The sequence below is a fragment of the Hydrogenophaga sp. A37 genome (genome assembly GCF_002001205.1).
Taxonomy (GTDB): Bacteria; Pseudomonadota; Gammaproteobacteria; order Burkholderiales; family Burkholderiaceae_C; genus Hydrogenophaga.
The window spans coordinates 1-56,799 of record NZ_MUNZ01000079.1 but is presented as its reverse complement, the minus strand read 5'-3'; the positions used below and the strand labels follow the sequence as shown (position 1 = coordinate 56,799).

Genomic DNA, 56,799 nt, shown 5'->3' with positions numbered 1-56,799 from the left:
CAACCGGGGCGCGCACGACGAAGGCGCGCTCAACGTCGGGTTGAACATCTCATTGCCCTTCGAGCAGTCGGGCAACCGCTTCATCACCCCGCAGCTGAGCTTCAAGTTCCACTACTTCGCGCTGCGCAAGATGCACTTCATGATGCGCGCGAAAGCCCTTGTGGCCTTCCCGGGCGGCTTCGGCACGCTGGACGAGCTGTTCGAGGTGATCACCCTCGTGCAGTGCAAGAAGGCCAAGCCGGTGCCGATCGTGTTGTTCGGCTCGGCCTACTGGAAGCGCCTGATCGATCTCGATCTGCTGGTGGAAGAAGGCACGATTTCGCCCGACGACCTGAAGCTGTTCATCTTTGTGGACGAACCCCAGGCCGCCTGGGACCAGATCCTGCGCTTCTACGATTTGAAGAACTGACTACCCCCCGCCGCGCTTCGCGCGTCCCCCCTTGAAGGGGGGCGCACCCTGGGACCGGCGGAGCCGGATCCTTGGGTGCCCTGGGCAAGACATTGCACTCCGGAAAACGCCCCGGCACCAGCGAGCGCGTGAGAACCCGCTACTCCGTCCAGCCGCCCCCCAGCGCCTTGTACAGGGCCACCTGGCTCTGCTGCTGCGCGAGCTTCGTCTGCGCCAACGCCTGCTGGGTCGTGAACAGCGAGCGTTGCGCGTCAAGCACATCAAGGTAGCTCGCCACCCCGTTGCGGTAGCGCAGATCGGCCAGGCGGAAGCGCTCGGCCTCGGCGGTGGCCTGAGCCTGCTGGGCCGCGAGCTGTTCGCCCAACGTCGTGCGCCCGGCCAGCGCGTCGGCAACCTCACGGAACGCGACCTGGATCGCCTTCTCGTACTGCGCCACCGCCACGTCGCGCGACACCTTGGCCACCGTCAGGTTCGCCTGGTTGCGGCCCGCGTCAAAGATCGGCAGCAGCGCCTGGGGCGCCATCGAGAAGCCCCATGAGCCACTTTCAAACAGGCCCGAGAGCTGGTTGCTCGCGGTGCCGACGCTCGCGGTGAGCGAGATGCGAGGGAAGAAGGCGGCGCGCGCCGCACCGATGTTGGCGTTGGCCGCAATCAGCGCCTGCTCGGCCTGGCGGATGTCCGCGCGGCGCGTGAGCAGTTCGGACGGCAGGCCTTCGGGCACCTCGCTCAGCTGGGCCTGGGTGGTCGCTCCGGCCACCGTGGGCAGCAGGTTGGGCGGCGGGGTCTGGCCCACCAGCAGCGTCAGGGCGTTCAGATCGAGTGACTTCGCCCGCTGTTGTTGAGCCAGCGCGCTGCGCGCTGCGGCGGACAACGATTCGGCCTGGCGCAGATCCAGGGCCGAGGTGGCGCCGTTGTCGAAGCGCAGCTTGGTCAGGCGCAGCGAGTCTTCGCGAGTGATCAGGGTGCTCTGCGTGAGATGCAGCAACTCTTCGTCGGCCTGCAGGCTGAGCCAGGTGCTGGCCACCGCCGCGACCAGGCTGGTTTGCGCTGTCCGGCGCGCTTCTTCGCTGGCCAGGAACTCGGCGAGCGCAGCCTCTTTCAGGCTGGCCACCCGACCAAAGAAGTCCAGCTCCCAGCTGGCCATCGCCAGGCCTGCGGTGTAGGTGCTGCTCATGCCGTCGTCGGCCGTGGGCTGGCGGTTGCCGGTCGCGGCCAGGTTCAGCGTGGGGAGCTGATCGGCGCGACGGATCTGGTACTGCGCCCGCACCTGTTCAATGTTGAGCGTGGCCACGCGCAGATCGCGGTTGTTCTGCAGCGACAGCGTGATCAGCTCGCGCAGCCGGGCGTCGTTCACGAAGCTCTCCCAGGCCAGCGCCGGGCCGGCCGCTGCGGCCGAGGCCAACTGGCCGGGGAACTGCGCGGCCACGGGCGCGGCGGGGCGCTCCAGCGTCGGGATCATTGAGCAGCCAGCGAGCGTCAGGACAGCCAGAGCCAGTGCGCTGCGGTGAAAGATCAAGGAAGAGGTCATGTCAAGGTCTCCAGCGTGCTTTGTGAAACACGCCATGCAACGAAAGAAGAGGGGCCGTCCAGCGGGCCGCGGATGTGCTCACCCCGAGGGAAAGACGCGAAGCGGCGCAGGGAGGGTGTGCTCATGTCAACGCACCCCATGGTGTTCAGCCTGTTCGGCATCGTGATGACGCTGGCGCTCGCTGCCCTTGAAGAAGGTGCGCACGACGACAAAGAAAATCGGCACAAACACCACCGCCAGCACCGTGCCGGTCAGCATGCCGCCGACCACGCCGGTACCAATGGCGCGCTGGCTGGCCGAACCCGCGCCCGAGGCCAGGAACAAGGGCATGACCCCCAGCGTGAAGGCCAGCGAGGTCATGACGATGGGACGGAACCGCAGGTGCGCCGCCGCCAGCGCCGCTTCGATCACGCTTTTGCCCTGGGCCTGCAGGTCTTTGGCGAACTCGATGATCAGGATCGCGTTCTTCGCCGAGAGGCCGATGATGGTGATCAGCCCCACCTGGAAGTAGACGTCGTTCGAGTAGCCGCGCAAGAGCGTGGCCAGCAGCACGCCGAGCACGCCCAGCGGCACCACCAGCACCACCGCCAGCGGGATGGACCAGCTCTCGTACAGCGCCGCCAGCGCGAGAAACACCGCCAGGATCGCGAAGCCATAGAGGATCATGGCCTGCGCGCCGGCGAGCTTTTCTTCACGCGACTGGCCGGTCCATTCAAAACCGAAGCCCGTTGGCAGCTTGGCGGCCAGCGCTTCCATCTCGGCCATGGCCTGGCCGGTGCTCACGCCCGGCGCGGCGCTGCCGCTGATGCGCATGGACGGGTAGCCGTTGTAGCGCACGGTCTGCATCGGGCCCGTGACCCAATGGGTGCTGGCGAAGGCCGACAGCGGCACCGCCTGCCCCTTGCTGTTGAGCACGTTGATGCGCAGCAGGTCTTCGGGCTGCATGCGCGCTGCGGCATCGGCCTGCACCACCACCCGCTGCAAGCGACCGGCGTTGGGGAAGTCGTTCACGTAGCTCGACCCCAGCGCGGTGCCGATGGCGGCGCTGATGCTGTCGAAGCCCACACCTTGCGCGTTGGCGCGGTCGCGGTCGATGTCGATCTGCAGCTGCGGCGCATCTTCCAGACCGTCGGGCCGCACCTGGGTGAGCAGCTTGCTCTGCGAGGCCATGCCCAGCATCTGGTTGCGGGCGTTCAGCAGCGCTTCACCACCCAGACCCGCCCGGTCCTGCAGGCGGAAGCTGAAGCCCGAGGACGCGCCCAGCTCGGGGATGGGCGGTGGGCTCAACGGAAAGATGAAGGCGTCGCGGATGCCGGAGAGCGCACCAAAGGCGCGGCCGGCCAAGGCCTGGGCCGAGTTCTCTGCGCCAGTGCGTTCGGTCCAGTCCTTGAGCGTGACGAAGGCGAGCGCAGCGTTCTGGCCCTGGCCCGAGAAGCTGAAGCCCAGCACGCCGACCATGCCCTCGACCTCAGGCTGTTTCAGCATGAAGCCTTCGACCTGCTTCATCACCTCCAGGGTGCGCTCTTGCGTGGCGCCCGGCGGCAATTGCACGTTCACCAACAGGTTGCCCTGGTCCTCGTTGGGCAAGAAGGACGTGGGCAGGCGCTGGTAGATCACCGCGACCGCCCCAACGATGGCGGCGTAGATCACCAGCGTGCGACCGGCGCGCGGCAGCAGCTTGGCCACACCACCTTCGTAACCCTTGGCGGTGCGCGCAAACCCCCGGTTGAACCAGCCGAAGAAACCGGTCTTGGCATGGGCGTGACCCGCCTCGACCGGCTTGAGCAGGGTGGCGCACAGGGCCGGCGTCAATGACAGTGCCATGAACGCCGAGAAGGCGATGGACACGCCCATCACCGCAGCGAACTGGCGGTAGATGTTGCCGACCGAACCACTGAAGAACGCCAGCGGCACGAACACCGAGATCAGCACCACCGTCACGCCGATGATGGCGCCCGAGATCTGGCCCATGGCCTTGCGCGTGGCTTCCAGCGGAGGCAGGCCCTCCTCGCTCATGATGCGCTCGACGTTCTCCACTACCACGATGGCGTCGTCCACCACGATGCCGATCACCAGCACCATGCCGAACATGGTCAGCACGTTGATCGAGAACCCCAGCGCCAGCAGCGTGGCGAAGGTGCCCAGCAGCGCCACCGGCACCACCACCGTGGGAATGAGGGTGTAGCGCCAGTTCTGCAGGAACAGGAACATCACCAGGAACACCAGCGCCACGGCTTCTGCCAGCGTCACCGCCACCTGCTGGATCGAGATCTTGATGAAGCGTGAGCTGTCGTAAGGGATGGCCCAGGTCATGCCCTTGGGGAAGAACCGCTCCAGTTCCGCCATCTTGGCCCGCACCGCGGTGGCGGTAGCCAGCGCGTTGCCGCTGGGCGAAAGCTGCACGCCGATACCCGTGGACGGCTTGCCGTTCAGGCGCGCGGAGGTCGCGTAGCCTTGGGCGCCGAGCTCGATGCGGGCCACGTCTTTCAGGCGCACGGAGGCGCCATCGCCGCTGGCGCGCAGCACGATGTTGCCAAACTGCTCCACGCTGGCCAACTGGCCGTTGACCACCACGGTGGCAGCGATGCTCTGACCCGCCACGTTGGGCAAGGCGCCGATTTCACCGGCCGACACCTGCGCGTTCTGCGCGCGGATGGCGTTGGTCACGTCGGCCGCGCTCAGGTTGAAGCCCAGCAGCTTGGCCGGGTCGATCCAGACCCGCATGGCACGCTCGGTGCCGAACAGCTGGGCCTGGCCCACGCCGGGCAGGCGCTGCAATTCAGGCACGACGCTGCGCGAGGCGTAGTCACCCAGCGCCACCGGATCCAGCGCCGGATCGTCCGACGACAGAATGGCAAACAGCAGGAAGTTGTTGCGGGACTTGTCCACTTTCACACCCTGCTGCGTCACCGCCGAGGGCAGGCGCGGGGTGGCGCGCGAAAGCCGGTTCTGCACGTCCACCTGTGCCAGATCGTCGTTGGTGCCGGGCTCGAAGCTCAGCGTGATGCTGCCGGTGCCGTTGGCCTGGGCCACGGCTTCCATGTAGATCAGGCCGGGCGAGCCGTTCATTTCCTGCTCAATGACCGACAGCACACTGTCTTCCAGCGTCTTGGCCGATGCACCGGGGTAGACGGCGTTGATGACGATGGATGGGGGCGCCACCGGCGGGTACTGCGCGATCGGCAGCTGCGTGATGGACACCGCACCCATCACCATGATGAAGAGCGCGATCACCCACGCAAAGATGGGTCGGTCGATGAAGAATTTGGCCATATCAGTTTCCGCCGAGCCGCCTCAAGGAGGCTGAAGCCCCCATGGGGGGCAGTGAACAAAGTGAACGTGGGGGCATGCTCATTTGCCGCTCCTTACTTGGCCGCCGCTGGAGCGGGAGCTGCGACGGCTGGCGCGGCCGCTGCCGGGGCGCCCGCCGGTGTCCATGGCACCGCCTTCACGGGCGTACCCGGCGGCATCATCTGCAGCTTCTGGAAGCCGTCCACCATCACCTGCTCGCCGGCTTTCAGGCCGTCCATGACCACCCACTTCCCTGACTGCTGACCACCGACCTTGATGGTCCGTTGCTCGATCTTCCCGTCCGCCGTGACGATCTGGACCGAGTCGCCTTGGGCCGAACGCGTCACCGCCTGCTGAGGCAGGGTGATGGCGTCACGGGCGGTGGCCTGTTCCAGGCGCACGCGCACATACAGACCAGGCAACAGCGAACCGCCGGGGTTCGGCACCTCGGCACGCAGCGTCACCTGACCGGTGGTCGAATCCACCGACAGGTCCGAGAACAGCAAGCGCCCGGCCTTCGCGTATTCGCTGCCATCTTCCAGCACCACGCGCACACTGGCGGCACCGGTGCCCGCGCCCTTGAGCTGCCCGCTCTCCAGCGCGCGCTGCAGCTTCATGGCTTCGGCGGCCGATTGGGTGAAATTCACATACATCGGGTCCACCTGCTGGATCACGGCGAGCTGGGTCGCTTCGCCCTGCCCCACCAGCGCGCCCTCGGTCACCAGCGCACGGCCGATGCGGCCGGCGATCGGCGCGGTCACGTTCGCGTAGTTCAGGTTGATGCTGGCGGTCTGCACCGCCGCCTTGGCGACAGCCACATCGGCTTCCGCGGTCTTCTGGGACGCGACGGCGTTGGCGTATTCCTGCTGGCTGATCGCGTTCTCGGCCACCAGTGGCTTGTAGCGTTCAGCCAGTGCCGTGGCCTGAGCGACATTGGCCTGCGCGCGGGCCAGGCTGGCCTGTGCGCTTTGCATGGCGGCGGCATACGGTGCCGCATCGATGCGGAACAGCGCCTGGCCGGCCTTCACGTCACTGCCTTCCTTGAACAGGCGCTGCTGCAGGATGCCAGCGGCCCGAGCCCGCACCTGCGCCACACGCGAAGCCTCCAGGCGACCCGGCAGCTCGGTCTGCAGACCCACATCGCCCGGGGCGACGGTGACCACCCCCACCTCGGGTGCGGGCATGCCGCCGCCCGGCGGCGCACCGGCCGGCGCCTCGGACTTGCCGCAGGCCACCAGCAGCACCGCGACGGAGATCACCGACCAGCGGCGGGCCCACACCGCCGTGCGACCAGGGGTCACCAGCGATGGGTTGAACAAGGCATGAGACTGGGGACTCTGGGCAGGCATGGGAATCCTTAAGGGCTTGAAATCGGGGGAGGCCGCCAGAAAGCGGCCGGCATGACTGTCGTGAGCGATAGCCGACGAAGGCAAGGGGTCGCAGTATACATACATCCATGAATGTATGTATAGTCGAGCCCAATAAGTTCCAGGCTCACCTGGGGACATCCGACTGGAGACATGACATGGTTCGACGCACCAAGGCCGACGCCGAGGCCACCCGCCACAGCCTGCTCGACGCGGCCGAGCACCTGTTTCAGGAGCGCGGCGTTTCACGCACGTCGCTCAACGACATTGCCATCACGGCCGGCACCACCCGCGGCGCCATCTACTGGCACTTCAAGGACAAGGCCGACCTATTCAACGCGATGATGGAGCGCGTGGTTTTGCCGCTGGAAGAAACCCTGAACAAGGTAGGGAAAACCCCCTCCACTCTTTCAGACCCACTGCAGTCACTGCGCGACTCCATCGCATACGCCCTGCACAAGACCGCTACCGACGAGCGCACGCGCCGCGTCTTCGAAATTGCCACCCTGCAGGTGGAATACAACGACGAAATGCACGCGGTGCGTGCCCGTCGCCTGCAGTGCCGGAACGACTGCATGCAGCAGACCGCCGAGGTGTTGAAGTCGGCGGCCAACCAGCAGAGGCTGACCCTTGCCATCCCGGTGCAAAGCGCAGCGCTCGGCCTGCACGTGATGATCGACGGCCTGATCCAGAACTGGCTGCTCGACCCCCAAGCGTTTGACCTGCGGCGCTGCGGCCGGCAGGTGGTCGATGCGTTCCTGAGCGGGCTCGGTTTCCCGATCAAAGCGGGTAAAAAACCCCCGGTCCGACACACCACCAGAGCCCCGACGAAGGCATCAACACCCGCCCCTATCGAATGAATGTCACCCAGGGCTCAGGCACTGGCAAGTGCACGTCCTGACCCGTTCCAGCGGGCCACCAGGGTACCCAACGCAAACGCGCAAACGGTTCCCAGCAAAACACCGAGCTTGGCTGCGTCGCCCGGATCGCTGCCCGGCGGATAGGCCAGCGTGGAAATGAACAACGCCATGGTGAATCCGATGCCGCAGAAGCAGGCCACGGGGACATAGTCGCGCAAGTGCAGGCCATCGGGCAGTCCACCGCCGAGCCGACTCGCCACCCAGGTGCCCGCCAGAATCCCCAGTGGCTTGCCCAGCAGCAGCCCCGCCGCCACGCCCAGGGTCACCGGCTGGACCAGGGCATCCCACGAAAAGCCCGCCAGCGAAACGCCCGCATTCACCACCCCGAACAGCGGCAGGATCAGCCAGCTCACCCAGGGCTTGAGGGCGTGGTCCAGCTTCTCCGCCGGGCTGTTGCCGTCCTGCGAGGCGGGCAGGAACAGGCCCACCACCACGCCCGCCAGCGTGGCGTGCACGCCCGACTTGAGCACGCACACCCAAAGAAACAGAGCCACCGCCACATAGGGCCAGATGCGCTGCACCCGCAGACTGGAAAGCATGAACAGCGCCCCCACGCCCAAGGCAGCGAAACCCAACATGGTCCTGCTCAACTGATCGGTATAGAACAGCGCGATCACGATGATCGCGCCCAGATCGTCCAGCACCGCCACGGCCGTCAGGAACGCCAGCAGCGCACCACGAATGCCCGGGGCCGCCAGAGCCATGAGGCCGATGGCAAACGCGATATCCGTGGCAGCAGGAATGGCCCAGCCCGCCAGGTTGTGCGGCTGGTTCCAGTTGAACAACACGAAGATCAGGGCGGGAATCGCCATCCCCCCCACAGCCGCACCAAACGGCAGGATGCGTGCCTGCGGCGTGGCCAGCGCACCGTGCTGCCATTCGTGCTTGATCTCCACCCCCACCAGCAGGAAGAAGATGGCCATCAGGAAGTCGTTGATCCACAACTCCAGCGGCTTGGCGAGCACGTATTCGCCCACGCCCACCTGGAAAGGCAACGCCAGCAGTTGCTGCATGCTGTCGGACATCGGGCTGTTCATCAGGGCCATGCCGACCACCGCGCTGCCTGCCAGCAAAAGTCCGTCTCGTTGTGCTGTGTTCATGGCGTCGATCTTAGGGGGCGGTTCGGGCGAAGTGCCCGCAGATCGCCCAAGCCCCCACAACACGACCTGAGTGCGCCGCGGGTCGGCTCACTCGCCCGTGTGCGGACCCAAGGAATGGGGCAAGCGCCAGGCGAGGCGCGAGCCCGCGCCCACCACCGCACCGACCACCCAGAACACACCCGACACCCCCACCACCACACCCGCCGAGCCAAACAGCAGGGGCATCACCACACTCGATCCATTGATCGTCATCGCGCGCAGACCCAGCGCTTCGCCGTGGCGGTGCCGCGGTGTGATCTGGTGCAGCGTGCTCATGATCATGGGCTGCACCGAACCCAGCGCCACACCGAGCAGGACCGACAGCGCGCCCATGGTCCAGGCGCTGTGCGCCAGCGGGTACACAGCGAACAGCAGCGCCGTGCTCACCATCGCCGAGCCGATCACCACCGGTTCGCGCAGATGCGCGGCCAGCCAGGGCATGACCAGCCGGACGGCGGTGGCGGCCAGCGCGAACGCGCCGAGGATGGCGCCGATCACGGTGGCGCTGAGGTGGCGTTCATGCCCGATCACCGGCACCAGAAAGGTGTGCACGTCCCAGCACGAAGACAGCAGCCAGTTGATCAGCATGAGCCGGCGGAACCCGGTCTCGCGCAGCAAATTCCACGACGAGCCGCTGGTATTGCGCTCCTCGGGCGCCACGGGCGCCTGCTCCACCACGCGGCGCACCCAGAACCAGGCCAGTGAGGGCAGCAGCGCGAGCAGCAGGTAGGCCGCTCGAAAGCCCGCGGCGTCGATGAGCACGCCCGCCGCCAGCGGCCCGATGAAGTTGGAGATCGACGGGCCGATGGACATCCAGCTGAACACCTGCTTGAGCTCGGTGGCGTTGTTCGCCAGCCGGCCCACATGGCGCTGCAGCGCGATCATGGCCAGACCGGTAGCACCACCGCAGGTCAGGGCGGTGAGGCACAACGCGCCATACACCGGGAAGGCCACCGCCAGCAACGCGCCCCCGGTGGCCACGCCCACGGCCAGCAGCACCGGCTTCCTGAGGCCTATGCGATCGGCATAGCGGCCGGCCGGCAAGGCCAGAAACACCTGGGCCAGCGCAAACAGGGCCAGCAGCATGCCCACCGCGACCGGGCTGTGGCCCTCGCGCAGTGCCATCAGCGGCGCGGCCATGCGAAAGCCGGTCATGCAGGCGTGCAGGCTGACCTGCGCGGCGATCAGTCGCGCCAGGCCGGCTTTCAAGGTTGAACTCAAGTGTCTCCGTCGTCGCTGGGGTCCAGCGGCAACAGCGCGCTCGCCTTGTCCTGCGGCAGCGCTTCGACCGTCTTGAGCGCGCGGGTCATGGCGCGGCTGCGCGTCTCGGCGTTGTCGAGGGTGTTGAGCACGGTCTGGGTCTGGCTCTTCACGCGCGCCAGCACATCACCAAACTTGCCGAACTCGGTCTTGACCGCGCCCAGCACCTGCCACACCTCGCTGCTGCGCTTCTCCAGCGCCAGCGTGCGAAAGCCCATCTGCAGCGAGTTGAGCATGGCCATGAGCGTGGTCGGCCCAGCGAGCGTGACGCGGTATTCGCGTTGCAGCACCTCCATCAGCCCCGGTCGGCGCAACACCTCGGCATACAGGCCTTCGGTGGGCAGGAACAGGATCGCGAAGTCGGTGGTGTGCGGCGGCTCCAGGTACTTGTCGGCCATGCTCTTGGCTTCGAGCCGGATGCGTTGCTCCAGCCCGCGCGCGGCCAGCTCGGCGCCCTCTACATCGGCGCGCTGCTGCGCATCGAGCAGGCGCTCATAGTCTTCATTCGGAAACTTCGCGTCGATGGGCAGCCAGCAAGGGGCGCCGTCGTCGCCGCGACCGGGCAGCTTGACGGCGAAGTCCACGGCGTTGCGGCTGCCGGGCCGGGTGGTGACCTGGGTCGCGTACTGGTCGGGAGCAAACACCTGTTCGAGCAGCGCACCCAGCTGTGCCTCGCCGAACATGCCGCGCGTCTTCACATTGCTCAGCAGGTGCTTGAGGTCGCCAACGCCCTGTGCCAGCGTCTGCATCTCGCCCAGGCCCTTGTGCACCTGCTCCAGCCGGTCGGCCACCTGCTTGAAGCTCTCGCCCAGGCGCGCCTGCAGCGTGCTCTGCAGCTTCTCGTCCACAGTCGCGCGCATCTCGTCGAGCTTGGCGGCGTTGCTCTGCTGCAGCTGGGCCAGCTGGCCGTCCAGCGTGGTGCGGATCTCGGCCAGGCGGCGCGCGTTGCCCTCGCTCATGTCCTGCAGCTGGCGCGTGAGCGTGTCGCTCAGCGTGCCGCGCAGCTGCACCAGCTGCTGCGCGAAGGCGTCGATCTGTGCGTTCTGCGTGCGAGTGGCTTCGGCCGCCTGCTGACCCATGCCCAGGCTGATGGCCTGCAGCTGCTGGGTCAGCGTGTCGCCCAGCGTGCCACGCAATTGCAGCAGTTGCTGGGAAAACGCATCCAGCTGGGTGTTCTGCGTGCGCGTGGCCTCGGCGTCCTGCCGCGTCAGCGTTTCCTGGAAGGTCGCCAGGGTCTGCTGGATCTCCTGCCGCCCCCCGCGCGAGCTGTCGCTGATCTCGCGGCGCAGCTCGCTCTCCACACGCTCGATGCGCTGGGTGGTCTGCAGGCCCTGCGCCTGCAGCGTGACCAGCAGCTGCTGTCGCTGCGCGGCTTCGTCGGCATTGGCCGGCGGGCGACGCAGCAGCAGCCAGAGCACCAGCAAGGCGTTGAGCACGCCCAGCGCGAGCACGAACCAGGGAAGCAAGTCGTCGGTCATTCGGGCATCGCACCGTTCATCAAACAAAGAAGAGCCAGGTCATGATGGCAAACAACGGCACCAGGATGCCGACCGACCAGATCATGTAGCCGAAGAAGCTGGGCATCTTGACGCCACGGTCTTCGGCGATGGCCTTGACCATCAGGTTGGGTGCGTTGCCGATGTAGCTGTTGGCGCCCATGAAAACCGCGCCCGCCGAAATCGCCACCAGCGTGGGGGCCAGCGTGGTCATGAGCACGGCCGGGTCGCCGCCGGCGGTGTTGAAGAACACGAGGTAGGTCGGCGCGTTGTCCAGGAAGGAGCTGAGCAGGCCCGTGGCCCAGAAGTACATGGCCGGGTTCGGCGAGCCGTCGGGGTTGGTCACCGCGCGCACCACGGCGCCAAACGGGCCGTCGACGCCGGCCTTGAGCATGGCGATCACCGGGATGATGGTCAGGAAGATGCCCGCGAACAGCTTGGCCACCTCCTGCATCGGCGCCCAGGCAAACTGGTTGTCGGCGTGCACACCCGAAGGCGTCAGCTGCAGCGAGGCCACCGTCACCGCGATCAGGCCGAGGTCGCGCAGCAGGCCCGGCAGGCCCACCTCGGTGCCGGCGATGTTGAACGACACGCTGGACTTCCACAGCCCGCTCATCAGCACCAGCGCCACCACCACGGCCAGCAGCACGAAGTTGATGCCGCCGTCAAAACCGAACGTCCGGTCGTCAGGCGTCGGGTCTTTCGGCTGGACTTCTTCCTTGCGGTGGTAGTACCACCAGTCGATGCCGTAGAACAGCGCCAGCAGCGCGGCCAGCAGGAACGCCGTCTCGGGCAGGATGTGGATCAGCGTCCAGGAAAAATCCACCCCTTTCAGGAAACCCAGGAACAGCGGCGGGTCGCCCAGCGGCGTGAGCGAACCGCCGGCGTTCGAGACGATGAAGATGAAGAACACCACCACGTGCACCACGTGTTTGCGGTGGTCGTTGGCGCGGATCAGCGGACGGATCAGCAGCATCGACGCGCCGGTGGTGCCCATGAAGCTGGCCAGCACCGCGCCCACGGCCAGAATCGCCGTGTTCAGCCCAGGGCCGCCATGCAGGTTGCCGCGGATGAAGATACCGCCTGCCACGGTGTAGAGCGCGGTGAGCAGGATGATGAAAGGGATGTACTCGGCCAGCATCGCGTGCGCGATGCCGGCGCCCGCGGCCGTCGGGCCAAACACCACGGCAAACGGCAGCAGGAACGCCAGCGCCCAGGCCGCCGACACCTTGCCGAAGTGGTGGTGCCAGAAGAGCGGCGCCACCAGCGGCACCAGCGCGATCGACAGCAGGATGCCGGCAAATGGCACGCCCCAGAGCACGGACAGCTGGCTGCCGTCCATGTCGGCGGCCTGCGCGAGCACGGGCAGCAAGCCGGCGGCCAGGGCGGCCAGGCGGGCCACAGCGCGCGGGGAAAGGGTCTTCATCGTGGTGTCTCCAGCGGGCGACTCGGCCGGTCGCCTGGTTCATGGGGAGCCGGGGCTGGCCAGGAGGGCCTGGCACCGGATCGCGAAACAAAAGCCCTCGATTATTCCAGCAGTGCGCTGAAGAACCGCTGACGACCACCCCCGCCGATAGAATGGCCCGCACCCCTGCGCCACCCCGGTCGCAGTGCCCCATTCCCAGCCTTCAGGAGCCTTCCATGAGCGTTTACGACAAGTTGTCCCAACTGGGCATCGCCCTGCCACCCGTGGCCATTCCCGCCGCTGCCTACGTGCCCTTCGTGCAGACCGGAAACCTCGTCTTCCTGAGCGGCCACATCGCCAAGAAAGAAGGCAAGCCCTGGGTCGGCCAGCTCGGTCTGACCATGACCACCGAAGAAGGCAAGGCCGCCGCCCGCGCCATCGCCATCGACCTCATGGGCACCCTCGCCGCCGCCTGCCTGGCCGGTGGCAAGACGCTCGACGATGTCAAACGCATCGTCAAGGTCATGAGCCTGGTCAACAGCACCGCCACCTACACCGAGCAACACCTCGTCACCAACGGCTGCAGCGAGCTGCTGGGTGAGGTCTTCGGCCCGAAGGCTGGCGCGCACGCGCGCAGCGCGTTCGGCGTCGCGCAGATCCCGATGGGCGCTTGTGTCGAGATTGAGCTGATTGCTGAGTTGGGCTGAGCGTCCCGGCGAGTCAGTGCCGGCCCAGCACCATCGTCCAATACCTGGTGTAGGTGGTGCCCGGCTTCGCCACACAAGCCAGGGCGACATGGGTGTAGGCGCTGTTCATGATGTTGTTGCAGTGCCCTTCGCTGCTGAGCCAACCGGTCATCACCTCCGACACAGTGGTGTGACCTGCCGCAATGTTTTCTCCAATGGCCGACCAGCTGTAGCCCGCTGCCGTGGCGCGCAGCCCCACGGTGCTGCCATCGCTGCCGGTGTGGCTGAAGAAGTTGTTTTGGGCCATGTCGCTGGAATGGCGCGCAGCGGCCGCAGCCAGGGCGGCGTCCCACGACACAGCGGTGGCGGCCGGGCGGGCCGTGCTGCCGCAACTGCGCGCCACGGCACGGGCGGCATTGATCTGTTGCATCAGGTCGACCTGAAAGTTGGCCAACTGACAGGTGGCGTCGGCGGTTCCGGGATCGGGCTCGGGCGCCGTGCCCACCACGTAGTACCCAACGCCTTCAGCGCGGTACTGAGCCAAACCAGCGGTCTCCGACGCGTTGACGGAATAGAAGTGGAAGCCTTTGTTCAGCACGTAAGACCGGTACAGCGGCCGAAAACCCGTGGCAGCCACCTGGCTGGCGTAGTAGGCCACCCCTTCCAGATGGAACTGCGGCAAGCTGTCGCGCACCAGGTTCTTCTCGGACTCGCTGATCGTGTAGAAATGCACGCCGGTTTGCGTGTTGTAGAAGCGGTAGACAGGTGCCAATCCTGTGCCAGCCTGCGCCAGGGCCTCAAAGGCCGTGCCTTCGTAGGAATAACTGGGCAGACGGGCTCGGATCGAGTCCCGCTCGGTCGCACTGGTGGTGTAGAAGTGGGCACCGGTTGAAGCGTTGTAAAAGCGATAGACCGGCACCGATGCCGTCGCCGCCTTGGTAACCGCATTCAGCGTGCGGGGCTCCGTCGACCCTGCGGTCTGTTGCATGGGTTGCAATGGTTGTGCCAAGGCTGCCTTGTCGAGTTCCTGGCGGTTCAACACCGCCGCGGCCTCCATAATCTCGGCTTCTTTGCGGAAAGCGCCAGGCACTGACTGGGGTCCGGCCGTCCCGACCACCTCCTTTTGCGGCGCCCGGTCGAGCTGAACAGCATCACCCTGGGCTTCGCCCCCGCCGCACGCTGTCACCAGCACAGCGAACAACAGCGCGATGCCCACATGGACTGTTCCGCGTGCCGTCGAAACAACCTGTGTGCACAGGCCGATGGTGAGCGGGGGTTTCAACATAGGGAACATGATTGATGGCGGACGAAAAGCAGGTTCGGAGGGTTCCATTCGAAGCGGCCCATGCACACAGCGCCTCCTCATGAACCCGTAAAAACCAGTCTAAACGCAAGGGCGGCGGCACAGAGCGCGTGAGTTCGCTTGGAGGCCGACAACCGACACACCAAGCGACCGCAACATGTTGATTGAACATCGCATCACCATCTCCACCCCGCCAGGCCCGATCTTTCAGATCTACGCCGACGTACCCCACTGGCGTCAGTGGGACCCGGACACCAGGGCCGCCACGCTGGACGGTCCGTTGGCCGCCGGCTCGCGCGGCACGCTGACACCGACCCAGGGCAACACGGTGCCCATGGTGGTGACCTTCGCCGATCCGGCGCGCGGGTTCACGGTGGAATCGCGCATTCCGCTGCTGCTGCGCATGGTGTTCGAGCATGAAATGACCCCACTCGGACCCTCGCAGACCGAGGTGGTGCACCGGGTGACGCTCTCGGGCCTGTTGTCCTCGTTGATCGGCCCGGCGCTGAAACGCCAGCTGGACGCCGGACTGCCGGTGACGCTGGCGCGGCTCAAGCAGATGGCGGAGACGGGCTCGCCCGATTGAACAGGGACCCATGAAGACCAAACGCCTGTTGCTCCTGCGCCTGGCCTTCTTGCTGCTGGTGGTGACGCCGCTCGCGGCCTGGCTGCTGGTCAAACCCGTGCGCGTGCTGGCGCCCGCGCTGGTGGGTCTCTCGTGCGACCGGGGACCGGTTTGCACCGACGATCCACAGCGCTGGCAAGCAGCCAGTGACCTCTATGCCGAAGGCATGGCGTTCGTGTCGGATTCCATTGCCCCGCTGGAAACAGCACCCCGAGCGGTGTTCTGCGCGACGCAGGCCTGTGCCGACCGTTTCGGGCTGGGAGCGAGGGCGGCGGTGACGGTGGGCACCTGGGGCATCGTTCTGGCGCCTCGAGCCTGGCAACCCCATTTCATCCGCCACGAGCTGATCCACGTCTTGCAGGGGCAGCGCCTGGGCGTGATCCGGCGGCTGCTCATGCCCACATGGTTCGTCGAGGGCATGGCCTATTCGCTGAGCGAAGACCCTCGCGCGCCTCTGGCCGCCCCCTGGGAGGCGCACAGGGCGCGCTTCAAGGCCTGGCTCGCGGGCATCGCCCGAGAACGGTTCTGGGTGGAGGCTGGCCAGTTGTGAAGGCGGCCGCTTTGCCCAACAAAAGAGGCTCCCGAAGGAGCCTCTTTTGTTGGGGTGGTCACGGCCCGAAGGCCGCTCACATCCGGGTCAATCAGACCTTGGAGGCCTTCTTGGCCAGATCGGTGGCTTGCTTGGAAGCAGCCGTGAAGTTGGCTTGGGCGGCGGTCGTGGCCTTCTTGATGGCGGCCTGGGTCTGCTCAACGGCCTTCTGGCCGTTGCTCAACGCGCTCTGGAAGGCGGCCACGGCGGTTTCGGAGCCGGCCGGTGCACTCTTCACCAACTGGTCCACGGAGGCGCCGAACGCCTTCTGGGCTTCGGCCATCTTGGCTTCGACCTGCTTGGTGAAATCGGCGCTGCCTTCGGTGGCAATGCTTTGCACATGCTGGAAGTAGGCGACCGACTTCTCAGCCAGAGGCTGGAAGAAACTGGTTTGCAGGGTCATGAATTCCTGGGGCGTCTTGACGGCCATGACAGCGTGGGCGTAGCTGAAAGACTCGCCCAAGGCGGCCTTGGAGGCGGCCATGTTCAGGTCGACCAGCTTTTCCACGCCGGTGTAGGCCTTCTTGGCGGCGCCTTCGAGGGCTTCCAGGTTGGCTTTGTTGGCGGCGATCAATTGTTCAGCGGGGTTGTTCATTTCAGGTTCCTTGAAGTGGAGGGTTGAGAAGCCGCCGGTGAACATGCATCGATTGTCGATTTATGTTGCAGTGCAGCATGGGTGTGATTCTACGGGTATTCCCGATGATGGCAAGCGTTTTATGCTGCGGTGCAGCAAGTTTAGAGCCATCCCCCCAACACAGGCGGCTCATCCCTTGCGTCTCGCTGGGTGAAGCTTCGGGTATCTTCCAGAGCCCTGTGCATCTCAGGCTTTTGAAAGGACGACGAACCATGATCGACAACACCCTGCTCACCGTGCGGGTCCTCGTGCAATGTGATTCCGCCCGCGCATGGGCCGCGTACACCGACCCTGAGGCCATCGTCCAGTGGAACCACGCGGCGCCGGAGTGGCATTGCCCACGAGCGGAAAACGACCTGCGCGTCGGCGGCGTGCTGCGCACGCGCATGGAAGCGCGCGACGGCTCCATGGGCTTTGATTTCGAAGGCACCTACACCGAGGTGGTCCCGCTGCAGCGTCTGGTCTATGCACTGGGTGAAGACCGGCGGGTGCTGGCGGTGTTCAGCGAGAAGGACGGCCACACCGAGCTGACCGTGAGTTTCACCCCCGACGCGACCTTCCCAGCCGAGTACCAGGTCGGTGGTTGGCAGGCGATCCTCAACAACTACAAGGCGTTTGCGGAAAGCGCGGTCTGAACGACCCCACTCAGCGCCTTCATGGTGAAGGCGGCCTTCGATACCGCCAACCAGGTCTGGATCACATGCACTTGCCAGGGATGGCGCTGGGAATGCTGCAGTTGCGGCCACCCTTGGCCTGGCACTGCGCCAGAGCGCCCGCTTCGGCCTCGGCCTGGGTGGCACCGCCCGACACGCCCCACACCAGCGCGCTGCCACCGCCCGTGGCCAGCGCGCCGCAGCTGCCCTTGCCGGAGAACTCGAAAACCACCACACAACCTTCACCGCCACAGCGGGTGACCGCCGCCGCGTTGGCTGTTTCCTGGGAAATGAAGTTGGTCACGATCAGCGCCGCCGGTTGGGTGGCGTTGAGCGCGATCGCGCCGTGGGGAGTTGGGTCGTCACTGCCACCGCCGCAAGCGGTCAGCAACAGGCCAGACGACACCACCAACAGCCAGTTCTTGAGAGAGTTCAGCATGTTTGCCTCTTGGGTTGAAAAACGCTGCGCAGGTTAGCACGCGGATTCGGAACCAGCCCCGAAAGGCGCCGGGTCAGAACCAGGTGGTGACGGCATCGACCACGCGGTAGCCATCATCCACCACGGGCAGCCAGCGCCACTTGTCGAAGGTGGTGCAGGGGTGAGAGATACCCGAGGCCACGGTTTCGCCGAGCTGCGGCCATTCACTCTGGGGCGCCACCGGTTCAAAGCGCAGGTAGGCGTGCTGGTCGTTCAGGGCATCGATGTGCCAGTGGGCGGGCACGGCTCTCGGCGCACCCCCCTTGGCATCCGACCGCCAGAGCGGCAAGGGCATGTCCAGATCGTGCGACACGTCGCGCCGGCCCATGCCGAGCAACGCCAGCCCGGGTTCGGGACAGCTCTGCACACAGGCCAGCACCTCCAGCGCGGGTTTCAGGGTTTCGCGCAGGTTCAGACGCTCGCCCACACAACACAGGTAACGCTGGTAGCGCAGGTGGTCGTGCGTGAGGTAACAACCCGAGCGCAGGATGCCGCGCACGGGCACGCCAAGGTCGGGTGTCATGCGCTCGGCCACGAGGTCGAAGATGGCGGAGCCACCGGCGCTGATGACAATCTCGTCGGCTTGGCCAAACCACCCCTGGGCCACGCCTTCGCGGGCCAGCAGGTCCACGCGGTCCATCAGCTCGCTGACGGCGGCGCGGTCCTTGGCGTGATCGCAACGGGCCACAAGGCCCTCGTAACACTCCACACCACACAGGCGCAGAGCGGGGCTGGCAGCGATGCGCCGTGCCAGCTCGCGGGCGGCGCCCGGCTCGCGCACGCCAGTGCGCTGACCGGCCATGCCGAGCTCCAGCAGCACGTCGAAACGCCCCACCCAGCCGCGCTGGAGCGCCCAGGCTTCGATAAGGTCGACCTGCGCCATCGAGTCCACGAGAAACAGCGAGCGCAGCGCGGGCCACTCGATGTGCAGCGCCACCAAGGCGTCCAGCTCGGCGGGCTGCAGCACCTGGTTGGCGATGACGATGCGTGCAACGCCATGGCGCACGCCAACCGCCGCCTGGAACACGGTGGCGAAGCTGATGCCCCAGGCGCCCGCCTCCAGCTGCATCGCCCACAGCTCGGGCGACATGGTGGTCTTGCCGTGCGGCGCGAGATCGATGCCGCGCTGCGCGCAGAAGTCACGCATCCAGCGCAGGTTGTGCTGCAGGGCAGGTTGTTTGATCACCGCCAGCGGCAGGGCCAGGTCACCGCGAAGCAGCTGCCAGCCTTGTTGGGGAATCTGCTCGCGCGTGAGCTGCGCGCCACCGGTGGGGAAGCCTTTGAGGTGGGGGCCGAAGACCGGTGGATGGCGCATGGCGGTTCAGCTGCGTTTTTTGCGCGCCTGCGCCCGCCGCACCTGGCGGCTTTGTTGAGCCAGATGTTGCTCGGCCTGGGCGGCCTGCTTCGTATCGCGCCGGGCCTTCAGGCGTTTGCCAATGAGGCGCGCAACCAAGAAGGTGAGCGCGAAGCTCGCCAGCATCAGGAACAGGCTGGTGGCGTCGGCGCCCATCATTCCACCCGCGTGATTTTGTGGGGCTTGAAGCCCAGGTCGGCCGCCTTGCCTTTGCGCGCACGGGCCGCGCGGGCGTTGTTGAGGCTGCGGATCTCCAGCGTTTCGTCGCGCTCCTTGCCGCCGCGGCCGATGCCTTCAATCTTCACGCTGCGGGTGTAGGCCGCGGCGCCAGCGAGCGTGTCTTTGGCTTCGAGGTCGATCAGCATCAGTCCACGACCGCCCTTCTCCATGGCCTTGAGTTCAGCGATGTCAAAGGTCAGGATGCGGCCGCCGGTGGAGGCGCAGGCCACATGGGTGGCCGGCAGCAGCGGTTGGCCGCCACTGGTGTTGGCCACGTGGGATGGCGCGCAGATGGTCTCGCCCTCGCCCACGCTGATGAAAGCCTTGCCGGCCTTCTGGCGCGAGACCAGGTTGTCCGCCGTGGCCAGGAAGCCGTAGCCGCCGGTGCTGGCGAGCAGCAGCGTGGCGTGGGCCGGGCCGGCGAAGTAGTGCAGCGGCTGCGTGCCGCTCTCCAGCTCGATGAGCGTGGTGATGGGCTGGCCGTCGCCGCGGGCGCCGGGCAGGCTCGCGACCGGCACGCTATAGACACGGCCATTGCTGCCGAACACGATGAACAGGTCCACCGTGCGGCACTCGAACGTGCCATACAGGCCGTCGCCCGCCTTGAAGGCAAAGCTGCCAGCTTCGTGGCCGTGGCCTGTGCGGGCGCGCACCCAGCCTTTGCTGGAGATGACGACCGTGACCGGCTCGTCCACCACCTTGATCTCGGCCACGGCCTTTTTCTCGGCCTGGATCAGCGTGCGGCGCGGGTCGGCAAAGGTCTTGGCATCGGCCTCGATCTCTTTGACCATCAGGCGCTTCAGGCTGGCCGGGTTGCCCAGGATGTCTTCCAGCTTGCCCTGCTCTTCGCGCAGTTCTTTGAGATCCTGTTCGATCTTGATGGCTTCCAGCCTGGCCAGCTGGCGCAGACGAATTTCAAGTATGTCTTCGGCCTGGCGGTCGCTGAGTTTGAAGGCTTGAATCAGCGCGGGCTTGGGCTCGTCGCTGTGGCGGATGATGCGGATCACCTCGTCGATGTTCAGCAGCACGAGCTGCCTGCCCTCCAAGATGTGGATGCGGTCGAGCACCTTGTTCAGGCGGTGCTGCGTGCGACGCACGATGGTGCTCTGACGGAACTCGATCCACTCGCTCAACATGAGCCGCAAGCTCTTCTGCGTCGGCCGCCCGTCCAGGCCGATCATCGTCAGGTTGATCGGCGACGAACTTTCCAGGCTGGTGTGGGCCAGCAACGCGGTGATGAGTTCCTGCTGCTCGATGCGGCTGCTCTTGGGCTCGAACACCAGGCGCACCGCCGCGTCTTTGCTCGACTCGTCGCGCACCACGTCCAGCACCATCAGCATGCTGGCTTTGAGCTGCGTCTGGTCCTGGCTCAGCGCCTTCTTGCCGGCCTTGACCTTGGGGTTGGTGATCTCTTCAATCTCTTCCAGCACACGCTGGCTGCTCACGCCGGGCGGCAGCTCGTTCACCACGAGTTGCCACTGGCCACGCGCGAGGTCTTCGATCTTCCAGCGCGCGCGCACCTTGAGGCTGCCGCGGCCCGTGCGGTAGGCGTCGGCGATGTCGCCCACCGGGCTGATGATCTGGCCGCCGCCGGGGTAGTCGGGGCCGGGAATGATGGCGAAGAGTTCTTCGTCACTAAGCTTGGGCGTCTTCACCAGCGCCACACAGGCGTCGGCCACTTCGCGCAGGTTGTGGCTCGGTATCTCGGTGGCCAGGCCCACGGCAATGCCCGAGGCGCCGTTGAGCAGGTTGAACGGCAGGCGCGCGGGCAGCTGCTTGGGTTCTTCGAACGAGCCGTCGTAGGTGGGGATGAAGTCCACCGTGCCCTGGTCGATCTCGTCGAGCAGCAGGCCGGTGATCTTGGCCAGGCGCGCTTCGGTGTAGCGCATGGCCGCGGCGCCGTCGCCGTCGCGGCTGCCGAAGTTGCCCTGGCCGTCGATCAGCGGGTAACGTTGGCTGAAGTCCTGCGCCATGCGCACCAGCGCGTCGTAGGCCGCGCTGTCACCGTGCGGGTGGTACTTGCCCAGCACGTCACCCACAACGCGCGCGCTCTTGACCGGCTTGGCGGCCGTGTTGCCGCTGTAGCCCAGACCCATGCGGTCCATGGCGTAGAGGATGCGGCGCTGCACCGGCTTCTGGCCGTCGCACACGTCGGGCAGGGCACGGCCCTTGACGACAGAGAGGGCGTATTCGAGGTAGGCGCGTTGTGCGTAGGTGGCGAGGTTGTCTTCGCCGGGCTCAACGGGTTCGGCCGGCGCGAGGTCGGTATTCAAGATGTCCATGGGAATTCGGTGGGGTACAGATCAGAGCGAGGCCACGGGCAGGCTGCGAGGCTGCATGGCAGCGGGTGACAGGGCGGCCGCTCGCCCCTCGCTCACCGCACGGGGCGGCAGCAGGTTCTGGTGAAGTTGGGTGACCTTGCGCACGTAGTCGCGGGTCTCGGGGTAGTTGGGCACTTTGCGGCCTGCGCGCAACACAGCGCCCTCGCCGGCGTTGTAGGCCGCGATGGCCAGCTCCAGCTCACCGTTGAAGTACTTCAGCAGCCAGGCCAGGTAGCGGGCGCCGGCCTGCACGTTGGTGCGCGGATCGGTCAGGCGTTCTTCCAGCGTCTGGTTGACCTTGGGCCGCACGCCGAAGCGCTGCGCCGTGTCGGGCATGAGCTGCATCAGGCCGATCGCGCCCTTGGGGCTGACCGCGCGGGTGTTGAAGCCGGACTCGGTGGCGATCACGGCCTGGAGCAATTCGAACTCCAGCCCGTGGGCGTTGGCGGCTTCGCGGATCAGGTGGCGAACGGCCTTGAAATCGGGGGACACATCAAAGCGCGCACCCAAGCTGGGCGGCGCATTGACGGCGCTGGGCACCCGGCTGGAGGACGAACCCGCCGAGGCCTTGGCGCCCCGGTAGAACAACTCGTAGCGGCGGTCGACCTGATGGTCAGCGAAGTGCGACATGCCCTTGCGGTCCACAAAGCCCCAGATTTCGGCGCGAGCGGGCGCGGCCGCGAGCAGCAGCCCGGCCGCGACCCACGCGGCGAACAGGCGAAGCACGCTGCGCATCACACGTCCACCTCCACCGAGTCACCGTGCAGCTCCATGAGCTCGCGGCGCGAGGCCGCTTCGCCCTTTCCCATGAGCTTGGTGATCAGCGCCTCCGTGGCCGCAAAGTCCATCGCGCCCAGGGTCACCTGCATCAGGCGGCGGGTGTCGGGGTTGAGCGTGGTGTCCCAGAGCTGTTCGGCGTTCATTTCACCCAGCCCCTTGAAGCGGCTGATCGGGCACTTCTCGCGCGACACACCATCTTTCTCGGCTTTGTCCAGGATGGCTTGCAGCTCGCCGTCGTCCAGCGCGTACTGCTTGAGCGCCGGCTTCTTGCCACGCGCGGGCACGTCCACCCGGAACAGCGGCGGGCGCGCCACGTACACGTGGCCGGCCTCGATGAGCTTGGGGAAGTGGCGGAAGAACAGCGTGAGCAGCAGCACCTGGATGTGCGAGCCGTCCACATCAGCATCCGACAGGATGCAGACCTTGCCGTAGCGCAGACCGCTCATGTCGGGCGTGTCCAGCGGGCCGTGCGGATCGACACCAATGGCGACCGAGATGTCGTGGATTTCGGTGTTGGCGAACAGGCGGTCGCGCTCCACCTCCCAGGTGTTGAGCACCTTGCCGCGCAGCGGCAGCACGGCCTGGCTTTCTTTGTCGCGGCCCATCTTGGCGCTGCCGCCGGCCGAGTCACCCTCGACCAGGAACACCTCGTTGTGGGCCAGGTCGCGGCTTTCGCAGTCGGTCAGCTTGCCGGGCAACACGGCCACGCCCGAGCCTTTGCGCTTCTCGACCTTCTGGCCGGCCTTCTGGCGAAACTGCGCCGCCTTGATGGCGAGTTCGGCGAGTTTTTTGCCGTAGTCCACGTGCTGGTTGAGCCAGAGCTCCAGCGCAGGGCGCACGAAGCCGCCGACCAGGCGCACCGCGTCGCGCGAGTTCAGGCGCTCCTTGATCTGTCCCTGGAACTGCGGGTCCAGCACCTTGGCACTGAGCACGTAGCTGGCACGGGCGAACACGTCTTCGGGCAGCAGCTTCACGCCCTTGGGCAACAGCGCGTGCATCTCTATGAAGGCCTTGACCGCCTGGAACAGGCCGTCGCGCAAGCCGCTGTCGTGCGTGCCACCGGCGCTGGTGGGGATCAGGTTCACGTAGCTCTCGCGCACCGGCTGGCCGTCTTCGGTGAAGGCCACGCACCACGAGGCGCCTTCACCGTCGGCGAAGTTGTCGTCTTTCGCGTCGGCAAAACCTTCGCCTTCAAACAGCGGGATCACCGGGTCGCCATGCAGCGTCTGCGCCAAGTAGTCGCGCAGACCGGCCTTGTAAAGCCAGACCTGGGTGTCCTTGGTCTTCTCGTTCACCAGCGTGACCTGCACGCCCGGCATCAGCACCGCCTTGCTGCGCAGCAGGTGCGTCAGCTCGGCCATGGGCAGCACGGCGGATTCGAAGTATTTGCCGTCGGGCCAGGCGCGCACGGTGGTGCCCTGCTTGCGGTCGCCCTCGCCCTTGGGCGCGATCACCAGTTGTTCGATCACGTCACCGGCCGAGAACGCGAGCCTGGCCACCTGGCCTTCGCGGTAGCTGGTCACTTCCAGCCGGGTGGACAGCGCGTTGGTCACGCTCACGCCCACGCCGTGCAGGCCGCCCGAGAAGCTGTAGGCGCCACCCGAGCCTTTGTCGAACTTGCCACCCGCGTGCAGCCGGGTGAACACCAGCTCGACCACCGGGGCCTTTTCTTCCGGATGCAGGCCGAACGGGATGCCGCGGCCATCGTCCTCCACGCTGACCGAGCTGTCGGTGTGCAGCGTCACTTTGATCTTTTTGCCATGACCGGCCAGGGCCTCGTCGGCCGCGTTGTCCAGCACTTCCTGGATGATGTGCAGCGGGTTGTCGGTCCGGGTGTACATGCCCGGGCGCTGTTTGACCGGCTCCAGACCCTTGAGGACGCGGATCGAACCTTCGGAGTATTCGTTGGGAGATTGGGTTGCCATGGGGGCGGATTGTAAGCATCCCCACTCAAACCACTGGATGCAAATACAGAGAAAACACCCGCCATCTCCACCCATTCGCGCTGGACATCAATCGCCAGCGCCGATTTCATCGACTTGAATTGAAGGCGACAGGCGCGTTCTCCGGGGATTCGCTACATTTTCGGGATGTCCTCCCATTCGGCCACCGCGCCAACCGCCCGCCTCTCCACGCTCCAGGTGCTCGCCTGCGGCGCCGCCATCGTCACGCTCTCCATGGGCGTGCGCCACGGCTTCGGCCTCTGGCTGCAGCCCATCACCCAGGACCAGGGCTGGACGCGAGAAAACTTCGCGTTCGCGCTGGCGATTCAAAACCTCTCATGGGGCCTGTTCGGTATCTTCGCCGGCATGGCGGCCGACCGCTTTGGCGCCTTCCGTGTGCTGCTGCTGGGCGCCGTGTTGTACGCACTGGGGCTGACCGGCATGGCGCTGTCGCCCACACCGCTCACGTTCGCTCTCACCGCTGGCGTGCTGATCGGCGCGGCGCAGGCCGGCACCACCTACGCCGTGATCTACGGCGTGATCGGCCGACAGATCCCGGCCGAGAAACGCTCCTGGGCCATGGGCGTGGCGGCAGCGGCGGGTTCGTTCGGTCAATTCCTGATGGTGCCCATCGAGGGCTGGCTGATCAGCGGGTTCGGCTGGCAGCAGGCGCTGCTGATCCTCGGTGGCGCGGTGTTGTTGATCATGCCGCTGGCGCTGTTCCTGCGCGAACCGGGTTTTGTGGGTGGCGTGGCGCCTCCCCGGGAACAGACCATTCTTCAGGCCGCGCGCGAAGCCTTCAAATACCGCAGCTTCCAGTTGCTGATGGCCGGCTACTTTGTCTGCGGCTTCCAGGTGGTGTTCATCGGCGTGCACATGCCGAGCTACCTCAAAGACAACGGCCTGTCGCCCCAGGTGGCGAGCTACGCGCTGGCGCTGATCGGCTTGTTCAACGTGCTGGGCACCTACGCGGCGGGCGTGCTGGGGCAGCGTTTTCCCAAGCGCCACATCCTGTCATTCATCTACCTGGCCCGCGCCGTGGCGATCAGCGCCTTCCTGATCGTGCCGCTCTCGCCCGCCAGCGTGTACGTGTTCGCGGCCGTCATGGGCGTGCTCTGGCTGTCCACCATTCCGCCGACCAACGCGGTGGTGGCGCAGATTTTTGGTGTAGCGCATTTGTCGATGCTCGGCGGCTTCGTGTTCTTCAGTCACCAGATCGGCAGCTTCCTGGGCGTGTGGCTGGGCGGCTACCTGTACGACCAGACCGGCAGCTACGACATCGTCTGGTACATCTCGATCGCGCTGGGCGTGTTCGCCGCGCTGATCAACCTGCCGGTGCGCGAGGCGCCCATCACCCGCGGTCCGCAGCGCGTGGGAGCCGCAGCGTGAAGCCCTTGGTAGTGAAGGCGCTGATGTGGACCGGGGTGGCGCTCGCGCTGCTGGGCACACTCTCGCTCTACAACCGGCCTGATTTCCTGGTGAATCTGGCCGACCAGCTCTGGAGCTGTTTCTGATGTACGGCACGGAAGCTCCCTCGGCCTGGGTCAGGCGATGGTCGCACCTCGTGCCTAGCGGCGGTACCGTGCTCGACGTGGCCTGCGGCCACGGCCGGCACCTGCGCTGGTTCGCCGGGCTCGGTCATCCGGTGACGGGTGTGGACCGCTCGCCCGAAGCCATCACCGCCGTGGCGGAGCTGGGTTGCGCCGTCGAAGCCGACATCGAAAACGGCCCCTGGCCGTTCGCGGGCGAGACCTTCGACGCGGTGGTGGTGACCAACTACCTCTGGCGTCCTCTGCTGCTGCAGATCGTCGCCAGCGTGGCCGATGGCGGCGTCCTGATCTGCGAGACCTTTGCAGCCGGCAACGAGACCGTGGGCAAGCCCTCGCGGCCTGACTTTTTGTTACACCACGGTGAGCTGCTGCGGGTCTGCGCCGACCTGCATGTCGTAGCGTATGAAGACGGCTTCTGTGACGCCCCTGAGCGCTTTGTCCAACGCATCGTGGCGGTGCGAAAACCCCCATCCACCGCCACCCTGCCCCCGCGCTTTGCGCTGGATGCCGCTGGGTAGAATGCGGGATTCGCGCGCGTGCCGCCCGGGTCCTTTTTCCTTCGCTGCCGTGACACGGCGCCCCCTGTACCGAGACAGAGAACATGAAACCCATCACCGGCAGCATCGTTGCCCTCGTCACCCCCTTCCTTCCCGACGGCAGCGTGGACTATCCCACCCTGCGCAAACTCATCGACTGGCACATCGCAGAAGGCACCGACTGCATTGGCGTGGTCGGCACCACGGGCGAGTCGCCCACGGTGTCGGTTGAGGAGCACTGCGAGATCATCCGCGTTTCGGTCGAACAGGCAGCCAAGCGCGTGCCCATCATGGCCGGCTGCGGTGCCAACTCAACGGCCGAAGCCATCGAGCTCGCCAAGTTCGCCCGACAGGTCGGCGCCGACTGCCAGCTGCAGGTCGTGCCCTACTACAACAAGCCCACTCAAGAAGGTCAGTACCAGCACTTCAAGGCGATCGCCGAAGCCACCGGCGACCTGCCCATCGTGCTGTACAACGTGCCCGGTCGCAGCGTGGCCGACATGTCGGTGGAGACCGCCCTGCGCCTGGCCACCGTGCCCGGCATCGTCGGCATCAAAGAAGCCACCGGCAACATCGAACGCGCGCAGTGGCTGATCCGCGAAGCGCCCAAAGGCTTTGCCATCTACTCTGGTGACGATCCGACCGCCGTGGCGCTGATGCTGTGTGGCGGTCAGGGCAACATCAGCGTGACGGCCAACATCGCGCCGCGCCTGATGCACGAGCTGTGCATGGCCGCCATCGCTGGCGACACCCGCAAGGCCATGGACATTCAGTTCCGCCTGATGCCGGTGCACAAGAACCTGTTCGTCGAAGCCAACCCGATCCCGCTGAAATGGGCCATGGCCCGCATGGGCCTGTGCGCCGAAACCATGCGCCTGCCGCTCACGCCCATGACCCGTTCGCTGGAACCCTTGGTCGAGGCTGCGCTCAAAGACAGCGGCCTGATCGACTGAGCCGCAGCCCATTCCTCCTGACGCCACCGAGCCCCCCATGCACACACTCCACCCCATGTCATGTTCTTCCCCCAGCCCTTGGCGCGCCCCTCGAGACCGCCTCGGGGTGGTGGCTCTGGCCGCCGTGCTGGCCACGGGCTGTTCCGTGCTGCAGGAAGACAAGATCGACTACAAAAGCGCGCGCCAGGGCAACACACTCGACGTGCCTCCCGATCTGACCCAGCTCAGCCGTGACGCTCGTTACCAGGTGCCCGGCTCGGTCGTGACGGCGAGTGGTTATCAGGCCGCGCAGCCCGTCACGGGTGCAGGTGCCAGCGACACGGCAGCGAACAAAGTGGGTGACGTGCGCATCGAGCGCGCGGGCAACCTGCGCTGGCTGGTCATCGACCGCCCGGCAGACAAGGTCTGGACCCCGGTCAAAGACTTCTGGCAGGAAAACGGATTCGTTCTCACGCTGAACCAGGAGAACCTGGGCGTGATGGAAACCGACTGGGCCGAAAACCGCGCCAAGCTGCCGCAAGACGTGATCCGATCCACCATCGGCAAGGTCTTCGACAGCTTGTACTCGACCGGCGAGCGCGACAAGTTCCGCACCCGGCTGGAGCGCAACGCCGCCGGTGGTACCGAAATCTACATCAGCCACCGTGGCATGGTGGAGGTCTACACCGATTCCAAAAAGGACCAGACGATCTGGCAACCCCGCCCTGCCGACGTCGAGCTCGAAACGGAATTCCTGCGCCGTTTGATGATCAAGTTGGGTGTGAACGAGGCACAGGCGAAGGCCGTGGTGGCCGCAGCACCCACCCAGACGACCACACGTGTGACCACCGTCAACAACTTGCCCGTCTTGCAAATGGAAGACGACTTTGACCGTGCCTGGCGCCGTGTGGGGTTGTCGCTCGACCGCACCGGATTCACCGTGGAGGATCGTGACCGTACCCAGGGCATGTACTTCGTCCGCTACGTGCCCTTGGCCACCACCGATGGTCCCAAACCGGGCTTTTTCGGACGCTTGTTCGGCGGCGGTGAACCACAGGCCAAACCGGCGCAATACCGCATCACCGTGCGCAGCAGCGGCACGACCACCACGGTGTCGGTGCTCAACGCCCAAGGACAACCCGACGGTTCGGCCGATGCACAACGCATCGTGCAACTGCTGGCCAACGACATCAAGTAAACGACAGTGGACGGCCAGCTCGTCTGGCCGTCCACTTCACTTGCCCGAACCCATTCGGTTCCGGCAATAAAAAAGCCGCTGTCTTCACAGCGGCTTTTTTCATGTTCGGGCCGAAGCCCGGAACCCGTATTACTGGGCGGGCTTGGCAGCGGCCTTGGCGGCTTCAGCAGCCTTGTCAGCGGCTTCTTTGGCTGCGTCGGTAGCGGTGACTGCGGCGTCCTTGGCAGCAGTGGCGGCGGCGTCAGCAGCACCAGCGGCGGCAGCACCAGCAGCGGCGCCAGCAGCAGCACCGGCGTTGGCAGCAGCGGCGCCAGCATCCTTGGCGGCGTCGACAGCGGCGCCAGCAGCGTCCTTGGCGGCTTCAACGGCGGGGGCCACTTCAGCAGCAGGAGCGGCAACAGGTGCTTCTTCCTTTTTGCCGCAAGCGGTCAGGGCGATGGCGGCGAGCAGGGAGGCGAGCAGAACGGTCTTTTTCATGGTGATTCCTCAAATGGATGAACAAAAATGATCTTGAATCAACCATAAAAAAACCCGAATCCGTGATCCGGGCTTGGTTGACCCTGCTGCGCGAGCGTTTGGATTGCACCCTGCAGACTGGGTCAGAATCATACCTTTGAATCAACCATAAGTATTTACCCTCGCCCATTTTTTTCTTTTGTTGACAGAGTAAGTTCAAAAAAAACAATCTGTCACACGAAAGACTACAAACCCAATGTGGTGGCCGCGAACGACGGGCTTCCTTGTTGCCAGCACGCCTGCAAGCGTTCATGCAACTGCGTTCGGCGCTCGGGTTCAGTGCTGGCCACCAATGTGCAACGGTCGATGTCGAGACGCTCCATGGTCCAGCCGGGTGACCAAATCGCGCTGGGCACGTCGCCCCCCGACAACCCACGGCACGCATGGGCTTCAACCAGATGGGCCCAGGTGGTCCGCCATTGCACCAGACGTGGATGCGTCTCGCGCAGGCATCCGAAGTCCCGCGCCATGAACCGGATGTGGCGGCCACGACCGGCCCAGGCTTGAAGTGAGTCCACCACGGCACGTTCGCCCAACGGCCAGTCGGCGAAATCGGGGTCGCTGAGCACGATGTGCCCCCACCGCTCGCGCGCGGCACAGGCCAGGGCCTGGCGCACCAAGTCGACAAACACCTGCCGCCCCTGCAGCCGCCCCACGGGCAAGGCAACCGGTTCATTCACACCATGTTCGGGTTCCATCGCATCGGTCCTTGTGGTTTCAAGCCCCAGATTGGGGGTGCAACCACCCCGCCTCAAACCAGTCTTGCAGCAGCGAGCGTGCGCCTTCGCTGGCGCGCTGAACCTGCACATGTCCCAGTCGCCGCTGATCGGCCAGCGTGTGCATCAGGCGCGCGTCGGCCCCATCCGCCCGGAAACTCTCGCCATTGATGAAGATGTGTTTGTCGTCATACATCATGCGGGTGCGCCGGTCCAGCGTCAAAGCTGAGGGAGTCCATGCGCCTTGCGGCTCTTCAAACCACACACGGGGCTTGGGCTCGGTCATCACCTCGCCCAGCGCGCAGGCCAACGAGGCCCGGTCGGCCAGCAAGCGCTGGAGCCCGTCGGCGGCGAAGGCCTCCAGCGAGGCGGGCATGGCCGCTGGCGTTGCGGTGGCCAGTTGATCGGGATCACGGTACAGCGTGGGATCGTCGTACTCGTCGGCCATGCGCTGCAGCAACTCTCCAGCCAGTCCACCGCGCTGCGGCACACGAAACCCGGCCGAATAGGTCATGCAGTCGTCACCCACGGCGATGCCGTCGTGGGCCCAGCGTGGGGGCAGATACAGCATGTCGCCAGGGTTGAGCAGATGCTCCTCCTCCGGCTGGAAATGGCTGAGGATCTTCAGCGGCACGCCCTGCTCCAATGACAGGTCTTTCTGCCGACCGATGCGCCAAAGACGCTGACCACTGGCCTGGAGCAGGAACACGTCGTAGCTGTCGAAATGCGGACCCACACCACCGCCATCACTGGCCCACGAGATCATCAGGTCGTCCAGCCGTGCGTCTGGCACAAAGCGAAAGCGCTGCAGCAGCTCATGCGCAGCGTTCACATGCAGGTCCACGCCCTGCACCAGCAGCGACCAGCGGGGTTGCTTCAGCGGGGGAAAGGCCCTCGGACCGAACGGCCCGTGCTTGAGTGCCCAGCCCTTGGGCTTGTGCACGATCAGTCGCGACTCCACCGCTTCGTCTGCGGCCATCGCGAACAGCTGCTGACGGCTGAGCAGCGGATGAAAGTCAGGAAAGGCGTTGCGGATCAGCAGAGGCTTTTTTTGCCAATGGCGGCGCATGAACTGCGCTTGCGACAGACCTCCGAGCATCTGTCTGGGTTGGTCGATCGAAGGGGTGACGGTACTGGAAAGGGTGGCTTGGGTCATGGGACAATTGTCTGATGAAAATCACCGAACAATGCGTCGTGGCACTGACCTGGACGCTCAAAGACACCCTGGGCGAAGAACTCGACACACTGGATGAACCGGTCGAGTTTCTGGTCGGCGGCAGCGACCTGCTGGCCAGCATTGAAAGGGGTCTGCAAGGATATGAGGCCGGCGACACCCTGGAACTTCAAATCGAGCCCCAGGACGCCTTTGGCGACTACGACGATCGCCTGCTCTTCCTCGAGCCCCGCCACCTGTTCCCCGAGAACATCGAAGAAGGCATGGGTTTCGAAGGTCTGCCAGAGGGCTGCAATGCCAGCGCCCCGCGCGACCGCCTTTACTTTGTGAGCGACATCTACCCGGACCACGTGGTCATGGACGGCAACCACCCGCTGGCGGGCATCGCCCTGCGCATCCAACTCAAGGTGCACGCGGTGCGCGAAGCGACCGTGAGCGAGATCGGCAAAGGCTCGCTGGGCACTGGCTTCTTCAGCATGCAGGTCGACGGCGACAACGGCACTGGCGAACCCGGCGTGGCCTCTCCCACCCTGCACTGACGCCAGACGGAACCCTCTTCAGAAACAACAAAGGCTGCTCACGCAGCCTTTGTCTTTTGCCATGCCGGTTCAACAACAGCTCAGCCGCGCCCTGTAGATCCGTACCCGCCAGCACCGCGCTCGCTGGCCGCAGCGAAATCGTCCACCACATTGAAGCGCGCCTGCGCCACCGGCACGATCACCATTTGCGCAATGCGCTCCATGGGCTCGATGGTGAAAGCCACGTCGCTGCGGTTCCAGGCGCTCACCATGAGCTGGCCCTGGTAGTCGCTGTCGATCAGCCCCACCAGGTTGCCCAGCACGATGCCGTGTTTGTGGCCCAGGCCGGAACGCGGCAGGATCATGGCGGCGTAGCCCGGGTCGGCCAGGTGGATGGCCAGACCCGTTGGCACCAGCTGCCAGGCGTTGGGTGCCAGGGTCAACGGAGCGTCCAGGCAGGCACGCAGGTCCAGTCCGGCGCTGCCGCTGGTGGCGTAGGCAGGGAGCTGGCCCGCCATGCGGGGGTCCAGCACTTTGACGTCGATCTGCATCTACTCGGCCTTCTTGACGGCTTCTTCCAGCGCTTTGGCCGGATCAATTTCCGCTTCCGCCTCGGGCACCGGCATGCCGTCCTTGGACTCGCCTTCGGGGGCTGTTGCGCCCTCGGCCGCCGGATCGGCGTCCTGTTGCAGGTCTTGCATGTTGTTGAGCATGTCGGTCACCGACGCGTCGTCCACCACCGTGGCTTTTTCCAGACTGCCGGTCACCAAGCCCGGGTTGAGCACCACCACGGCCACCATGATCAGCTGCAGGATGATGAAGGCGATCGAGCCTTTGTAGATCTGGGCCGTGGTCACCGCCGGGATGCGCTGCTTGGTCACGTGGTCGGTGTAGTCGCTGCGGGCAGCCACGCTGCGCAGGTAGAACAGCGCGAAACCGAACGGCGGCGTGAGGAACGAGGTCTGCAGGTTCATGGCGATGATGATGCCGAACCAGATCAGGTCGATGCCCATCTTCTCGGCCACCGGTGCCAGCAACGGGATCACGATGAACGCGATTTCGAAGAAGTCGATGAACATGCCGAGCACGAACACCAGAATGTTCACCACGATCAGGAAGCCCATCTGGCCGCCCGGCAGCTTGGCGAACAAGTGCTCGACCCAGAAGTGGCCGTCGGCCGCGTTGAAGGTGAAGCTGAAGGCCGTGGAGCCGATCAGGATGAACAGCACAAAGATCGCCAGCTTGGTGGTGTTCTCCAGCGCTTGCATCAGCAGGCTCCAGCTCAACCGTTTGCGCGACCCGGCCATGATCAGCGCGCCGAGTGCACCCATGGCACCGCCTTCGGTGGGGGTGGCAATCCCGAGGAAAATCGTGCCCAGCACCAGGAAGATGAGCACCAGCGGGGGGATCAACACAAAGGTCACCTGACCGGCCAGGCGCGACAGCAGGCCCAGTTTGAACAGGCTGTTGACGATGGCCAGCGCCAGTGCCAGGAACGACGCCACGGTGAGCGACATGATCACGATCTCATCGCCCGGCGCGTCGATCTCCCGCCCGATCATCGGGTTGATGATGGACTGGTGCACCTGCGACCAGGCGAAGCCCGCGACACCACAGATCAGCAACAAGATCAGCAGCGAGCGGTGGCCGCTGCTGCCGTTGGGTTCGTTGTACACGCGCGCCTCGGCCGGCAACGCAGGCACCCAGGCGGGTTTGACGATGGCCACGCCCGCGATGAACAACAGGTACAGGCCCACCAACATCAGACCAGGCAGCAAACCGCCCGAATACATGTCACCCACCGAACGACCGAGCTGGTCGGCCAGCACGATCAGCACCAGCGACGGCGGTATCGCTTGTGCCAGGGTGCCAGAAGCGGTGATGGTGCCGGTGGCGATGGTGCGGTTGTAGCCGTAGCGCAGCATGATGGGCAGCGAGATCAGGCCCATGGAAATCACAGCAGCGGCGACCACACCCGTGGTGGCGGCCAGCAGCGCGCCCACCAGGATCACGGCCACAGCCAGGCCACCGCGCACCGGGCCAAACACCTGGGCCACCGTGGCCAGCAGGTCTTCGGCCATGCGGCTGCGCTCCAGGATGATGCCCATGAGGGTGAAGAACGGAATGGCCAGCAACGTGTCGTTCTGCATGATGCCAAACACCCGCAACGGCAGCGCCTGGAACAGGTTGGACGGGAAGAGCCCGATCTCCATCCCGATAAAGCCGAAGAACAGGCCGGTGGCCGAGAGGGCGAACGCCACCGGAAAACCCGACAGCAGGAACACCAGCAGGCCGCCGAACATCAGCGGCACAAAATTGGCGGTGAGGAATTCGACCATGATCAGTTCGCTCCCTTGAGTTGTTGTTCTTGTTTGAGGCGCTCCTGCTCTTCTTCTTCCAGCAGCTGCTGGGCCAGAAGTTCTTCGTCGCTCGGACCTTCATGGGCCAGCACGTCGGGACCATTGCCCGTCAGGAATGCGAAGCGCTTGATCAGCTCGCTGATGCCCTGCGCAAACAGCAGTGCGAAACCCAGTGGAATCAGGCCATACACCGGCCAGCGGATCAGACCACCGGAGTTGGACGACATTTCGCCCGTGGTCCAGGCGCGTTCAAAAAGTGGGTATCCCAGCGTACCAACGACATAGCACAGGGGAAACAGGAACACCAGGATGCCGAACACGTCCACCCAGTTGCGCCCCCGGGCGCTGAACTTGGACGATACGAAGTCGATGCGCACATGGGCGTTGCGCAAGAACGCGAAACCCGCGCCCAGCATGAACACCGCCGCAAACAGGTACCACTGGATTTCCAGCAGACCGTTGGAGCTGGTGTTGAAGATTTTGCGCACGATGGCGTTGCCGGCGCTGATGAGGGTGGCGGCCAGGATCAGCCACATCGCCAGCTTGCCGATGAGCTCGCTGACAGCGTCAATCAGACGCGAAACACTTAACAAGAACTTCATGGAATACCCCGCACGGAAGTGCATGTTCAGCGACAGGCCAGTCTGTCGTCTGTTGAAAACCCTCCCCGGGTCAGGAAGCCCTGACCGGAGGGATTTGCGGCCGGTGGCCACAAGCTTGCCCGAGCGAAAAACCCCGCCGTGGCGGGGCTTTTCACCGGACACCGGGAGCGAATTACAGCTTGGCCGACTGCATGTAGCGGTCGAACTGCGCTTCAGTGAAGCGGAACCAGAGGTTCTGGTCTTTGCGGAAGGCCGAGTAGTCGTCGTAGACCTTTTTCCACTTCGGATTTTTGGCGCTCAGATCGGCGTAGAGGGCCATGGATTGCTTGAAAGCCTCGTCCATCACCACCTTGGGGAACGGCAGCACCTTCACGCCAGACGCCACCAGCTGCTTGAGCGCCGTTGGGTTGCGGCCGTCGTACTTGGCCTGCATGTCCACGTGAGCATAGGAAGCGGCCGCTTCAACGATGGCCTGGTATTCCTTGGGCAAGGCGTTGAAGGCCTTGTTGTTGACGTACAGCGTGAGCTGAGGGCCGCCTTCCCACCAGCCAGGGTAGTAGTAGTTCTTGGCGACTTTGTTGAAACCCAGTTTCTGATCGTCGTACGGACCCACCCACTCGGTCGCGTCGATGGTGCCTTTTTCCAGCGCCTGGTAGATCTCGCCACCGGGGATGTTCTGCGGCACACCACCCATGGCGGTGAACACCTTGCCAGCGAAGCCGCCGATGCGCATCTTCATGCCCTTGATGTCGGCAAGACTCTTGATTTCCTTGCGGTACCAGCCGCCCATCTGAGCACCGGTGTTGCCCATGGGGAAGTTGACGATGTTGTAGGCGCTGTAAAACTCGCGCATCAGCTTCAAGCCGTTGCCTTCGAACATCCAGGCCGTCATCTGGCGGCTGTTGAGGCCGAAAGGAATGGCGCAATCCAGGGCGAAGGTGTCGTCCTTGCCGAAGAAGTAGTAAGGCGCGGTGTGAGCACACTCCACGGTGCCTTCCTGCACGCCGTCGACCACGCCGAAAGCGGGCATGAGCTCACCACCGGCATGCACAGAAACGGTGAATTTACCGCCGGTCATCTCGTTGACCTTCTGGGCAAACGCCTCAGCACCACCGTAAATGGTGTCCAGCGCCTTGGGGAAGCTGGAGGCCAGACGCCAGCGAATGGCGGCCTGCGCGTGAACAGCGGGTGCAGCTCCTGCGGCCAGCACGCCGGCAATGCCTGCGTGCTTGATAAGGGAACGACGATCCATATTGAATGACTCCGTGGTTGGTGTTTCACTCCCGCCCGTCAAGGGTCGGGGACTTGCATCAGTCCGCGCCATTGTAGGAAGGCGACACCCCCCACTGCTGGGGGTTTTCCCTCGAAAAACCCCCATTCGACCCCGGTCGTTCAGGCTTCTGCAAGCTTGGGAGCACCTCGCTGGAGATCGATCAAATTGGCTTCAATGATCGCGTGAAAATACCTCACGCCCCGACGAGCCGAACGGGCCAACACCGTCTCTGCCAGGCCCCGACAGATCTCAGGCAGCGGCCTTGAGCCCAGCCCCCAGGACATCGGCGAATCGCGCACGGATGGAACGCTCCATGCCGGCCGCGTCCAGGCCCTCTGCCGCCATCAGACGAACCGGGTCGCCGTGTTCGGTGAATACGTCTGACAGGCCCAGTTGAAGCACGGGCATGTTGATCCCCTCGGCCTGCAGGGCCTCCAGCACGGCGCTGCCGGCTCCGCCCATCACACAACCCTCTTCCACCGTCACCAGCGCCTGGTGGGTGTGGGCCATCTCGCGCAACAGATCCAGATCGAGCGGCTTGGCCCAGCGCATGTTGGCCACGCTGGCGTCGAGTTGTTCGGCCACGGACAGCGCGGGATGCAGCAGTGTGCCGAACGCCAGGATCGCCACACCGCGCCCACGGCGGCGAACCTCGCCTTTTCCGTAGGGAAGCCCGTCAAGGCTCGCCGGCACAGTGGCACCCACGCCCGAACCACGCGGATAACGCACGGCCACAGGATGGTTCTGCGCATGGGCCGTGGACAGCAGCTGGCGTGTCTCGGCCTCATCGGACGGGCAGGCGATCGCCATGTTGGGGATGCAGCGCAGGTAGGCGATGTCGTAGGCACCTGCGTGGGTGGCACCGTCGGCGCCCACCAGCCCGGCGCGGTCGAGCGCAAACACCATCGGCAGGTTTTGCAAGGCCACGTCGTGGATCAGCTGGTCGTAGGCCCGTTGCAGGAAGGTGGAGTAGATCGCCACCACCGGCTTCATGCCCTCGCAGGCCAGGCCAGCAGCGAACGTGACGGCGTGTTGCTCGGCAATGCCCACATCGAAATAGCGCCCGGGAAACCGCTGGTGAAACTCCACCATGCCCGAGCCCTCCCGCATGGCGGGCGTGATGCCCACCAGCAGCGGATCGGCGGCGGCCATGTCACACAACCACTGGCCGAAGACTTGCGTGAAGGTCGGCTTGGGCGCGGTGGCCGGCTTGACCAACCCCACCGCCGGATCGAACTTGCCCGGGCCGTGGTAGGCCACCGGGTCGGCCTCGGCCAGCTTGTAGCCCTGCCCCTTCTTGGTCACCACGTGCAGGAACTGCGGCCCGCTGTTGTGGTCCAGCAGGTGGCGGATGTTTTCCAGCGTCGGGATCAACGAATCCAGATCGTGGCCATCAATGGGGCCCACGTAATTGAAGCCGAACTTCTCGAACAACGTGGCTGGCACCACCATGCCCTTGGCGTGTTCTTCCAGGCGCTTGGCCAGCTCGAACAGCGGCGGCGCGCCCTTGAGCACCGACTTGCCCACGTTTTTGGCGGCGGCGTAGAACTGACCGCTCATGAGCTGGGCCAGGTAGCGGTTGAGCGCGCCCACCGGCGGCGAGATCGACATGTCGTTGTCGTTGAGCACCACAAGCAGCCGCCCCTCGGCCACGCCCGCGTTGTTCAGCGCCTCGAACGCCATGCCGGCGGTCATGGCGCCATCGCCGATGATGGCCACCGAATGGCGGCTCTCGCCCTTTATCTTGGCCGCCATGGCCATGCCCAGCGCCGCCGAGATGCTGGTGGACGAGTGGGCGGTGCCGAAAGTGTCGTACTCGCTTTCGTCGCGGCGCGGGAAGCCGCTGATGCCGCCGAGCTGGCGCAAGGTGTCCATGCGGTCGCGGCGACCGGTCAGGATCTTGTGTGGGTAGGTCTGGTGGCCCACGTCCCAGACCAGGCGGTCTTCGGGCGTGTTGAACACATAGTGCAGCGCCACCGTCAGCTCCACGGTCCCGAGATTGGAACTCAGGTGGCCACCGGTGCGCGAGACGCTCTGGAGCACGTGGTCGCGCAACTCGTCGGCCAAGGGACGCAGTTGCGTGCGGGAGAGCCGGCGAAGATCGGCCGGCGAATCGATGGAGGCCAACAGGTTGCTCATGGCGATCGGGGTGGTCATTGCGGCAAGTTACGGGTTCAGCTGGCGCGGCGGCCAACCCAGTCGGCCAGGGCGTGAAGGGTGTCGGTGTGTGCCAGGCCACTGCGGTGCAGCGCAGCATGTGCCTGGTCGAGCAACTCGTCGGCGTAGGCTTGCGCCTTCTGCAGCCCCATCAGGGACACGAACGTGGGCTTGTCGTTGGCGGCATCCTTGCCCGCCGTCTTGCCCAGGGTGGTGGAGTCGGTGGTGACGTCGAGGATGTCGTCCACCACCTGGAATGCCAGCCCGAGGCAGGCGCCGTAAGCCGACAGCTCACGGCTCACGTCGGCATGCACATGGGCGGTGGCCACGCCCATCATCACGCTGGCCTGCAACAGGGCCCCGGTCTTGAGCCGGTGCATGGCCTCCAGCGCAGCCTGGTCAAGCGAGAGGCCCACACTGGCCAGATCCACCGCCTGGCCACCGGCCATGCCGGTCGCGCCGGCCGCCAGGGCCAGTTGGCGACACAACGAAGCCGACAAGGCGGGCTGCATCGAACCATCGTCAGGCACCAGCAACTCAAAGGCCAGCGCCTGGAGCGCGTCGCCAGCCAACAAGGCCTGCGCCTCGCCAAACTGCACGTGCACCGTGGGTTTGCCACGGCGCAACACGTCGTTGTCCATGCAGGGCATGTCGTCGTGCACCAACGAGTAGGCGTGGATGAGCTCGACCGCGCAGGCCGCGCGCAGGGCGGCAGCGCGGTCGCCCTGCACCGCCTCGCCAGCGGCCAGCACCAGCAACGGTCGGAGACGCTTGCCACCATCGAGCACGGCGTAGCGCATGGCCAGCCCCAGGCCAGCGGGGGCATCGGCGGCGACCCACGACGATAGCGCCTGCTCCACACGGTCTTGCTGGGCGGCGCGCCAACCCACAAACCCGCTCATGCGGCGTCCCAGGGTTTGGCTTCGCCGTTTTCGAGCACCTTGATCTGGTTTTCCACCGCATCCAGCCGGGCACGGCAAAAAGCAAGCAACTCGGCGCCCCGCTGGTAGCGGGTCAGCAGCTGGTCCAGGGGCAGTTGCCCGGCATCGAGCTGCGCCACCAATTGCTCCAGCTCCTCCAGAGCGGCCTCGTAGCTGGCGGCCGCTTCGGTCGTCGCGGCCGTCCGGCTGGCAGCGCGAGGGGGTTTGGCAGTGGGTGTGGTGGTCATGCAAAAGGTCGAAAGGGGCCACGGGGGCGGCCCGTCAAACGGCCGCGACACAGCCGCAGCGACGGCAGATTTTATCCCCCGCGTTCCGGCCCCGTCGCAGAGGAGGCATTCGTCACACCCCCGGGGTACAATCCGCGCTCTTTTTTTCATCACTCAACTGACGGGCCGCCAACGCCCGGAGGGACGCAGCACTTCCACCCTTCCCGCGCCGATCGTTCACTCGCTACGCGCTTCACCCTGCCCCTTCATAGGGGGAGTCTTTAGGTCAAGACCTTCATGTCTGATTTGAGTCTTCAACTCCAGCAGGCCGAAAGCCAACTTCCGGTTTCCAGCTATTTCGACGAGGCGCTGTTCCAGCAGGAACTGGCAACGATCTTCCAGCGAGGGCCCCGCTACGTGGGGCACGCCAACGCCGTGCCCGAACCCGGCGACTACTACGCACTCCCCCACGAAGGCGAAGGCCGGGTCCTGGTGCGCACCGCCAACGGCGTGGAACTGGTTTCCAACGTCTGCCGTCACCGCCAGGCCGTCATGCTCAAAGGCCGGGGCAACCTGGGCCAGACCCAGAGTGGGCATTCGGGCGGCCACATCGTCTGCCCGCTGCACCGTTGGACCTACAGCGGCGGCCAGAACACCGGCAATCCCATCGGCTCCCTGCTCGGCGCTCCGCATTTCGCTCAAGACCCTTGCCTGGATCTGAAACGCTACCCGCTGCGCGAATGGAACGGCCTGCTGTTCGAGGACAACGGCCGCGACATCGAGGCCGACCTCGCCGGCATGGGCCCGCGCGCGGCACTCAACTTCGACGGCATGGTGCTCGACCACGTGGAGCTGCACACCTGCAACTACAACTGGAAGACCTTCATCGAGGTCTATCTGGAGGACTACCACGTGGTCCCGTTCCACCCGGGTCTGGGCGGCTTCGTCACCTGCGACGACCTGCGCTGGGAATTCAAGCCTGAGTACTCGGTACAGACCGTGGGCGCACAGAACCTGCTGGGCAAGGCCGGCAGCCCGGTCTACCAGCGCTGGCACCAGCAGCTGATGCAGTACCGCAACGGCGCGGCGCCCGACCACGGCGCGATCTGGCTCACCTACTACCCGCACATCATGGTGGAGTGGTACCCGCACGTGCTCACCGTCTCGACGCTGCACCCGATCAGCGTCCACCAGACCCTGAACCGGGTGGAGTTCTTCTACCCCGAGGACATCGCCGCCTTCGAGCGCGGGTTCGTCGAAGCCCAGCGCGCGGCCTACATGGAGACCTGCATCGAGGACGACGAGATCGGCGAGCGCATGGACGCTGGGCGCAAAGCCCTGCTGGCGCGCGGCGACAACGAGGTCGGCCCGTACCAAAGCCCGATGGAAGACGGCATGCAGCACTTTCACGAGTGGTACAGGCGGATGCTCCCCCCCGCGCCGCCTGCAGCGTCACCCCCCCAGGGGGGCGTCACTGGCTGCCCGGCAAAGCCGGTTCCGCGGTGACTCTCGCACCAGACACCTCTCACGTGTCGTTCCATCTGAAACTGCAGCACGTCCAGCGCGGCGTGCCTTCGTCCAAGGCCACTGCGGAACCGGCTTTGCCGGGCAGCCAGTGGCGCCCCCTGGGGGGTGACGCCGCAGGCGGTGCAGGGGACTTCTGATATGGCGTGGATGCTGCTCGCCTCGCTGTTCTTCGCGACCATGGGGGTCTGCATCAAGTTGGCCTCGGTGCATTTCAACAGCTTCGAGATCGTCGCCTACCGGGGCATGGTGGGCGTGATCTTCCTGTATGGCTTCACCCGCGCGCGCGGCATCTCGCTGCGCACCACGGTACCGATGATGCACCTCTGGCGCAGCCTGGTCGGCACCATTTCGCTGACCGCCTGGTTCTATGCCATCGCCGTGCTGCCCCTGGCCACGGCCATGACGCTCAATTACATGAGCAGCGTCTGGATCGCCACCTTCCTGCTCGGCGGCGCGCTGCTGACGCAGGGCCGCGATGCCCCGCTGCGGCAGCAGGGCCCGCTGTTCATGGCCGTGCTGGCGGGCTTTGCCGGTGTCGCCATGATGCTCCGGCCGAGTCTGAACCCGGACCAGGTGCTGGGCGCGCTGGTGGGGCTGCTGTCGGGCATCTTCGCGGCCTTTGCCTACCTGCAGGTGACGGCGCTCAGCCGCGCGGGCGAGCCCGAGAGCCGCACGGTGTTTTATTTCTCCATCGGCGCGGTGCTGGCGGGTTTGTTGGGCATGGTGTTTGTCGGCGCCACGCCCTGGACCTGGCCGGCCGCGCTGTGGCTGCTGCCCATCGGGCTGCTGGCGCTGGGCGGCCAGCTGTGCATGACACGCGCCTATTCGCGCGGCGCGACCCTGGTGGTGGCCAACCTGCAGTACTCGGGCATCGTGTTCGCCGGCATCTACAGCCTGGTGATTTTCGGCGACCAGTTGCCGTTGATGGGCTGGCTGGGCATGGCGCTGATCATCGCGAGCGGCATCACCGCCACGGTGTTGCGCGCCCGCGCGATTCCCAACTCGCCGGCCGAAGAGCATTGAATCTGTGCCTGCCTTCACACCGTCGGCCTGCGAGTAGTCCTTTGGTGTGATCGCCACCACGGCCGGACAGACTGAGAATGGCGATATGTACAGCACCCTCATCTCCGCCACCGCCCTCCAACAGTTGATGACCAGCGGCCAGCCCTTGCTGGTGCTGGACTGCAGCTTCGACCTCACGAACCCAGGCGCCGGCCGGCAACAGTTCGAGGCTCAGCACATTCCGGGCGCCGTGTACGTTCACCTCGACGAACACCTGAGCGACAAAACCGGCGCCGACCGTGCCAGCGGAGGCCGCCACCCCCTGCCCTCGCGCGAGACCTTCGCGGCCCGGCTCCAGGCGCTGGGCCTGTCCAATGGCCAGCAGGCCGTGGTCATGGAGCGGCAAGGCGCCAACCACTGCGGCCGACTGTGGTGGATGCTCAAGTGGTGTGGGCACGAAGCGGTGGCGGTGCTCGACGGCGGTCTGGCCGCGTGGCAGGCCGCCGGTGGGACGCTGGCCAGCGGACCCTCGTCTGCGGTGGCCTCGTCGAGCTTCGAGTTGAAGCCCTCCCTGGTGACCATGTTCGGCGCAAAGGACATCGTCCGGCGGCTGGGGCATCCCGACTTGACCGTGATCGACGCCCGCGCGGCGGCACGGTTTCGAGGCGAGGTGGAGCCGCTGGACCCCGTGGCGGGCCACATCCCCGGAGCGCTCAACCGCCCTTTTGCTGACAACATGGCGCCCGACGGCCGCTTCAAGCCCGCCGCCGAGCTCCGCGCCGACTTCGAGCGTGTGCTGGCGGGCCGCGATCCGGCCACGGTGGTGCACCAGTGCGGCAGCGGCGTGAGCGCCATTCCCAACCTACTGGCCATGGAAATCGCCGGCCTCGGCCGGACCGCGCTGTTCCCTGGCAGCTGGAGCGAGTGGTGCAACACGCCGGGGTTGCCCTGCGCGAAGGATCAAGTTCCGGCCGCATGAGTCGACATTGAAGAACCTCCGCAATGGTTTTCTTCATCCCACCTGCACCCCTTGGCAAGGCTGACACACCGCTCACCCCGTGACCACACCCTCGCCGCCCCTCGCTGCAGACACTGAAGCAGTCACCATCAAGGCGATGCATCAATCGATCGCCTTGCTCATCGGCGTGTCCGCCACCGTGCTCACACCATTGATGTACCTGAGCAGCAGAAGCGTGTGGGAAACCGGCGTCACAGCGCTGATCGCTTCGGTGGGCTGGATCAGCCTGTGGATGATGCGCAGCGGCCGCATGTCCATCACCCACACGGCCTATTTCATGGTGTTCGGCGTGATGACAGCCGCTGGCCTGGAGATGATGATCTTCGGCTCGGTGCGCGCCGGGGGAGGCTTTGTGGTCGTGGCCTCGGTGGTCGGCGCGGGCGTCTTCCTGGGGAAAAAGGCGCTCATCGGGTCGGTGGTGTACGGCATCGCCATGTTGGGCTCAATCACCCTGGCCGAGCGGCACGGTCTGCTGGTCAAACCCAACTACAACACGGGCTCCACGGTGTGGCTCACCCACTCCACCGTGCTGGTGGTGGTGGCCATGCTCGTTTTCTACAGTCGCTCCCGCGCGCAAAAAGCCTACCAACAGATGGCCGACGAACTGGCGCTGCGCAAACGCACCGAGCAGGAACGTGACCGCAGCATGGAGCGTTTTGGCCGCATCTTCCACGCCAACCCCAGCCCCATGGTTGCCCTGTCGGGCCGCAATGGTTTGATTCTGGACGTCAACCCCGCCTTTGAACGCTGTTATGGCTACACCAGTGACCAGGCCCTGGGTCGCGATGACACCTTTCTCTGGGGTGAGCCCGCACAACGCGAGGTGTTTCTCCAGCAACTGATCAACCACCGTCAGGTGCTTCAGTTCCAGTGCAAGGGCCTGCGTTCGGACGGTAGCCGGTTCGACGCCATGGTGTCCAGCGAAATGGGCAACGACCCACAAGACAAGCTGATCATCACCACCATCGCCGACGTGAGCGCCCAGACCGCGTCGATGGAACTGTTGAGACGTTCCGAAGAGCGCTTTGCCAAAGCCTTCAACCTCAGTCCGCTGAAGATGACCATCACCCGGCTGAGCGATGGCAGCTTCGTCGAGGTGAATCAGGCGCGAGATCCCGAGCTGGGTCTGAACAGAAATGAGCTCCTGGGAAAAACCACACTGGAAACTGGTGGATGGCTGAGCCAGGCAGAGCGCCAGACCTTCATCGAGCGCATTCAACGGGATGGCCATGTCAGTGCCTACGAAACCCAGATGCGACACACCGATGGACAGCTGATCGACGCCAAGATATGGGCAGAGCGGATTGAACTGGATGGTGAAGACTGCGTCCTGTCCTGCTTCGTCAACACCACGGAAGAGAAGCGCCGGGAAGCCCAGTTGATGGCGCTCACCCGCGGCATGGCAGGCCCCAGCGGCGACGCGCTGTTTCAGGTGCTCACGATGCACATGGCGCAGGCCATTGGTGCCGACATGGTCACCGTGTGCGAACTGCGCGAGAACCGTCAAGTGCGCACCCTGGCGGTCTGGAAAGACGGCACCGCCAGCCACAATTTCACCTTCGGTCTGGACGGTGCTCCATGTGGCGTGGCACTGGATCAGTCGCAGCTCTGCGTGTTCGAGAGCCAGCTCACACAAAGCTTTCCGCAAGACCAGCTACTGGTCGCCGAAGGTTTGCAGGCTTATGTGGGCCAGTCGCTGCGAGACGAAGACGGTACGCCCGTGGGCCTGCTCAACGCGTTCTGGCGACAGCCGATTGAGCTGCCCAACGACACCCGCGCGTTGATCGCCATCTTTGCCAGCCGGGCCAACGCCGAGCTGATCCGGCTGCGGCGCGACCGCGAAATCCAGCGCCTCAACTCATCGCTGGAGCAAAGGGTTCGCGAACGAACCGCCGAGCTGCAAAAGCTCAATGCCGAACTGGACTCCTTCGCCTACTCGGTGTCGCACGACCTGAAGTCACCCTTGCGCGCCATCGACGGATTCACCCGATTGCTGGGCGAAGAAGTGGCCGACCGCCTGCGCCCCGATGAACGCGCCCTGCTCGACCGCGTGCTCGGCGCCACGCAACGCATGAGCCTGCTGATTGCCGACCTGCTCGCACTGGCGCGCGTCAGCCAGGGCACGCTGTCTCGCGTCGAGACCGACCTGAGCGCCCTGGCCGAACAGGTGATGTTGACCGAGCAGACGAGACAGCCCGAACGGCGTCTGCGCTGGCACATCACGCCAGGCATGGTCTGCCACTGCGACGCGCGCCTGGCCTTCATCGCGCTGGAGAATCTGCTCGGCAACGCGGTGAAATACACCCGCGATCAAGCCGATCCGCTGATCGAGTTCCGGCAGCTGTCCGGCGACAGCCATGCACCCGGCACCTTCTTTGTCCGGGACAACGGCGTGGGCTTCAACATGCAGTACGCCGACAAGCTTTTCAAACCCTTCCAGCGCCTGCACCTGCCCCGCCAGTTCGAAGGCACCGGCATCGGTCTGGCCACGGTGCGTCGCATTGTCGAGCGGCATGGCGGCAGCATCAGCGGCGAATCCGCCCCTGGCCAAGGCGCGGTGTTCCACTTCACGCTGACGGCGGGATCCGGGCCGGTGAGCGCGCCCTTGCCTCCCCCTGCGGCGACCGTGTAGCCACCGCCCCATGGACAACTCCATCCTCACCGACGACCCACTGGCCCCGGGACAGACGGGCGTGATCGAACGTCACCAGCAGCAGGCCGTGCGCGCGTTGCTGCTGACCCTGTGCGTGGCCGCGCCCTCGATCGCGACCGCCGTGTTCCTGCGCGACGGCGCGACCCGGGTGGTCGTGGTGATCGCGCTGCTCTCCGTCGTGCTCTGGGCGCTGTGGCTGCCGTTTCGCCACGGCCAGATACGGCTGGTGACCTACGCGTTGATTGGCAGCATGCTGCTGGGCACCACACTGGCCACGGCGCTCGACGGCAGCGTGCGCAGCAGCGCGGTGATCGCCATGATGGCGACCGTGGTGCTGGCCGGCAGCTTCCTGCCCCGCCAGGGCATGATCGCCGTGGGTGTTTACTGCACCCTCGTGCTGGGCCTCTTCAACTGGCTGGAGCAGCGCGGCATCTTCGTGCCCGCCGGCATGCGCATGGGCTGGGCGGTCTGGCTGGTGCACACCTCGGTGATCGCCACCATTCTGGTGAGCGTGTTTTTCGGGCGCCACCGCCTCATGAAGGCCTACCACCGCCTGGCGGACAGCCTGAACCAGACCCTGGAGACCGAAGCCGATCTGCGCGCCAGCGAAGAACGTTTCAGGGCCCTTTTCCGTGGCAACCCCGCCGCCTGCCTGGTGCAGTCGCTCAACACCCGCATGGTGGTGGACGTCAATGATGCGTATGCCGACATGAGCGGCTTCAGCCGCCAGGAAATGCTCGGCAAGCCCCCGCCCACCCTCTGGGCCAAGCCCGCCGATGACAAGACCTTCCGCGCGGCACTCAAGGCCCATGGCCGTGTGCGCGGCATGCGAACCCTGGGACGGCGGCGCGATGCCAGCCTGTTCGAAGCCCTGATGTACGCCGAGGTGGTGCAGAACGGGCCCGAGCGCCTGCTCTTCGTGATGGTGATCGACATCAGCGTGGAGGAACGGGCGCGCCAAGCCCTGCAGAAATCGGAGGAGCGGTTCTCCAAGGCGTTCAACTTCAGCCCGCTGGGCATGAGCATCACGCGGATGTCCGACGGCCGCTTCATGGAAACCAACGCCGCCAACGAGCGGGTGCTGGGCTACAGCCAAGCCGACTGCGCGGGCAAGACCTCGCTGGAGATCGGCGCCTGGCTCAGCCCGGCCGACCGCGACGACTACACCCGGCAGCTGCGTCAGGACGGCCAGCTGCTGGGCTATGAAACCCGCATGCGCAACAAACAGGGCGAGGAGGTGGATGTCCGGATGTGGGCCGAATCCATCGAGCTCGATGGCGAGGCCTGCGCGCTGACCTTCACGATCAACGTGGCCGAAGAAAAGCGCCAGCGGGCCTTGCTGATGAACGTGGCCCAGGGCGTCTCGTCGGCCACCGGTGAAGCCTTCTTCCTCTCGCTGGCGGAGCGCCTGGCCCGGGCCGTCGGGGCCCATGGGGTCGTGATCGGCGAACTCAGCGCCGACCACCAGCAACTCGACACCCTCGCCCTGCTGTGCGACGGCGAGCTGCGGCCCCACCGGACGCTGAGCCTTGACCAGACCACCTACGCGCGCATCCTGCCGCACCAGGACCTGCTGGTGGAAGACATCCGCACGGCCTCCCAGCGCCTGGACACCCCGCCCTTCGACCCGGACCGGGTACAGGCCCTGGCCGGCATGGTCCTGCGCGACCCAGACGGCACCGCCATCGGCCTGCTGGTCGCCACCTGGGGCCACCGGCAAGCCACCGATGCAGACACCCGCGCCCTGCTCACCATCTTTGCCAGCCGCTGCAACGCCGAGCTGGTGCGCCTTCGGCGCGACCGCGAGATCCAGAAGCTGCAGGACACCCTGGAGCAGCGCGTGGCGGCACGCACCGAACAGCTGCAGTACCTCAACCGAGAGCTCGACGCCTTCGCCTACACGGTCTCGCACGACCTGAAGTCGCCGCTGCGCTCCATCGACGGCTTCATGCACCTGCTGCAGGAACAGATGGCCGACCGCCTGACCCCGGACGACGAAGACCTGCTGCAGCGCGTGGCGGGCTCGGTGGCGCGCATGAACCGCCTCATCACCGACCTGCTGGCACTGGCGCGCGTGAGCCAGAGCACCTTGCAACGCACCTCGGTCAACCTGAGCCAACTCGCGCAGGACGTGCTGCGCCAGGAGTGCCACCGCGACCCGGCGCGCGAGGTCGAGGTGGTGATTGCGCCGGGCATGATGGCCGATTGCGACCCCCGCATGGCGCAGATCGTGCTGGAAAACCTGCTCGGCAACGCCTGGAAGTACACCCGCCAGGAGACTCACCCTCGCATCGAGCTGTCACAGATCAGCGCCCCGCCCGGCGAAGCACCGACGTTTTGTGTGCGCGACAACGGCGCCGGGTTCGAGATGGCGCATTCCGACCGCCTGTTTCAGCCGTTCACCCGGCTGCACTCGCCCCTGCAATTTGAGGGCACCGGCATCGGCTTGGCCACGGTGCGCCGCATCATCGAACGCCACGGTGGCCACATCTGCGGCGAAGGCGCGGTGGGCAAGGGAGCGAGCTTCTGGTTTTCTTTTGGTCGTCCAACAGTCGACTGAACGAAGCCCAACCAAGGGCACCGCCGGGCCGGCTTTGCCGGACGGCCAGTGCCGCCCCTTGAGGGGGTCGCGCGAAGCGCGGCAGGGGTGTTTCTAATGCGCCAGACCGCTCACCACGGTCACCAGTCCAATGCCCACCAGCAGCCAGGCGATCTGCGCGGCCGTCTCGCGCAAGCCCAACCGCCTCTGCAGTTGCGGAATCAGGTCGGCCAGTGCCACATAGACAAAACTGCTGGACGCCGCCACCAGGAAGTACGGCAGAAAGTCTTCCAGCTGCGCCACCAGAAAGTAGCCCACCAGCCCGCCCAGCGCCGTCACCGTGCCCGCGAGCGAGACCTTCACCAGGGCGGCGCGGTGCGTGCCCGAGGTCTGGCGCAGCACCACCAGGTCGCCCATGTGGTGCGGCACTTCATGGGCCAGCACCGCCAGCGCGGTGACCACACCGAGCCGCATGTCGGCCACAAAGGCCGACGCGATCAGGATGCCGTCGCCAAAGGCGTGCACGCTGTCGCCTGCGAGCACCGCCCAGCCACCCGAGCGCGGTTCAGCGTGGCCTGAGGCGTGCGCGTGCCCCGAATGCGCGGCGTGTGCATGAGCGTGTGCATGGGCATGACCGTGGTCGTGACCGTGCGCGGCGGCAGGGGCATCACCCTGGTGGTGCTCATGGCCGTGGTGCCAGAGCTCGGCCTTGTCGAGCAGAAAAAAGAACACCAGCCCCGCCAGCAACATGGCAAACAGCTCTTGCGCGCTGGCCTGGCTCTCGAAGGCCTCGGGCAGCAGGTGCATGAAGGCCGTGGCCAGCAAGGCGCCGGCCGCGAGGCTCAGCATGTGCTGGGTGAAGCGCGCCAGCATGGCAAAGCTCAGCAATGCGGCCAGCCAGACGCTGCCCACGCCGGCCGCCACGGTTCCGATCAAGATCGCCAACAGGATCATTCTTGTTCCAAGGTACTCGTCAAGGGCCCCTTGACGGGTACCCCGCGCCCGTCAAAGGGGCAGAAAAAAGGGCCGCTTTCGCGGCCCTGCGTGGCATACCGTGCGGCCCGTTCAGGCCACGCCGTGCTGCTTGAACCAGGCCGTCGCCCGCTTCCAGCCGTCTTCGGCCGCCTCCTTGCGGAAGCTCGGTCGGTAGTCGGCGTGAAAGGCGTGCGGCGCATCCGGGTACACCACAAAGCTCGAGGCCTTGGCCGCCGCATTGCCGCCAGCCAAAACGCCCTTCATCTTATCAATCGTGTCAAGGGGGATGCCGGTGTCGGCCGCGCCATACAGGCCCAGCACCGGCCCGCTCAGCTTGGCCGCCACGTCCACCGGGTGCTTCGGGTTCAGCTCGCTGGCCTGGCCCACCAGGCGGCCGTACCAGGCCACGCCCGCCTTCACGTTGGGGTTGTGCGCGGCATAGAGCCACACCTGGCGCCCGCCCCAGCAAAAGCCGGTCACGCCCAGCTTGCTGGTGTCGCCGCCGTTGGCCGCGGCCCATTTCACCGTGGCGTCCAGATCGGCCATCACCTGCGCGTCGGGCACCTTGGAAATCACCTCGGACATCAGCTTGGCCATCTCGCCATAGCTCTGCGCGTCGCCCTGACGCACGAACAGCTCGGGCGCGATAGCCAGGTAGCCCGCTTTCGCGAAGCGACGCGCCGTGTCGGCGATGTACTCGTGCACACCAAAAATCTCCGAGAGCACCAACACCACCGGCAGCCCGGTCTTGCCCGCGGGCGCCGCGCGGTAGGCCGGCATCTTGAAACCGTTCACATCGATCATCACTTCGCCCGCCGTCAGCCCATCGGCCGGCGTCTTGATGGCCGTCTGCGCCATGATGGGCATCGCCGCAGCGGCGTAACCCACACCCAGCGCGGCCTTGAGGGCCGTGCGGCGCGAGGGCTGGTTGTTCACATCACTGGCGTCCAGCAAGGCCTGGCTGTCGGTGATCAGATCGGTATTGAACAAGGAAATCTCCTGGTTGAAGTGGGACAAAGAAGCCGTCGAAGTTGCGAATGGCGGCATGGTCGGCATCACGGTTCGGGCATTTTTGATTCGCCAACGCCCGCAGAATTTCAGGTTGGCGACCCACGCCGCACCGCGGCTCCAATGGCCGCGCAACCAGCCATGAGACCAGCCAACAGGGAGGCGTCATGAACCAGGCCGAGCCCATTCTGCAGTTTCTCGGATGCCTGGGCGGCGTGTGGGGGCTGAGCCTGCTGACCGTCTGCGACGCGGCCAACCCCCCGCCCAAACCGCACCGCCTGCTCGACGCGGCGCGAAGAGAGTGCGCGTGACCTCGCAGTCGGGCGACGTGCATGTGGTGGGGCGGCCCCAGGGAAGATCGAATCAAACCGCACCAGCCTGCCGCACCGAACCCGAAGGTGGTGCTGTCGGCGAAAACAGGGTCCGGACACCTCCGACGCACTCGATCCAAGGTCACGCAACGTCAGGTCGGATGTCTGGGCAACCACGGCACGCCCAGTTGCTCACTGGCTCCCGACGTCAATCGAGTATCGGGTTCACTGCGGCCTGGAAACGAGCAGCTCGAATTCGCCAAGATCCGTGAAGACGGCGTCGCCGTTGTTGGCTGTGACGTTGAGTCGGTAGTAACGATAGAGGCTGGGATTCGCGATCACGTAGGTCTTCAACTCGAAGCGTCGGGCAAAGGCCTGGTTGCTTTGCGTGTCGAGCGTTGTCCAGGTGGCGCCGTCGCTGGAGCCCTGGAATTGCCAGTCCTTCGGATCGCGAGGGACCTGGCCGCTGGCGCTGCGGATGGCATAGCGCTGGACGCGCTCCGTGTGACCGAGGTCATACCGCAGCCAGCCGGTCGTGCCCTTGTAGAACCATCCCGTCCCCCGTGTTCCGGTCGAAGGCCCTCATGGCGCCGCTCGTGCTCCCGCTGTCGTTTGCGATGCCGCCGGTGGCGACGTTCACCCTCTAACGCGGTGTGGCGCTGTCCACGGGAGAACTACCGCTCGTTCCAGTGGCGTTGGTCGCCGTGACGGTGTAGTAGTAGGTGGTGCCATTGGTCACTGACGTGTCCGTGTAGCTACTGCCCTTGACGCCCGATGCGATCGTCTCGGAGGGACCACCGCTGAAGGTGGAGCGGTGAACGGTGTAGCTGGTGGCACCGAAGGACGCCTGCCAGCGCAGCGGCACGGCACCATCGCCCGGCGAGGCCAGCAGCATGGCGGGCGCTGCGGGGATGACGATCGGCGCACCACCGTCGCCGCCGGTGATCTGGACATTGCTGAAGACGCTGTTGTTTAGCTTGCTTGTGACCGACGTGGTCACCAATCCGACATAGATGGTGTCCGGAACCGGCGCGTTGATGCGGCCAACATTGGTGGCTGCCCAATTGGTGCCATCGGGAGAAATGTAGCCGGTGATGATGTTCCCGATGCGCTCGAGCTTCACCCAGTTAATGGGCCCAGAGCTCCCATTGGTTAATGCCTTGTTTGCGTAGTTCGAGCTGCCATACACCGCCAGTTTCGTCATGTTCTGTAAGGCTTGACCGTTGCTATTGATCGCCATCCAGGCGCGCGGAGCGCCTGACTCCAGGCTTGTGCGCATCATCACGCCCGCCATTGCGGACGGATGGGTGTTCTCGACCGACTCGACTTTCGCGATGATGGTGCTGTTGCCGGTGAGGGCCTTGTAGGCGAAGTGGGAGCTGTCGAGTGCGTCCCAGATACCCCAGCCTGACCCGGCCACGTTCCATTTTCCGGCGGCGTATGTGGCCGCGCCGGCTTGGCTGGGACCCCCGATGTCAGCACTGCTGAACCCCGAGGTGATCGAGGTGGCCGAAGGAATGGGCAGCGGCGGCGGGGGCGTCGCCTTCGAGGTGTCGGACTCCTTGAGGAACAAGAAGGCGGTGCCGCCCACGGACGTCCCAAGGCGCCTCTGAGCGATGAAGGGTGCCTGGATACCTTTGCGCAGGACGTAGGCGCCATAGAGCTGAGTGAGCGCCACGCTCCCGCGATTGGCGCCGTCCCAGCCGCGATTGGTGACGTCAGAGGTGTAGTAGCGATCGGTGGTGCCGAAAGGAAGGGCTGTCGTGGGGACGAACTCGTTCACCCTCGCCCAATACTCACCCGCCGCCAGCAGGCGGTTGTCAAAGTCGGAATAAATGTCGATGCCTTGGCTCCAGAGCGCCTCGGCCAGCATGGTCAGTGACGCGAGCTGCCCATGGGCGTGCCCCTGGTCGCGAAGGTAATCGCCGAGCATGCCGATGTCATTGGAATTTCGCAACCCGATATGGGCGAGCGTGCGCGTCTGATAGACAACCTTGTCCAGCAACTCAGCGTCGTCGTTGTAGATCGCCATCAGCCCCAACGCGACGAGGGACAGTGAGCCCTTATTGGCTGCGCCGAACATGCTTTCGCCATAGGGATTCGCTGCCGGAATCAGGACGTTCTTGAAGTACGTCTTGACGGTCGCCGTGTCTGCCTCCGTCCAGCCCGGGTAGGTGCTGCGCAGGATTTCCGCACCGCCCACGAACGCGGCAGCGTAGTCGCCCAGATCCAGCATGGACTCGCGACCTGAAAACTCAACGTGGGTGGTGGCCCACCTAAGCAGCAGCCACTTTGCAGTCTTCGCGTATCGCTCGTTCTGAGTGAAATACCACATCAGTGCTTGGTCCGAGATCGCGGCCATGTCGCTGCGCCAAGCATTGAGATTCTCGTCGGGGGCGCGGCTCACCTTCGCGAACGGGCCACCACGCCCTGCGTAGGTGATCCTGGCGTTGGGACGGTTGGCCAGATTATTGAACCCAGACTTCCACGGCTCCCTGCCCTGATCGACGTTCGCCTTGAGCGTCTGGAGATCCGAGAGGGTGAGCCCAACGCCTGGGTGTTTGATAACGCGGGCCTCGGGGGGGTCCTCGGGAGTGGTTTGGGTGGAAAGCACGTGGTAGCCAATGCCTTCGTAGCTGTAGACATCGCTCAGATTGGCACGGATGTAGGCCTTCTCAGCCTCGTCGGCGGTGTAGAAGTGAAACTCCTTGCTCGGCACATAGAACCGGTAGAGCGGTACCAGGCCGGTACCAGCCACTTGGCTGGCGTGGTACTCCACTCCTTCGTATCTGTAGTGCGGCAAGGTGGCGGCTACGTTGGCACGCTCGGTCTCGCTGGCGGTGTAGAAGCGCGCCCCGTTTCGGACGTTGTAAAAGCGGTGCACCGGAGAGAGACCGGGCGAGGAAGAAGCGGCCACCGAGAAGGCCGGGCCCTCCAGAGTGAACGAGGAGTTGCCCACCCACTCGTCGCGTTCGGTGGTGCTGATGGTGTAGAGGTGAGCGCCGTTGCTGGCGTTGTAAAAGCGATAGGCCAAGGTGCCCACCAACGCAGCTTTGCGAGCGATGGCGCCCGAGGTGTAGGCCACCTTGGGGGCAATGCTGCCGGGTGGCAGGCTCTCCAAGGGCACCGAAGCGTCTGCCTGGAGTGCTTGGGACTCTGCTTCGGCCAAGGACTGTGCGTTCAACTGAGCGTTGGGCACTGCCACCGCCTCAGCCTCACTCTCGCCGATGGCCTTGTTGGGATCGTTTCCGCCGCAGCCTGCCAACAGCAGAACCAACATCAAAGCGAAGCTGGACTGCACCCAGCCGTGACGATGCTCTTTCACAAAATCCATGTTCATTTCTTCTTTTTGCCTTCAGAGCCATCTCGCACCCGTTGTGGGCGCACATCCAATAAATTGTGCAATCGTTTTCAGCCTCAGCCATTCAGGAGCAACAGAACCTGAAAAAAAAACGGGCGAGTCGTGAAAAAAATGACATATGCCAGAGATCGCTGTCGGCCGGATGGACAGTTGCATCGCACGGCTTCGAGACGGCTGACATTGTCAGTTGCGGGAATGCCGCCAGGTCCTCGCCCCGGTCGACCTCATCAACATCTGCCGGATGTGGGCACTGTGCGCGAAACGGACCAACATGCGCATTGCCCCAGCAGATTGGGTCGTCGCCTACGCGGCGTTCTCAGCAACGCTCAATGCGCCTGATCCCAGTTCGCACCCACCCCCACCTCCGCCAGCAGCGGCACCTTGAGTTCGGCCACACCCGCCATCAGGCGCGGGATTTCGGTCTTGAGCCAGTCCACTTCCGCCTCGGGCACTTCGAACACCAATTCGTCGTGCACCTGCATGATCATCTTGGTGCCGCGCTGCTGCTCGTCCAGCGCCTTTTGCACCGCCACCATGCTGAGCTTGATGAGGTCGGCCGCCGTGCCTTGCATGGGCGCGTTGATGGCCTGGCGCTCCAGACCGGCCAGGCGGGCGCCCTTTTCGTTCTGGATGCCGGGCAACACGAGGCGGCGGCCAAAAACCGTTTCCACATAACCCTGGGCCTTGGCCTGGGCGCGGGTGTCGTCCATGTACTGCTTGACGCCGGAGAAGCGCGCGAAGTAACGGTCGATGTAGGTCTTGGCGGCAGCGTTCTCGATGCCCAATGACTTGGCCAGGCCGAAGGTGCCCATGCCGTAGATGAGGCCGAAATTGATGGTCTTGGCGTAGCGGCGTTGTTCGCTGCTGACCTCGGCGGGCGTGATGCCGAACACCTCAGACGCGGTGGCGCGGTGCACGTCGATGCCGTCCTGAAAGGCCTTGAGCAGGGCCGCGTCGCCGCTGATGTGGGCCATGATGCGCAGTTCGATCTGCGAGTAGTCGGCGCTGGCGATCACGCTGCCGGCGGGCGCCACAAAGGCTTCGCGCACCTTACGGCCTTCTGCCGTGCGGATGGGGATGTTCTGCAGGTTGGGGTCGTTGCTGGAGAGGCGCCCGGTCACGGCCACGGCCTGCGCGTAGTGGGTGTGCACGCGGCCGGTGCGCGGCAGCGCGAGCTGGGCCAGCTTGTCGGTGTAGGTGCCCTTGAGTTTGGAGAGGCCGCGGTGCTCCAGGATCTTGGCGGGCAGTGGGTAGTCTTCAGCCAGTTTTTCCAGCACCTCTTCGTCGGTGCTGCGCGCGCCGGTGGCGGTTTTCTTGATGACCGGCAGGCCGAGCTTGTCGAAGAAGATTTCGCCGAGCTGTTTGGGGCTGCTCAGGTTGAAGGGCTGACCGGCGATTTCATACGCCTCCTGCTCCAACGCAAAGATGCGCGTGCCCAGCTCGTGGCTTTGTTTGGCGAGCGTGGGCGCGTCGATCAAGACGCCGTTGCGTTCGATGCGGTAGAGCGCTTCACTGCTGGCGATTTCGAGCTCGTAGATGAACCTGAGCTTGGCGTCGGCTTCGAGCTGGGGCCAGAGGGCGCGGTGCACGTCGAGCGTCTGGTCAGAGTCTTCGCACGAATATTCGGCCGCCTTGGCCACGTCAACCTGAGCGAACGGGATCTGGTGCGCGCCCTTGCCGCAGAGGTCTTCGTAGCTGATGCCGCTGCGGCCGAGGTGGCGCTCGGCCAGGCTGCTCAGGCCGTGGGGTTTATGCACTTCGAGCACATAGCTTTGCAGCATGGTGTCGTGCACATAGCCCTGCACCTCGATGCCGTGGTTGGCGAAGACGTGGCGGTCGTATTTGATGTGCTGGCCGAGCTTGTGCCTCAAAGGGTTTTCGAGCCAGGGCTTGAGTTGGGCGAGCACCTCGGCCAGCGGCAGTTGCTCGGGGGCGTCGGGGCCGGCGTGCATGAGCGGGATGTAGGCGGCCTCGCCGGGGGTCACGCTGAAGCTGATGCCGACGATCTGCGCCACCATTTCGTCGAGCGAGGTGGTTTCGGTGTCCACGGCCACGAGCTCGGCGGCTTCGACCTTGGCGAGCCAGGTGTTGAAGAGCTCCCAGGTGAGGATGGTGTCGTAGCCAGGGGTGCTGGAAGGTGTGGGCGCTTCGCTGGCCTCAGCGGTTTCGGCTTCGCTGAAGAGGTCGTTGGTGGGCTCGCCCCTCACCCCGGCCCTCTCCCCGGAGGGGCGAGGGAGTGTAGAGGGTAAAGACGGGGGCTCGCCGCCGCCCAGCGCCTTGGCCAGACCCTTGAAGCCGTAGGTTTCGTAGAAGGTCTTGAGCGGTTCGGTCTGGGGCTGGCCGATGCGGATGGCCTCCAGCGAGGGCATGTCGGGCACCCAGCCATTGAGGTCGCAGTCGGTCTTGATGGTCAGCAGCTGGCGGCCGGTGGGCAGCCAGTCGAGCGCCTTGCGCAGCCGCTCGCCCACGGCGCCCTTGATCTGGTCGGCCTGCGCCATGAGGGCGTCCACCGAGCCGTATTCCTGCAGCAGTTTCACGGCGGTCTTGGGGCCCACACCCTGCACGCCGGGCACGTTGTCCACCTGGTCGCCCACCAGCATCTGGTAGTCCAGCATCAGGCGGGCGGGCACGCCAAACTCGCTCTCCACCCCGGCCAGGTCGCGCACTTTTCCGCTCATGGTGTCGATGATGGTGATGTGCTGGTTCACCAGCTGGGCCAGGTCTTTGTCGCCGCTCGAGATGATCACGTTCATGCCCTGCTGCGAAGCGGCCACGGCCAGGGTGCCGATCACGTCGTCGGCTTCCACGCCGGGCACGTCGAGCACCGGCCAGCCCATGAAGCGCACCACCTCGTGGATCGGCGCGATCTGGCTGCGCAGGTCGTCGGGCATGGGGCTGCGCTGGGCCTTGTATTCGGGGTAGATCACGTCGCGAAAGGTGCCGCCTTTGGCGTCGAACACGCAGGCGCCGTAGGCAAAAGGGTGGTCCTTGAGCAGCTTCTGCATCATGTTGATCATGATGCGGATGGCGCCGGTCTTCTGCACCGTGCCATCGGGCAAGGTGGTGCTCATGGCTTCGCCGCCAGCGAAGAAGGCGCGGTAGAGGTAGCTGGAGCCGTCAACCAGCAACAGGCTCGGGGTGGGCGTTTTTTGTTCGGACATGGCGCAATTGTGGGGGAATCCAAATGCCAGGCGGCGCCCTGCGCCGGTGGCCCGTGCCTACAATGGGCGAATGCGACCACAGACCCCCTTCCCGCTCCGCCCGCTGCTGCTGGCCCTTGCTCTGGGCGCCGCCCTGCCCGCCCTGGCACAGACCGCCCCCACAGC

49 protein-coding genes (1 of these 49 only partly in view) are annotated in these 56,799 nt (G+C 65.4%); 19 read left to right on the top strand and 30 right to left on the bottom strand.

Annotation, left to right across the window (positions count from 1 at the left end):
* A protein-coding gene (locus B0E41_RS06925) for a TIGR00730 family Rossman fold protein (RefSeq protein WP_077330298.1) crosses the window boundary here: on the top strand, positions 1 to 409 show its final stretch. 461 nt of this gene lie to the left of the window's left edge; the window shows 409 of its 870 coding nt (coding positions 462-870); its start codon lies off the left edge, out of view; it ends in the stop codon at positions 407 to 409.
* Positions 410 to 548: 139 nt separating this feature from the next.
* Here B0E41_RS06925 and B0E41_RS06920 read toward each other — a convergent pair whose 3' ends face one another.
* The 3 genes from B0E41_RS06920 to B0E41_RS06910 form a co-directional block, all read right to left on the bottom strand.
* Positions 549 to 1,937, bottom strand: a complete 1,389-nt coding sequence (locus tag B0E41_RS06920; RefSeq protein ID WP_077330296.1) for an efflux transporter outer membrane subunit — start codon at positions 1,935 to 1,937, stop codon at positions 549 to 551.
* 126 nt (positions 1,938 to 2,063) lie between these two features.
* Complete coding sequence (locus B0E41_RS06915) at positions 2,064 to 5,210, bottom strand: efflux RND transporter permease subunit (protein ID WP_077330294.1); 3,147 nt, start codon at positions 5,208 to 5,210, stop codon at positions 2,064 to 2,066.
* A 92-nt stretch (positions 5,211 to 5,302) separates the two neighbouring features.
* Entirely contained in the window at positions 5,303 to 6,577 is a 1,275-nt protein-coding gene (locus B0E41_RS06910) for an efflux RND transporter periplasmic adaptor subunit (protein ID WP_077330292.1), read from the bottom strand.
* Positions 6,578 to 6,753: 176 nt separating this feature from the next.
* Between B0E41_RS06910 and B0E41_RS06905 the strand changes: the two genes are divergently transcribed.
* Positions 6,754 to 7,455, top strand: a complete 702-nt coding sequence (locus tag B0E41_RS06905) for a TetR family transcriptional regulator (RefSeq protein WP_077330290.1) — start codon at positions 6,754 to 6,756, stop codon at positions 7,453 to 7,455.
* A gap of 14 nt (positions 7,456 to 7,469) precedes the next feature.
* Here B0E41_RS06905 and nhaA read toward each other — a convergent pair whose 3' ends face one another.
* The 4 genes from nhaA to B0E41_RS06885 form a co-directional block, all read right to left on the bottom strand.
* The gene (gene nhaA / locus B0E41_RS06900; RefSeq protein ID WP_077330288.1) at positions 7,470 to 8,615 is read right to left on the bottom strand and encodes a Na+/H+ antiporter NhaA; all 1,146 of its coding nucleotides are present in this window, start codon (positions 8,613 to 8,615) and stop codon (positions 7,470 to 7,472) included.
* Positions 8,616 to 8,702: 87 nt separating this feature from the next.
* On the bottom strand, positions 8,703 to 9,863 hold the full coding sequence (locus tag B0E41_RS06895) for an MFS transporter (protein ID WP_143433709.1): 1,161 nt from the start codon (positions 9,861 to 9,863) through the stop codon (positions 8,703 to 8,705).
* 8 nt (positions 9,864 to 9,871) lie between these two features.
* Positions 9,872 to 11,392, bottom strand: a complete 1,521-nt coding sequence (gene rmuC / locus B0E41_RS06890; RefSeq protein WP_143433708.1) for a DNA recombination protein RmuC — start codon at positions 11,390 to 11,392, stop codon at positions 9,872 to 9,874.
* A gap of 19 nt (positions 11,393 to 11,411) precedes the next feature.
* Entirely contained in the window at positions 11,412 to 12,752 is a 1,341-nt protein-coding gene (locus B0E41_RS06885) for a sodium:proton antiporter (protein WP_253194668.1), read from the bottom strand.
* Between the two features lie 299 nt (positions 12,753 to 13,051).
* Here B0E41_RS06885 and B0E41_RS06880 point away from each other — a divergent pair, with 299 nt between their 5' ends.
* Entirely contained in the window at positions 13,052 to 13,522 is a 471-nt protein-coding gene (locus tag B0E41_RS06880) for a RidA family protein (protein WP_077330282.1), read from the top strand.
* 13 nt (positions 13,523 to 13,535) lie between these two features.
* Here B0E41_RS06880 and B0E41_RS27500 read toward each other — a convergent pair whose 3' ends face one another.
* Positions 13,536 to 14,489 (bottom strand): CAP domain-containing protein, encoded by a 954-nt coding sequence (locus B0E41_RS27500; RefSeq protein ID WP_253194659.1) that lies wholly within the window; start codon positions 14,487 to 14,489, stop codon positions 13,536 to 13,538.
* Between the two features lie 472 nt (positions 14,490 to 14,961).
* Here B0E41_RS27500 and B0E41_RS06870 point away from each other — a divergent pair, with 472 nt between their 5' ends.
* Positions 14,962 to 15,390, top strand: coding sequence for an SRPBCC family protein (locus B0E41_RS06870; RefSeq protein WP_077330280.1), 429 nt, complete (start codon positions 14,962 to 14,964; stop codon positions 15,388 to 15,390).
* A 10-nt stretch (positions 15,391 to 15,400) separates the two neighbouring features.
* Entirely contained in the window at positions 15,401 to 15,979 is a 579-nt protein-coding gene (locus B0E41_RS06865; RefSeq protein WP_077330278.1) for a hypothetical protein, read from the top strand.
* 91 nt (positions 15,980 to 16,070) lie between these two features.
* Here the strand turns inward: B0E41_RS06865 and B0E41_RS06860 are convergent, their stop codons facing one another.
* Complete coding sequence (locus B0E41_RS06860; protein WP_077330385.1) at positions 16,071 to 16,613, bottom strand: phasin family protein; 543 nt, start codon at positions 16,611 to 16,613, stop codon at positions 16,071 to 16,073.
* A gap of 251 nt (positions 16,614 to 16,864) precedes the next feature.
* On the opposite strand from B0E41_RS06860, the gene B0E41_RS06855 reads away from it, so the two are divergent.
* Positions 16,865 to 17,287 (top strand): SRPBCC domain-containing protein, encoded by a 423-nt coding sequence (locus B0E41_RS06855; protein WP_077330276.1) that lies wholly within the window; start codon positions 16,865 to 16,867, stop codon positions 17,285 to 17,287.
* Between the two features lie 61 nt (positions 17,288 to 17,348).
* Here the strand turns inward: B0E41_RS06855 and B0E41_RS06850 are convergent, their stop codons facing one another.
* The 6 genes from B0E41_RS06850 to B0E41_RS06825 form a co-directional block, all read right to left on the bottom strand.
* Positions 17,349 to 17,744 (bottom strand): DUF4189 domain-containing protein, encoded by a 396-nt coding sequence (locus B0E41_RS06850; protein ID WP_077330274.1) that lies wholly within the window; start codon positions 17,742 to 17,744, stop codon positions 17,349 to 17,351.
* A 73-nt stretch (positions 17,745 to 17,817) separates the two neighbouring features.
* Positions 17,818 to 19,098 (bottom strand): alanine racemase, encoded by a 1,281-nt coding sequence (locus B0E41_RS06845; RefSeq protein ID WP_077330272.1) that lies wholly within the window; start codon positions 19,096 to 19,098, stop codon positions 17,818 to 17,820.
* Positions 19,099 to 19,104: 6 nt separating this feature from the next.
* Entirely contained in the window at positions 19,105 to 19,293 is a 189-nt protein-coding gene (locus B0E41_RS06840; RefSeq protein WP_077330270.1) for a hypothetical protein, read from the bottom strand.
* Positions 19,293 to 21,638, bottom strand: coding sequence for a DNA topoisomerase IV subunit A (gene parC, locus B0E41_RS06835; protein ID WP_077330268.1), 2,346 nt, complete (start codon positions 21,636 to 21,638; stop codon positions 19,293 to 19,295). Before parC ends, B0E41_RS06840 begins: the two co-directional genes overlap by 1 nt.
* 21 nt (positions 21,639 to 21,659) lie before the next feature.
* The gene (locus B0E41_RS06830; RefSeq protein WP_077330266.1) at positions 21,660 to 22,412 is read right to left on the bottom strand and encodes a lytic transglycosylase domain-containing protein; all 753 of its coding nucleotides are present in this window, start codon (positions 22,410 to 22,412) and stop codon (positions 21,660 to 21,662) included.
* On the bottom strand, positions 22,412 to 24,382 hold the full coding sequence (locus B0E41_RS06825; RefSeq protein WP_077330264.1) for a DNA topoisomerase IV subunit B: 1,971 nt from the start codon (positions 24,380 to 24,382) through the stop codon (positions 22,412 to 22,414). The genes B0E41_RS06830 and B0E41_RS06825 overlap by 1 nt, the downstream gene beginning before the upstream one ends.
* Before the next feature lie 165 nt (positions 24,383 to 24,547).
* Here B0E41_RS06825 and B0E41_RS06820 point away from each other — a divergent pair, with 165 nt between their 5' ends.
* From B0E41_RS06820 to bamC, 5 genes are all read left to right on the top strand, one after another.
* Positions 24,548 to 25,789, top strand: coding sequence for an MFS transporter (locus B0E41_RS06820; protein ID WP_077330262.1), 1,242 nt, complete (start codon positions 24,548 to 24,550; stop codon positions 25,787 to 25,789).
* Positions 25,786 to 25,914 carry a hypothetical protein gene (locus tag B0E41_RS27715; protein WP_290440840.1) on the top strand — a complete coding sequence of 43 codons (129 nt, stop codon included), beginning with the start codon at positions 25,786 to 25,788 and terminating at the stop codon, positions 25,912 to 25,914. Before B0E41_RS06820 ends, B0E41_RS27715 begins: the two co-directional genes overlap by 4 nt.
* Entirely contained in the window at positions 25,914 to 26,468 is a 555-nt protein-coding gene (locus tag B0E41_RS06815; protein ID WP_077330260.1) for a class I SAM-dependent methyltransferase, read from the top strand. The genes B0E41_RS27715 and B0E41_RS06815 overlap by 1 nt, the downstream gene beginning before the upstream one ends.
* Positions 26,469 to 26,551: 83 nt before the next feature.
* The gene (gene dapA / locus B0E41_RS06810; RefSeq protein ID WP_077330258.1) at positions 26,552 to 27,439 is read left to right on the top strand and encodes a 4-hydroxy-tetrahydrodipicolinate synthase; all 888 of its coding nucleotides are present in this window, start codon (positions 26,552 to 26,554) and stop codon (positions 27,437 to 27,439) included.
* Between the two features lie 55 nt (positions 27,440 to 27,494).
* Positions 27,495 to 28,616 (top strand): outer membrane protein assembly factor BamC, encoded by a 1,122-nt coding sequence (gene bamC / locus B0E41_RS06805; protein WP_143433707.1) that lies wholly within the window; start codon positions 27,495 to 27,497, stop codon positions 28,614 to 28,616.
* A gap of 129 nt (positions 28,617 to 28,745) precedes the next feature.
* Here bamC and B0E41_RS06800 read toward each other — a convergent pair whose 3' ends face one another.
* The 3 genes from B0E41_RS06800 to B0E41_RS06790 all read right to left on the bottom strand — a co-directional run bounded on the left by B0E41_RS06800 (position 28,746) and on the right by B0E41_RS06790 (position 31,004).
* The gene (locus B0E41_RS06800; protein ID WP_077330254.1) at positions 28,746 to 29,093 is read right to left on the bottom strand and encodes a hypothetical protein; all 348 of its coding nucleotides are present in this window, start codon (positions 29,091 to 29,093) and stop codon (positions 28,746 to 28,748) included.
* A gap of 224 nt (positions 29,094 to 29,317) precedes the next feature.
* Complete coding sequence (locus B0E41_RS06795) at positions 29,318 to 29,830, bottom strand: hypothetical protein (protein WP_077330252.1); 513 nt, start codon at positions 29,828 to 29,830, stop codon at positions 29,318 to 29,320.
* Positions 29,831 to 29,849: 19 nt separating this feature from the next.
* Positions 29,850 to 31,004: a cupin domain-containing protein gene (locus B0E41_RS06790; RefSeq protein WP_077330250.1), complete on the bottom strand. Its 1,155-nt coding sequence runs from the start codon at positions 31,002 to 31,004 to the stop codon at positions 29,850 to 29,852.
* A 14-nt stretch (positions 31,005 to 31,018) separates the two neighbouring features.
* Between B0E41_RS06790 and B0E41_RS06785 the strand changes: the two genes are divergently transcribed.
* The gene (locus tag B0E41_RS06785) at positions 31,019 to 31,561 is read left to right on the top strand and encodes an FKBP-type peptidyl-prolyl cis-trans isomerase (RefSeq protein ID WP_077330248.1); all 543 of its coding nucleotides are present in this window, start codon (positions 31,019 to 31,021) and stop codon (positions 31,559 to 31,561) included.
* Between the two features lie 80 nt (positions 31,562 to 31,641).
* Here the strand turns inward: B0E41_RS06785 and dut are convergent, their stop codons facing one another.
* The 7 genes from dut to xseB form a co-directional block, all read right to left on the bottom strand.
* Positions 31,642 to 32,091: a dUTP diphosphatase gene (gene dut / locus B0E41_RS06780; protein WP_077330246.1), complete on the bottom strand. Its 450-nt coding sequence runs from the start codon at positions 32,089 to 32,091 to the stop codon at positions 31,642 to 31,644.
* Positions 32,092 to 33,879, bottom strand: coding sequence for a TRAP transporter large permease subunit (locus tag B0E41_RS06775; protein ID WP_077330244.1), 1,788 nt, complete (start codon positions 33,877 to 33,879; stop codon positions 32,092 to 32,094).
* 2 nt (positions 33,880 to 33,881) lie between these two features.
* Complete coding sequence (locus B0E41_RS06770) at positions 33,882 to 34,502, bottom strand: TRAP transporter small permease subunit (protein ID WP_077330242.1); 621 nt, start codon at positions 34,500 to 34,502, stop codon at positions 33,882 to 33,884.
* Positions 34,503 to 34,674: 172 nt separating this feature from the next.
* Positions 34,675 to 35,754, bottom strand: coding sequence for a TRAP transporter substrate-binding protein (locus tag B0E41_RS06765; protein ID WP_077330240.1), 1,080 nt, complete (start codon positions 35,752 to 35,754; stop codon positions 34,675 to 34,677).
* A gap of 270 nt (positions 35,755 to 36,024) precedes the next feature.
* Complete coding sequence (dxs, locus tag B0E41_RS06760; RefSeq protein ID WP_253194657.1) at positions 36,025 to 37,932, bottom strand: 1-deoxy-D-xylulose-5-phosphate synthase; 1,908 nt, start codon at positions 37,930 to 37,932, stop codon at positions 36,025 to 36,027.
* Between the two features lie 17 nt (positions 37,933 to 37,949).
* Complete coding sequence (locus B0E41_RS06755; protein WP_077330238.1) at positions 37,950 to 38,834, bottom strand: polyprenyl synthetase family protein; 885 nt, start codon at positions 38,832 to 38,834, stop codon at positions 37,950 to 37,952.
* A complete protein-coding gene (gene xseB, locus B0E41_RS06750) occupies positions 38,831 to 39,100 on the bottom strand; it encodes an exodeoxyribonuclease VII small subunit (RefSeq protein ID WP_077330236.1) in 270 nt (89 codons plus the stop codon). The genes B0E41_RS06755 and xseB overlap by 4 nt, the downstream gene beginning before the upstream one ends.
* A 276-nt stretch (positions 39,101 to 39,376) precedes the next feature.
* On the opposite strand from xseB, the gene B0E41_RS06745 reads away from it, so the two are divergent.
* From B0E41_RS06745 to B0E41_RS06725, 5 genes are all read left to right on the top strand, one after another.
* Positions 39,377 to 40,585 carry an aromatic ring-hydroxylating dioxygenase subunit alpha gene (locus B0E41_RS06745; RefSeq protein ID WP_077330234.1) on the top strand — a complete coding sequence of 403 codons (1,209 nt, stop codon included), beginning with the start codon at positions 39,377 to 39,379 and terminating at the stop codon, positions 40,583 to 40,585.
* Between the two features lie 159 nt (positions 40,586 to 40,744).
* On the top strand, positions 40,745 to 41,629 hold the full coding sequence (locus B0E41_RS06740) for a DMT family transporter (protein ID WP_077330232.1): 885 nt from the start codon (positions 40,745 to 40,747) through the stop codon (positions 41,627 to 41,629).
* 85 nt (positions 41,630 to 41,714) lie between these two features.
* Complete coding sequence (locus B0E41_RS06735) at positions 41,715 to 42,587, top strand: sulfurtransferase (RefSeq protein ID WP_077330230.1); 873 nt, start codon at positions 41,715 to 41,717, stop codon at positions 42,585 to 42,587.
* Between the two features lie 136 nt (positions 42,588 to 42,723).
* Positions 42,724 to 45,258 (top strand): PAS domain S-box protein, encoded by a 2,535-nt coding sequence (locus B0E41_RS06730; protein ID WP_077330228.1) that lies wholly within the window; start codon positions 42,724 to 42,726, stop codon positions 45,256 to 45,258.
* A gap of 10 nt (positions 45,259 to 45,268) precedes the next feature.
* The gene (locus B0E41_RS06725; protein WP_077330226.1) at positions 45,269 to 47,839 is read left to right on the top strand and encodes a PAS domain S-box protein; all 2,571 of its coding nucleotides are present in this window, start codon (positions 45,269 to 45,271) and stop codon (positions 47,837 to 47,839) included.
* A 93-nt stretch (positions 47,840 to 47,932) separates the two neighbouring features.
* Here the strand turns inward: B0E41_RS06725 and B0E41_RS06720 are convergent, their stop codons facing one another.
* Together B0E41_RS06720 and B0E41_RS06715 are read right to left on the bottom strand one after the other, a co-directional pair.
* Entirely contained in the window at positions 47,933 to 48,772 is an 840-nt protein-coding gene (locus B0E41_RS06720; protein ID WP_077330224.1) for a ZIP family metal transporter, read from the bottom strand.
* 111 nt (positions 48,773 to 48,883) lie between these two features.
* Entirely contained in the window at positions 48,884 to 49,783 is a 900-nt protein-coding gene (locus tag B0E41_RS06715; RefSeq protein WP_077330222.1) for a dienelactone hydrolase family protein, read from the bottom strand.
* Here B0E41_RS06715 and B0E41_RS27060 point away from each other — a divergent pair.
* Positions 49,776 to 49,946 (top strand): hypothetical protein, encoded by a 171-nt coding sequence (locus tag B0E41_RS27060; RefSeq protein WP_171984690.1) that lies wholly within the window; start codon positions 49,776 to 49,778, stop codon positions 49,944 to 49,946. The genes B0E41_RS06715 and B0E41_RS27060 overlap by 8 nt on opposite strands.
* Positions 49,947 to 49,968: 22 nt before the next feature.
* Positions 49,969 to 50,112 carry a hypothetical protein gene (locus B0E41_RS27055; RefSeq protein WP_171984691.1) on the top strand — a complete coding sequence of 48 codons (144 nt, stop codon included), beginning with the start codon at positions 49,969 to 49,971 and terminating at the stop codon, positions 50,110 to 50,112.
* Positions 50,113 to 50,337: 225 nt separating this feature from the next.
* On the opposite strand, the gene B0E41_RS27495 is transcribed toward B0E41_RS27055, so the two are convergent.
* The 3 genes from B0E41_RS27495 to polA all read right to left on the bottom strand — a co-directional run bounded on the left by B0E41_RS27495 (position 50,338) and on the right by polA (position 56,634).
* Positions 50,338 to 50,637, bottom strand: a complete 300-nt coding sequence (locus tag B0E41_RS27495; RefSeq protein WP_253194666.1) for a discoidin domain-containing protein — start codon at positions 50,635 to 50,637, stop codon at positions 50,338 to 50,340.
* 118 nt (positions 50,638 to 50,755) lie between these two features.
* Positions 50,756 to 53,452: an alginate lyase family protein gene (locus B0E41_RS06710; RefSeq protein WP_253194655.1), complete on the bottom strand. Its 2,697-nt coding sequence runs from the start codon at positions 53,450 to 53,452 to the stop codon at positions 50,756 to 50,758.
* Positions 53,453 to 53,799: 347 nt separating this feature from the next.
* A complete protein-coding gene (gene polA / locus B0E41_RS06705) occupies positions 53,800 to 56,634 on the bottom strand; it encodes a DNA polymerase I (protein WP_077330220.1) in 2,835 nt (944 codons plus the stop codon).
* Positions 56,635 to 56,799: the final 165 nt, after the last annotated feature.

Excerpts from the sequence above, each read along its gene's own strand:
- B0E41_RS06920 (WP_077330296.1), bottom strand. The coding sequence starts at position 1,937 with ATGACCTCTTCCTTGATCTTTCACCGCAGCGCACTGGCTCTGGCTGTC.
- B0E41_RS06915 (WP_077330294.1), bottom strand. The coding sequence starts at position 5,210 with ATGGCCAAATTCTTCATCGACCGACCCATCTTTGCGTGGGTGATCGCG.
- B0E41_RS06910 (WP_077330292.1), bottom strand. The coding sequence starts at position 6,577 with ATGCCTGCCCAGAGTCCCCAGTCTCATGCCTTGTTCAACCCATCGCTG.
- B0E41_RS06905 (WP_077330290.1), top strand. The coding sequence starts at position 6,754 with ATGGTTCGACGCACCAAGGCCGACGCCGAGGCCACCCGCCACAGCCTG.
- nhaA (WP_077330288.1), bottom strand. The coding sequence starts at position 8,615 with ATGAACACAGCACAACGAGACGGACTTTTGCTGGCAGGCAGCGCGGTG.
- rmuC (WP_143433708.1), bottom strand. The coding sequence starts at position 11,392 with ATGACCGACGACTTGCTTCCCTGGTTCGTGCTCGCGCTGGGCGTGCTC.
- B0E41_RS06885 (WP_253194668.1), bottom strand. The coding sequence starts at position 12,752 with ATGGACGGCAGCCAGCTGTCCGTGCTCTGGGGCGTGCCATTTGCCGGC.
- B0E41_RS06880 (WP_077330282.1), top strand. The coding sequence starts at position 13,052 with ATGAGCGTTTACGACAAGTTGTCCCAACTGGGCATCGCCCTGCCACCC.
- B0E41_RS27500 (WP_253194659.1), bottom strand. The coding sequence starts at position 14,489 with ATGCAACAGACCGCAGGGTCGACGGAGCCCCGCACGCTGAATGCGGTT.
- B0E41_RS06870 (WP_077330280.1), top strand. The coding sequence starts at position 14,962 with ATGTTGATTGAACATCGCATCACCATCTCCACCCCGCCAGGCCCGATC.
- B0E41_RS06865 (WP_077330278.1), top strand. The coding sequence starts at position 15,401 with ATGAAGACCAAACGCCTGTTGCTCCTGCGCCTGGCCTTCTTGCTGCTG.
- B0E41_RS06860 (WP_077330385.1), bottom strand. The coding sequence starts at position 16,613 with ATGAACAACCCCGCTGAACAATTGATCGCCGCCAACAAAGCCAACCTG.
- B0E41_RS06855 (WP_077330276.1), top strand. The coding sequence starts at position 16,865 with ATGATCGACAACACCCTGCTCACCGTGCGGGTCCTCGTGCAATGTGAT.
- B0E41_RS06850 (WP_077330274.1), bottom strand. The coding sequence starts at position 17,744 with ATGCTGAACTCTCTCAAGAACTGGCTGTTGGTGGTGTCGTCTGGCCTG.
- B0E41_RS06845 (WP_077330272.1), bottom strand. The coding sequence starts at position 19,098 with ATGCGCCATCCACCGGTCTTCGGCCCCCACCTCAAAGGCTTCCCCACC.
- B0E41_RS06840 (WP_077330270.1), bottom strand. The coding sequence starts at position 19,293 with ATGGGCGCCGACGCCACCAGCCTGTTCCTGATGCTGGCGAGCTTCGCG.
- parC (WP_077330268.1), bottom strand. The coding sequence starts at position 21,638 with ATGGACATCTTGAATACCGACCTCGCGCCGGCCGAACCCGTTGAGCCC.
- B0E41_RS06830 (WP_077330266.1), bottom strand. The coding sequence starts at position 22,412 with ATGCGCAGCGTGCTTCGCCTGTTCGCCGCGTGGGTCGCGGCCGGGCTG.
- B0E41_RS06825 (WP_077330264.1), bottom strand. The coding sequence starts at position 24,382 with ATGGCAACCCAATCTCCCAACGAATACTCCGAAGGTTCGATCCGCGTC.
- B0E41_RS06820 (WP_077330262.1), top strand. The coding sequence starts at position 24,548 with ATGTCCTCCCATTCGGCCACCGCGCCAACCGCCCGCCTCTCCACGCTC.
- B0E41_RS06815 (WP_077330260.1), top strand. The coding sequence starts at position 25,914 with ATGTACGGCACGGAAGCTCCCTCGGCCTGGGTCAGGCGATGGTCGCAC.
- dapA (WP_077330258.1), top strand. The coding sequence starts at position 26,552 with ATGAAACCCATCACCGGCAGCATCGTTGCCCTCGTCACCCCCTTCCTT.
- bamC (WP_143433707.1), top strand. The coding sequence starts at position 27,495 with ATGTCATGTTCTTCCCCCAGCCCTTGGCGCGCCCCTCGAGACCGCCTC.
- B0E41_RS06800 (WP_077330254.1), bottom strand. The coding sequence starts at position 29,093 with ATGAAAAAGACCGTTCTGCTCGCCTCCCTGCTCGCCGCCATCGCCCTG.
- B0E41_RS06795 (WP_077330252.1), bottom strand. The coding sequence starts at position 29,830 with ATGGAACCCGAACATGGTGTGAATGAACCGGTTGCCTTGCCCGTGGGG.
- B0E41_RS06790 (WP_077330250.1), bottom strand. The coding sequence starts at position 31,004 with ATGACCCAAGCCACCCTTTCCAGTACCGTCACCCCTTCGATCGACCAA.
- B0E41_RS06785 (WP_077330248.1), top strand. The coding sequence starts at position 31,019 with ATGAAAATCACCGAACAATGCGTCGTGGCACTGACCTGGACGCTCAAA.
- dut (WP_077330246.1), bottom strand. The coding sequence starts at position 32,091 with ATGCAGATCGACGTCAAAGTGCTGGACCCCCGCATGGCGGGCCAGCTC.
- B0E41_RS06775 (WP_077330244.1), bottom strand. The coding sequence starts at position 33,879 with ATGGTCGAATTCCTCACCGCCAATTTTGTGCCGCTGATGTTCGGCGGC.
- B0E41_RS06770 (WP_077330242.1), bottom strand. The coding sequence starts at position 34,502 with ATGAAGTTCTTGTTAAGTGTTTCGCGTCTGATTGACGCTGTCAGCGAG.
- B0E41_RS06765 (WP_077330240.1), bottom strand. The coding sequence starts at position 35,754 with ATGGATCGTCGTTCCCTTATCAAGCACGCAGGCATTGCCGGCGTGCTG.
- dxs (WP_253194657.1), bottom strand. The coding sequence starts at position 37,932 with ATGACCACCCCGATCGCCATGAGCAACCTGTTGGCCTCCATCGATTCG.
- B0E41_RS06755 (WP_077330238.1), bottom strand. The coding sequence starts at position 38,834 with ATGAGCGGGTTTGTGGGTTGGCGCGCCGCCCAGCAAGACCGTGTGGAG.
- xseB (WP_077330236.1), bottom strand. The coding sequence starts at position 39,100 with ATGACCACCACACCCACTGCCAAACCCCCTCGCGCTGCCAGCCGGACG.
- B0E41_RS06745 (WP_077330234.1), top strand. The coding sequence starts at position 39,377 with ATGTCTGATTTGAGTCTTCAACTCCAGCAGGCCGAAAGCCAACTTCCG.
- B0E41_RS06740 (WP_077330232.1), top strand. The coding sequence starts at position 40,745 with ATGGCGTGGATGCTGCTCGCCTCGCTGTTCTTCGCGACCATGGGGGTC.
- B0E41_RS06735 (WP_077330230.1), top strand. The coding sequence starts at position 41,715 with ATGTACAGCACCCTCATCTCCGCCACCGCCCTCCAACAGTTGATGACC.
- B0E41_RS06730 (WP_077330228.1), top strand. The coding sequence starts at position 42,724 with ATGCATCAATCGATCGCCTTGCTCATCGGCGTGTCCGCCACCGTGCTC.
- B0E41_RS06725 (WP_077330226.1), top strand. The coding sequence starts at position 45,269 with ATGGACAACTCCATCCTCACCGACGACCCACTGGCCCCGGGACAGACG.
- B0E41_RS06720 (WP_077330224.1), bottom strand. The coding sequence starts at position 48,772 with ATGATCCTGTTGGCGATCTTGATCGGAACCGTGGCGGCCGGCGTGGGC.
- B0E41_RS27055 (WP_171984691.1), top strand. The coding sequence starts at position 49,969 with ATGAACCAGGCCGAGCCCATTCTGCAGTTTCTCGGATGCCTGGGCGGC.
- B0E41_RS06710 (WP_253194655.1), bottom strand. The coding sequence starts at position 53,452 with ATGAACATGGATTTTGTGAAAGAGCATCGTCACGGCTGGGTGCAGTCC.
- polA (WP_077330220.1), bottom strand. The coding sequence starts at position 56,634 with ATGTCCGAACAAAAAACGCCCACCCCGAGCCTGTTGCTGGTTGACGGC.